This is a genomic window from Streptomyces sp. NPDC050448 (assembly GCF_040655295.1).
Lineage (GTDB): Bacteria > Actinomycetota > Actinomycetes > Streptomycetales > Streptomycetaceae > Streptomyces.
This window is the reverse complement of record NZ_JBFAJR010000026.1, coordinates 1-56,068: the sequence shown is the minus strand read 5'-3', so window position 1 is coordinate 56,068 and position 56,068 is coordinate 1. Positions and strand designations below refer to the sequence as shown.

General features: G+C 71.6%; 52 protein-coding genes and 4 pseudogenes (1 of these 56 cut by a window edge). 27 read left to right on the top strand and 29 right to left on the bottom strand.

What is annotated here, in order from left to right; translation table 11 throughout:
• Positions 1-57, bottom strand: partial view of a TetR/AcrR family transcriptional regulator gene (locus AB0I68_RS26855; protein ID WP_363179929.1) — the 5' portion only. Its footprint begins 630 nt before the window's first position; 57 of the gene's 687 nt are visible here — the first part of the coding sequence; the start codon lies at positions 55-57; its stop codon lies off the left edge, out of view.
• Positions 58-235: 178 nt separating this feature from the next.
• Between AB0I68_RS26855 and AB0I68_RS26850 the strand changes: the two genes are divergently transcribed.
• A complete protein-coding gene (locus tag AB0I68_RS26850) occupies positions 236-1,267 on the top strand; it encodes a medium chain dehydrogenase/reductase family protein (protein WP_363179972.1) in 1,032 nt (343 codons plus the stop codon).
• A gap of 82 nt (positions 1,268-1,349) precedes the next feature.
• Here the strand turns inward: AB0I68_RS26850 and AB0I68_RS26845 are convergent, their stop codons facing one another.
• A complete protein-coding gene (locus tag AB0I68_RS26845; RefSeq protein WP_363179928.1) occupies positions 1,350-2,141 on the bottom strand; it encodes an N-formylglutamate amidohydrolase in 792 nt (263 codons plus the stop codon).
• A gap of 124 nt (positions 2,142-2,265) precedes the next feature.
• Here AB0I68_RS26845 and AB0I68_RS26840 point away from each other — a divergent pair.
• A pseudogene (locus AB0I68_RS26840) lies at positions 2,266-2,460 on the top strand (hypothetical protein); the annotation flags it as partial.
• 238 nt (positions 2,461-2,698) lie between these two features.
• On the opposite strand, the gene AB0I68_RS26835 reads toward AB0I68_RS26840, so the two are convergent.
• Positions 2,699-2,839 (bottom strand): hypothetical protein, encoded by a 141-nt coding sequence (locus AB0I68_RS26835; protein ID WP_363179927.1) that lies wholly within the window; start codon positions 2,837-2,839, stop codon positions 2,699-2,701.
• Between the two features lie 75 nt (positions 2,840-2,914).
• On the opposite strand from AB0I68_RS26835, the gene AB0I68_RS26830 reads away from it, so the two are divergent.
• Positions 2,915-3,925, top strand: coding sequence for an NAD-dependent epimerase/dehydratase family protein (locus AB0I68_RS26830; protein ID WP_363179926.1), 1,011 nt, complete (start codon positions 2,915-2,917; stop codon positions 3,923-3,925).
• 152 nt (positions 3,926-4,077) lie between these two features.
• Here AB0I68_RS26830 and AB0I68_RS26825 read toward each other — a convergent pair whose 3' ends face one another.
• The 6 genes and pseudogenes from AB0I68_RS26825 to AB0I68_RS26800 all read right to left on the bottom strand — a co-directional run bounded on the left by AB0I68_RS26825 (position 4,078) and on the right by AB0I68_RS26800 (position 14,446).
• On the bottom strand, positions 4,078-4,587 hold the full coding sequence (locus AB0I68_RS26825) for a hypothetical protein (RefSeq protein ID WP_363179925.1): 510 nt from the start codon (positions 4,585-4,587) through the stop codon (positions 4,078-4,080).
• Positions 4,584-5,496, bottom strand: a pseudogene (locus AB0I68_RS26820) (molybdopterin-dependent oxidoreductase). The gene AB0I68_RS26825 and the pseudogene AB0I68_RS26820 overlap by 4 nt, the downstream one beginning before the upstream one ends.
• 377 nt (positions 5,497-5,873) lie before the next feature.
• On the bottom strand, positions 5,874-6,629 hold the full coding sequence (locus AB0I68_RS26815; RefSeq protein ID WP_363179924.1) for a hypothetical protein: 756 nt from the start codon (positions 6,627-6,629) through the stop codon (positions 5,874-5,876).
• 82 nt (positions 6,630-6,711) lie between these two features.
• Complete coding sequence (locus AB0I68_RS26810) at positions 6,712-11,574, bottom strand: DNA repair ATPase (protein ID WP_363179923.1); 4,863 nt, start codon at positions 11,572-11,574, stop codon at positions 6,712-6,714.
• 151 nt (positions 11,575-11,725) lie between these two features.
• A complete protein-coding gene (locus tag AB0I68_RS26805) occupies positions 11,726-13,783 on the bottom strand; it encodes a flotillin family protein (protein WP_363179922.1) in 2,058 nt (685 codons plus the stop codon).
• A 60-nt stretch (positions 13,784-13,843) separates the two neighbouring features.
• Positions 13,844-14,446, bottom strand: coding sequence for a hypothetical protein (locus tag AB0I68_RS26800; protein ID WP_363179921.1), 603 nt, complete (start codon positions 14,444-14,446; stop codon positions 13,844-13,846).
• Positions 14,447-14,715: 269 nt separating this feature from the next.
• Here AB0I68_RS26800 and AB0I68_RS26795 point away from each other — a divergent pair, with 269 nt between their 5' ends.
• Positions 14,716-15,777: a helix-turn-helix domain-containing protein gene (locus AB0I68_RS26795; RefSeq protein ID WP_363179920.1), complete on the top strand. Its 1,062-nt coding sequence runs from the start codon at positions 14,716-14,718 to the stop codon at positions 15,775-15,777.
• A gap of 615 nt (positions 15,778-16,392) precedes the next feature.
• Here the strand turns inward: AB0I68_RS26795 and AB0I68_RS26790 are convergent.
• Entirely contained in the window at positions 16,393-17,610 is a 1,218-nt protein-coding gene (locus AB0I68_RS26790; RefSeq protein WP_363179919.1) for a hypothetical protein, read from the bottom strand.
• 386 nt (positions 17,611-17,996) lie between these two features.
• On the opposite strand from AB0I68_RS26790, the gene AB0I68_RS26785 reads away from it, so the two are divergent.
• A complete protein-coding gene (locus AB0I68_RS26785) occupies positions 17,997-18,461 on the top strand; it encodes an ATP-binding protein (RefSeq protein ID WP_363179918.1) in 465 nt (154 codons plus the stop codon).
• Here the strand turns inward: AB0I68_RS26785 and AB0I68_RS26780 are convergent.
• Entirely contained in the window at positions 18,456-18,803 is a 348-nt protein-coding gene (locus AB0I68_RS26780; protein ID WP_363179917.1) for an STAS domain-containing protein, read from the bottom strand. The genes AB0I68_RS26785 and AB0I68_RS26780 overlap by 6 nt on opposite strands.
• Positions 18,804-19,159: 356 nt before the next feature.
• Between AB0I68_RS26780 and AB0I68_RS26775 the strand changes: the two genes are divergently transcribed.
• The 4 genes from AB0I68_RS26775 (at position 19,160) to AB0I68_RS26760 (ending at position 21,968) form a co-directional block, all read left to right on the top strand.
• On the top strand, positions 19,160-19,957 hold the full coding sequence (locus tag AB0I68_RS26775; protein WP_363179971.1) for a SigB/SigF/SigG family RNA polymerase sigma factor: 798 nt from the start codon (positions 19,160-19,162) through the stop codon (positions 19,955-19,957).
• A 9-nt stretch (positions 19,958-19,966) separates the two neighbouring features.
• Positions 19,967-20,395, top strand: a complete 429-nt coding sequence (locus AB0I68_RS26770; protein WP_363179916.1) for an STAS domain-containing protein — start codon at positions 19,967-19,969, stop codon at positions 20,393-20,395.
• Positions 20,392-21,342: a sensor histidine kinase gene (locus tag AB0I68_RS26765; RefSeq protein WP_363179915.1), complete on the top strand. Its 951-nt coding sequence runs from the start codon at positions 20,392-20,394 to the stop codon at positions 21,340-21,342. The genes AB0I68_RS26770 and AB0I68_RS26765 overlap by 4 nt, the downstream gene beginning before the upstream one ends.
• 161 nt (positions 21,343-21,503) lie before the next feature.
• The gene (locus AB0I68_RS26760; protein WP_363179914.1) at positions 21,504-21,968 is read left to right on the top strand and encodes an ATP-binding protein; all 465 of its coding nucleotides are present in this window, start codon (positions 21,504-21,506) and stop codon (positions 21,966-21,968) included.
• 238 nt (positions 21,969-22,206) lie between these two features.
• Here AB0I68_RS26760 and AB0I68_RS26755 read toward each other — a convergent pair whose 3' ends face one another.
• The 5 genes from AB0I68_RS26755 to AB0I68_RS26735 form a co-directional block, all read right to left on the bottom strand.
• Positions 22,207-22,620, bottom strand: a complete 414-nt coding sequence (locus tag AB0I68_RS26755) for a VOC family protein (RefSeq protein WP_363179913.1) — start codon at positions 22,618-22,620, stop codon at positions 22,207-22,209.
• A gap of 188 nt (positions 22,621-22,808) precedes the next feature.
• The gene (locus AB0I68_RS26750) at positions 22,809-23,183 is read right to left on the bottom strand and encodes a hypothetical protein (RefSeq protein ID WP_363179912.1); all 375 of its coding nucleotides are present in this window, start codon (positions 23,181-23,183) and stop codon (positions 22,809-22,811) included.
• A 511-nt stretch (positions 23,184-23,694) separates the two neighbouring features.
• Complete coding sequence (locus AB0I68_RS26745) at positions 23,695-24,249, bottom strand: hemerythrin domain-containing protein (protein WP_363179911.1); 555 nt, start codon at positions 24,247-24,249, stop codon at positions 23,695-23,697.
• 272 nt (positions 24,250-24,521) lie between these two features.
• Positions 24,522-25,013, bottom strand: coding sequence for a flavin reductase family protein (locus AB0I68_RS26740; RefSeq protein WP_363179910.1), 492 nt, complete (start codon positions 25,011-25,013; stop codon positions 24,522-24,524).
• 230 nt (positions 25,014-25,243) lie between these two features.
• The gene (locus AB0I68_RS26735) at positions 25,244-25,600 is read right to left on the bottom strand and encodes a hypothetical protein (RefSeq protein ID WP_363179909.1); all 357 of its coding nucleotides are present in this window, start codon (positions 25,598-25,600) and stop codon (positions 25,244-25,246) included.
• 301 nt (positions 25,601-25,901) lie between these two features.
• Between AB0I68_RS26735 and AB0I68_RS26730 the strand changes: the two genes are divergently transcribed.
• The 4 genes and pseudogenes from AB0I68_RS26730 to AB0I68_RS26715 all read left to right on the top strand — a co-directional run bounded on the left by AB0I68_RS26730 (position 25,902) and on the right by AB0I68_RS26715 (position 27,981).
• A complete protein-coding gene (locus AB0I68_RS26730) occupies positions 25,902-26,372 on the top strand; it encodes a hypothetical protein (RefSeq protein WP_363179907.1) in 471 nt (156 codons plus the stop codon).
• 37 nt (positions 26,373-26,409) lie between these two features.
• Positions 26,410-26,577, top strand: a pseudogene (locus AB0I68_RS26725) (ergot alkaloid biosynthesis protein); the annotation flags it as partial.
• A gap of 362 nt (positions 26,578-26,939) precedes the next feature.
• Positions 26,940-27,482 (top strand): hypothetical protein, encoded by a 543-nt coding sequence (locus tag AB0I68_RS26720; protein WP_363179906.1) that lies wholly within the window; start codon positions 26,940-26,942, stop codon positions 27,480-27,482.
• Position 27,483: 1 nt separating this feature from the next.
• Positions 27,484-27,981 carry a hypothetical protein gene (locus AB0I68_RS26715; protein WP_363179905.1) on the top strand — a complete coding sequence of 166 codons (498 nt, stop codon included), beginning with the start codon at positions 27,484-27,486 and terminating at the stop codon, positions 27,979-27,981.
• 40 nt (positions 27,982-28,021) lie between these two features.
• Here the strand turns inward: AB0I68_RS26715 and AB0I68_RS26710 are convergent, their stop codons facing one another.
• Positions 28,022-28,510 (bottom strand): SRPBCC family protein, encoded by a 489-nt coding sequence (locus tag AB0I68_RS26710; protein ID WP_363179904.1) that lies wholly within the window; start codon positions 28,508-28,510, stop codon positions 28,022-28,024.
• Between the two features lie 433 nt (positions 28,511-28,943).
• Between AB0I68_RS26710 and AB0I68_RS26705 the strand changes: the two genes are divergently transcribed.
• Positions 28,944-29,630 carry an HAD family hydrolase gene (locus tag AB0I68_RS26705; protein WP_363179903.1) on the top strand — a complete coding sequence of 229 codons (687 nt, stop codon included), beginning with the start codon at positions 28,944-28,946 and terminating at the stop codon, positions 29,628-29,630.
• A gap of 94 nt (positions 29,631-29,724) precedes the next feature.
• Here AB0I68_RS26705 and AB0I68_RS26700 read toward each other — a convergent pair whose 3' ends face one another.
• Positions 29,725-30,441: a hypothetical protein gene (locus AB0I68_RS26700; RefSeq protein ID WP_363179902.1), complete on the bottom strand. Its 717-nt coding sequence runs from the start codon at positions 30,439-30,441 to the stop codon at positions 29,725-29,727.
• Between the two features lie 143 nt (positions 30,442-30,584).
• Positions 30,585-31,367 carry a YhjD/YihY/BrkB family envelope integrity protein gene (locus AB0I68_RS26695; protein ID WP_363179901.1) on the bottom strand — a complete coding sequence of 261 codons (783 nt, stop codon included), beginning with the start codon at positions 31,365-31,367 and terminating at the stop codon, positions 30,585-30,587.
• 884 nt (positions 31,368-32,251) lie between these two features.
• Between AB0I68_RS26695 and ctaD the strand changes: the two genes are divergently transcribed.
• Together ctaD and AB0I68_RS26685 are read left to right on the top strand one after the other, a co-directional pair.
• The gene (ctaD, locus tag AB0I68_RS26690) at positions 32,252-33,925 is read left to right on the top strand and encodes a cytochrome c oxidase subunit I (protein WP_363179900.1); all 1,674 of its coding nucleotides are present in this window, start codon (positions 32,252-32,254) and stop codon (positions 33,923-33,925) included.
• A complete protein-coding gene (locus tag AB0I68_RS26685; protein WP_363179899.1) occupies positions 33,915-34,304 on the top strand; it encodes a cytochrome c oxidase subunit 4 in 390 nt (129 codons plus the stop codon). The genes ctaD and AB0I68_RS26685 overlap by 11 nt, the downstream gene beginning before the upstream one ends.
• 8 nt (positions 34,305-34,312) lie before the next feature.
• Here AB0I68_RS26685 and AB0I68_RS26680 read toward each other — a convergent pair whose 3' ends face one another.
• From AB0I68_RS26680 to AB0I68_RS26670, 3 genes are all read right to left on the bottom strand, one after another.
• A complete protein-coding gene (locus AB0I68_RS26680; protein WP_363179898.1) occupies positions 34,313-35,968 on the bottom strand; it encodes a ubiquinol-cytochrome c reductase cytochrome b subunit in 1,656 nt (551 codons plus the stop codon).
• Positions 35,969-36,068: 100 nt separating this feature from the next.
• On the bottom strand, positions 36,069-36,575 hold the full coding sequence (locus tag AB0I68_RS26675) for a DUF6328 family protein (RefSeq protein WP_363179897.1): 507 nt from the start codon (positions 36,573-36,575) through the stop codon (positions 36,069-36,071).
• Between the two features lie 214 nt (positions 36,576-36,789).
• Positions 36,790-38,142, bottom strand: a complete 1,353-nt coding sequence (locus AB0I68_RS26670) for a DUF3533 domain-containing protein (protein ID WP_363179896.1) — start codon at positions 38,140-38,142, stop codon at positions 36,790-36,792.
• A gap of 133 nt (positions 38,143-38,275) precedes the next feature.
• On the opposite strand from AB0I68_RS26670, the gene AB0I68_RS26665 reads away from it, so the two are divergent.
• Positions 38,276-38,947, top strand: coding sequence for a MerR family transcriptional regulator (locus AB0I68_RS26665; protein WP_363179895.1), 672 nt, complete (start codon positions 38,276-38,278; stop codon positions 38,945-38,947).
• A gap of 283 nt (positions 38,948-39,230) precedes the next feature.
• On the opposite strand, the gene AB0I68_RS26660 is transcribed toward AB0I68_RS26665, so the two are convergent.
• From AB0I68_RS26660 to AB0I68_RS26635, 6 genes are all read right to left on the bottom strand, one after another.
• A complete protein-coding gene (locus AB0I68_RS26660) occupies positions 39,231-39,413 on the bottom strand; it encodes a hypothetical protein (RefSeq protein ID WP_363179894.1) in 183 nt (60 codons plus the stop codon).
• A 180-nt stretch (positions 39,414-39,593) separates the two neighbouring features.
• On the bottom strand, positions 39,594-40,415 hold the full coding sequence (locus tag AB0I68_RS26655) for an ABC transporter permease subunit (RefSeq protein WP_363179893.1): 822 nt from the start codon (positions 40,413-40,415) through the stop codon (positions 39,594-39,596).
• Positions 40,412-41,329 (bottom strand): ABC transporter ATP-binding protein, encoded by a 918-nt coding sequence (locus AB0I68_RS26650; RefSeq protein WP_363179892.1) that lies wholly within the window; start codon positions 41,327-41,329, stop codon positions 40,412-40,414. Before AB0I68_RS26650 ends, AB0I68_RS26655 begins: the two co-directional genes overlap by 4 nt.
• Positions 41,322-42,182, bottom strand: a complete 861-nt coding sequence (locus AB0I68_RS26645) for an FAD:protein FMN transferase (protein WP_363179891.1) — start codon at positions 42,180-42,182, stop codon at positions 41,322-41,324. The genes AB0I68_RS26650 and AB0I68_RS26645 overlap by 8 nt, the downstream gene beginning before the upstream one ends.
• Positions 42,175-42,591, bottom strand: a complete 417-nt coding sequence (locus AB0I68_RS26640; protein WP_363179890.1) for an FMN-binding protein — start codon at positions 42,589-42,591, stop codon at positions 42,175-42,177. The genes AB0I68_RS26645 and AB0I68_RS26640 overlap by 8 nt, the downstream gene beginning before the upstream one ends.
• 69 nt (positions 42,592-42,660) lie before the next feature.
• Complete coding sequence (locus AB0I68_RS26635) at positions 42,661-44,034, bottom strand: ferredoxin reductase family protein (RefSeq protein WP_363179889.1); 1,374 nt, start codon at positions 44,032-44,034, stop codon at positions 42,661-42,663.
• A gap of 184 nt (positions 44,035-44,218) precedes the next feature.
• On the opposite strand from AB0I68_RS26635, the gene AB0I68_RS26630 reads away from it, so the two are divergent.
• From AB0I68_RS26630 to AB0I68_RS26615, 4 genes and pseudogenes are all read left to right on the top strand, one after another.
• Entirely contained in the window at positions 44,219-44,953 is a 735-nt protein-coding gene (locus AB0I68_RS26630) for a response regulator transcription factor (RefSeq protein ID WP_363179888.1), read from the top strand.
• A 5-nt stretch (positions 44,954-44,958) separates the two neighbouring features.
• Complete coding sequence (locus AB0I68_RS26625; protein WP_363179970.1) at positions 44,959-46,431, top strand: HAMP domain-containing sensor histidine kinase; 1,473 nt, start codon at positions 44,959-44,961, stop codon at positions 46,429-46,431.
• 182 nt (positions 46,432-46,613) lie between these two features.
• A complete protein-coding gene (locus tag AB0I68_RS26620) occupies positions 46,614-47,093 on the top strand; it encodes a CBS domain-containing protein (RefSeq protein ID WP_363179887.1) in 480 nt (159 codons plus the stop codon).
• An 8-nt stretch (positions 47,094-47,101) separates the two neighbouring features.
• Positions 47,102-47,239, top strand: a pseudogene (locus tag AB0I68_RS26615) (LLM class flavin-dependent oxidoreductase); the annotation flags it as partial.
• 33 nt (positions 47,240-47,272) lie between these two features.
• Here AB0I68_RS26615 and AB0I68_RS26610 read toward each other — a convergent pair.
• Positions 47,273-48,262, bottom strand: a complete 990-nt coding sequence (locus AB0I68_RS26610; RefSeq protein WP_363179886.1) for a TetR/AcrR family transcriptional regulator C-terminal domain-containing protein — start codon at positions 48,260-48,262, stop codon at positions 47,273-47,275.
• Positions 48,263-48,429: 167 nt separating this feature from the next.
• Here AB0I68_RS26610 and AB0I68_RS26605 point away from each other — a divergent pair, with 167 nt between their 5' ends.
• From AB0I68_RS26605 to AB0I68_RS26580, 6 genes are all read left to right on the top strand, one after another.
• Positions 48,430-49,545: an FAD-dependent monooxygenase gene (locus tag AB0I68_RS26605; RefSeq protein ID WP_363179885.1), complete on the top strand. Its 1,116-nt coding sequence runs from the start codon at positions 48,430-48,432 to the stop codon at positions 49,543-49,545.
• A 76-nt stretch (positions 49,546-49,621) separates the two neighbouring features.
• Positions 49,622-50,827: an acyltransferase gene (locus tag AB0I68_RS26600; RefSeq protein WP_363179884.1), complete on the top strand. Its 1,206-nt coding sequence runs from the start codon at positions 49,622-49,624 to the stop codon at positions 50,825-50,827.
• A 177-nt stretch (positions 50,828-51,004) separates the two neighbouring features.
• The gene (locus AB0I68_RS26595; protein WP_363179883.1) at positions 51,005-51,355 is read left to right on the top strand and encodes a hypothetical protein; all 351 of its coding nucleotides are present in this window, start codon (positions 51,005-51,007) and stop codon (positions 51,353-51,355) included.
• A 77-nt stretch (positions 51,356-51,432) separates the two neighbouring features.
• A complete protein-coding gene (locus AB0I68_RS26590) occupies positions 51,433-51,879 on the top strand; it encodes a hypothetical protein (protein WP_363179882.1) in 447 nt (148 codons plus the stop codon).
• Between the two features lie 188 nt (positions 51,880-52,067).
• Entirely contained in the window at positions 52,068-52,571 is a 504-nt protein-coding gene (locus AB0I68_RS26585) for a metallophosphoesterase (protein ID WP_363179881.1), read from the top strand.
• Between the two features lie 1,320 nt (positions 52,572-53,891).
• Positions 53,892-56,068, top strand: a 2,177-nt coding sequence (locus tag AB0I68_RS26580) for a nitrate- and nitrite sensing domain-containing protein (protein WP_363179880.1), incomplete at its 3' end; no start/stop codon positions are given.

The following is a 56,068-nucleotide window of genomic DNA, read 5'->3' as shown; positions in this document are numbered from 1 at the left end:
CTCCTCGCGCACCTGCTGCCGGTACCGCTCGCGGGGGGTCTTCGTGTTCCCGGTCATGTCCGCCATCCCTCGCTCCACCTCTCACCGCTCTCACCATCAGATAGTGAGAGGCTATCACGAACGACAAGACCACTCGCGATCGAACGAACCACTCCCTTGACATCCTCGATACAGCCACTCATTCTGGTTACAGCTTCTAACGAACACGAGAAGCGCAAACCAACCGGAGGTCATGATGAACACCGTCGAGCGGGTCGAGATCGTTCTCCCGGGCAAGGTCGAGCCGGAAGGGCTGGAGCTGCACCGGGGTCCGGTCCCGGTCCCGGCGGCCCGGCAGGTGGTGGTCGCGATGGAGGCGACGGGAGTGTCCTTCGCCGAGCAGCAGATGCGCCGCGGCCGGTACTACGACCAGCCCCCGTTCCCCTTCGTTCCCGGATACGACCTGGTCGGCACGGTGCTGGCCGTGGGCGAAGGCGTCGGCTCCGGCCTGCTCGGCCGGCGGGTGGCCGCCCTGACGAAGACCGGAGGCTGGGCAAGCCACATCGCGCTCGACGCCGCCGACGTGGTGGAGGTACCCGACGGCGTCGGCGCGGTGGACGCGGAGACCGCGGTCGTCAACGGCATCACCGCCTGGCAGATGCTCCACCGCAAGGCCCGGGTGCGCGCCGGCCAGACCGTCCTGGTCCACGGCGCCAACGGCGGCGTCGGCTCGATCCTGGTCCAGCTGGCGCTCGCCGCGGGCGCCCGGGTCATCGGCACCGCCTCCACCCGCCACCACGAGGCACTGCGCGCACTCGGGGTGACCCCCGTCGACTACCGCTCCGGCGACGTCCCCGCACGGGTACGGGCACTCGCGCCCGGCGGCGTGGACGCCGTGTTCGACCACGTCGGCGGCGACGGCGTCGTCGGTTCCTGGCGGCTCCTGGCCCGCGGCGGGACCCTCGTCTCGTACGGCAGCGCCGCCACCCGCGACGACGAGGGCTCCGGCGCCTCGCCGGTGCTCAAACTCCTGGGCCGGGTGTGGCTGTGGAACGTGTTGCCCAACGGACGCCGTGCGTACTTCTTCAACGTGTGGGCGGGTCGCGCCTACGCCAAGAACCGCTTCCGGGCGCGCCTGCGCTCTGACCTCACCCAGGTGTTCACGGCCCTGCAGCGCGGTGAGATCACCGCCAAGGTCGCAGCCGAGATCCCGCTGGCCCGCGCCGCAGAAGCGATGCGCCTTGCGGAGTCCGGCACGGTCGCCGGGAAGGTCGTCCTCGTCCCCTGACCCGACCGCGCGGGGACGGGGTGCACCTCCGCACCGAGGAGTCCCGGGCCGGCGCGCCCGTCAACGCCGGCGCCCCCGCCCGTCACCGGGTCGCCCACTCGACGAGAGAGGCCAGCGCGCCCGCCAGCGCTCCGAGACCGGGGCCCGCCGGTCCTCCCGGCTCGCTCATGTAGAGGTCTCGCCGGATCTCCACCATCAGCGCGCCGACCCGCGCGTCCCTTCCGTAGTACCGCAGCGGCACGTACGTTCCCGCGAACGGGCTGTCCAAGCCCGTACCGCCGAAGCCGGCGAACGCCTGGCGCGCCGCCTCGAGCAGTGCCGGGGACGTATGGAAGGCGTCCGTGCCGATGCAGACCGGCGGGCGCGGTCCGTCGCCGTGGAGCTCGTAGGGCAATGCCTTCGCCGGGTACGAGTGCACGTCGATGATCACGGCCCGCCCGACGGCCTCCAGCCGCTCCTCCACCATGTCCGTCACCGCCTGCGCGTACGGGTGGAAGTAGCGCTCGATCAGGGGACGTCCGTCGAAGTCGGCCGGGCGGAGCGCGTCGCGGTGCGTGGTCCGCGTGTAGACCGCGCCCATACCCCGCGCCAGCATCTCCTCCCGCTCGTCGGGGAACCGCTCGGGGTCGACGACCAGCCGCGACAGCCGGTTCTCGAACCGCCAGGGGGTGACGCGCGCGGCCTCGGCCGCCCCGGCCGCGATCTGCGCCGTATGCGAGTCGGTGATGTGGTCCAGCTCCCCTTCGAGTGCGCGGTCGTCCAGCAGTATCCCGGCGCGGACGTCCGCGGGTATGGCGCGGGACGAGTGCGGGATGTGAAGGATCACGGGCGAGTCGGGAGCCCCGGGGTGAAGGAGGGCGGAGGCGTCGCTCATCTGGTTCCTCGCTGCGTGTCGGGTACGGATTGAACGGATCAAGCTGCCACCGCCATCATGTCCGGTCCCGTACACCCGGCGGAGCCCCCTCCTGGCCGGTCAAGGCGCCTCACTCACCGTGATGAAGGAGGTCCGCCGGTTCACCTTCGACCTGGGCGAGGACGGCCCGGCGTACGAGGCGGGGGACGCCCTCGGCGTCCAGCCGGTCAACTGCCCCGGCCTGGTGACGCAATGGCTGGCCGCCACCGGCCTGGATGCGGACGCCGAGGTCGCCGTGCCCGGACACGACCCCATGCCCTTCGCCCGGGCCCTGCACCGGCCGGCCGGGACGTGTACTGACGCACGGCCCGCGCAGCACGTGGTGGCCCGCGGAACCAGTGGGGAGCAGCGCGCCGGCCCGCCGGGCCTGCGACTCGCATCGGCCCCGGCTCGGTGCCAGAGCGCCGATTCGCTCGGCATCGCGGTGTCCCCGTGACGGACGGCTCCACCCGGGGCCCGGCCGGAGGGACCGTCACCTCGCCGGGTGGGACGGGCAGGGGGCCGCGCCGGCCGGGGTGCTATTTCGGGGGAAGCGTGCCGCCGAAGGCCAGTGCCGTCGTCACCCAGTGCCGCAGGACGGAGTCCTCCGCGAGGGCGGGGCCGGCCTCGGCCCGGTCGGGACCTGCCTCAGGGGTGAACGCGCCGCGGCCGGCTGGCACGGGCCGTTCTTACGGATCCATGACGTGCGGCCCGGCGAGCGCCTCGCCGGGCCTCGCGCGGCATAGCTTCGGGGCATGCGCGTACTTGTGACTGGAGGAGCGGGCTTCATCGGCTCGCACATCGTCGCCGAGCTGATCGGCCGCGGGCACGACCCGGTGGTGTTCGACCTGGCGGAGGACGGGCGGGACGTACGGGATCCTGGTGCCGTGCGGGAGGTGTTGGCCGGCGTGGAGGCGGTCTGCCACCAGGCGGCCAAGGTCGGCCTGGGCAAGGACTTCGGGGACGCACCCGGCTATGTGTCGGCCAACGACCTGGGCACCGCGGTGCTGCTGGCCGCGATGGCGGAGGCAGGCGTACGGCACCTCCTGCTCGCCGGCTCGATGGTCGTCTACGGCGAGGGACGCTACGCGTGCCCCGCGCACGGCGTGGTCCGGCCCGGCCCGCGCGCCGAGGCCGATCTGGCGGCCGGCCGGTTCGAGCCGCGCTGCCCGGACTGCGGCGCCGACCTCGCCCCCGGGCTGGTCGCGGAGGACGCGCCGATGGACCCCAGGAACGTCTACGCCACCACCAAGCTGGCCCAGGAGCACCTAGCGGCCTCCTGGGCTCGGGCCACCGGCGGGCACGTGATCTCGCTGCGCTACCACAACGTCTACGGGCCGGGAATGCCCCGCGACACCCCGTACGCGGGGGTCGCCGCGCTGTTCCGGTCCTCGCTCGCCCGGGGCGAGGCGCCGCGCGTCTTCGAGGACGGCGGCCAGCGCCGGGACTTCGTCCACGTGCGGGACGTGGCAGGGGCCAACGCCGTGGCATTGGAGGCCCTGGCGGACGCCCCGGGCTTCACGGCGTACAACGTGGGCAGCGGTGATCCCCGTACCGTCGGCGACATGGCCAAGGCCCTGGCCGCCGCGTGCGCGGGCCCGGACCCGGTCGTCACCGGCGAGTACCGGCTGGGCGACGTACGGCACATCACCGCGGACTCGGCGCGGCTGCGCCGGGAACTGGGCTGGCGCCCGGTGGTGCCGTTCGCCGCCGGGATGGCTGAACTGGCGGCCGGGGCGGAGGCCCGGACCCTTCAGGAGACCTGACCGCCGGGCGGCCGAAGGACGCCGGCTCCCCCACTGCCGCAGCCCGCGCCCGGTACGTCCCGTAGCCGCGGGCCGAGGGCCTCCTCGAGGATCCGTGCCGTGGTGGCGGCGGCGCCGCGCAGGGCGACGCTTCGTCCGCCCCGCCGCGGCTCTCATTTCGCGGCATTGCGAGACTGCCGGCGCCGCTGCCGGGTGGCGCGTCGCACCGGCCATGATCCGTTCCACATCCGCAGCAGCAGGACGGCCGCGGAGGCGGCGAACAGGCCCGCCGTGATGAGCAGCCAGCGCCCGAGGAACACATCCGCCGGGAGGGCCGTGGCCGCCGTGTAGTGGCCGACCCGGCGGAGGATCAGCGGCCACCAGACCAGGAGCAGCAGGCCCGAAAGGAAGGCCGGAACGCGTACGTAGTTGACGCTCGGGGCCGCCCCCTGCCGATGGCCCGGGCTTTCCCGGAACAGGAGCTGGACGGCCCGGTCGGTGATCGCGTACAGCGGCAGCAGTACGAGGTCGTGCAGGAGGGCCGCCCCGACGAACCAGAGGGCCACTCCCACGGTGTCCCCCTTGAGCAGCCGCACGCCGGCGTACACGGCCAGGGCGAAGGAGGCGAGGACGAGGAGCAGGTGGAGCGGCGAGGCCCCGTAGCCTCGGCGGAAACCCGTCATGCCGGCTCTCCGAAGGTGAGGCGGGTGACCCACTTGGTGTTGAGGACGCCCGGGGCGCCGGGGACGATGGCGCGGGCCGGGTAGCCGTGGTCGGGGGACAGGACGGCGCCGTTGACGCGTACGGCGAGGAGGGCGCGGGGGTCGCGTACCTGGTTGTCGCGCAGGGCCGCCGATCTGAAGGAGCCGCCCCGCTGAACGGATTCCACCAGGACCTGAGGGGGGTCCGCGCCGAGTCCCACGAGGGTGGCGAGGTCGATGAGCCGTACCCCGCTCCACAGCTGGTCGGGCGTCGACCAGCCCTCCACACAGGCGATGGGCAGGGCCGACTCGTGCTGCGGCACGGCCAGCAGCTCCTCGCGGGTCAGGACGACCTGCCGCCCCGCGCCGCGCACGGTCAGCCGCCAGGCGGGGCCGACATCACTCGCCCGGATGCCCACCGATCCGGCGGTCTTGTTGATCTGGAAGCCGTTCGGCCCCGACCCCGGATCCCGGCCGCCGTGCGGGGCGAGCAGCGCCGTCCGGCGCCACCGGCCGCCCACGCTCTGCCCGGCCGTCAGCACCAGCAGTGACACGGACCCCAGCCCGACCATGGCCACCGCGCCCCGCCGGGAGATGGTCGGCGCCGCCGGCCCGGGCGAGACCAGCCCGGCCGCCTCCTCGGTGTCGGCGGCGGGCTGGGCGGCGTGTCCGGCCCGCACGGCGCGGATCGCGCGCGGCAGCCGGAAGGAAACGTGCACCACGAACGCGCCGATGAACACCCAGGCTCAGGCCCGTCACGAACAGCACCGTCACGCCGACCAGCAGGACCAGGCCGAACACGGCGGTCAGCCACGGCCCCCGCACCGGACTGCGCCAGAACTCCGGACGCGCCGGACCCGGCGGAGGCCCCGGCGGCACGACGGAACCCAGAACGGCACGCAACCGTCCCGGGCCTGCCCGTCCACGTCCACGTCCACGTTCACGGGAGCCTGGTGCGGGGGCTGCGGGACGTCCGACCGGAGGCGGTTCCCTGCCTGGCCGAGGGCCCGCCGGCTCGGGTTGCCGAGCGTTCGACGACGGTGACCGTGGCGCCTCGTCGGACTGATCCCGCTCGCCATCACTCGCGTCCACCGGGACACCTCCACACAGTCGCGCATACCGGGCCGATCGGACATCCTCTGCCGAGGAGAACATGCCGCACCCGAGCGTCGACCGGTCACGTGACACGCCACGAGGCCGACGGACCGCTGCCCCGCTGCAGGTGGGCCCGCCCGAACGGGCCGCCGGGTCGCAGCCGCATCCGGGCGCTATCCGATGCGTGCCCGGAAGGCCTCGAGCGTCATGGTCTTCTCGGTCACCGGCAGCGAGATGGTGAACTTCTCCCCGAAGGAGTCGTACACGGTGCTGCTCGTGTGTCCGTAACGCCGCGACTCGAGCAGGAGCAGACGCCGCCTGCCGGTCTCGATGAAGTAGACGTCCTCGGCGCTTCCCGCGGCGACCTCGACCGCCGACGCCTGCTTGCCTTCGATGCTGCGGTCCTTGTCCGCCGCGCGACTGCCCGTCTGCGCGATCGTGAAGTACGCCGGGCAGCCCTGTTCCGACTTCGTGGTCACGTAGACGGAGCGGAGGGCGGCGGGGACCGTGATCTGCTGCCCGCGCCGGCGCAGCGCCGCTGCGAAGAGGTCGGCGCTCGTGTAGGAGGTTCCGTCCTTGCAGTACACGTCGCCCGATACGCCGCCCGTGACCTCCATGTGGAGGCCCTGCGCGGGGTCCCACCAGGTCTCCTGCTTGCCCCCGGCGAAGGCGGTGGTGGTTCCGGAGGCGTGGAACGACTCGTTCTGCATGTGCCGGTTCGCGTCCTCGACGAGCGGTACGGCGGCCGGGTCCGGCTTCCCGGCTCCATCGCCGCACCCGGTCAGCGCGGCGGCGAGCACAGCCCCGAGGGCAAGTGAGCGGGCGATGGAACTGGTGTGCCGCACGCCGTTCAACCGTGCGCCCGCCTGCTGGTCCACCACCGCCCCCGCGCGCAGCCTGCCCCGCTCCTGGTCGAAGTCCCCCGGCATCAGTCCGCCTTCCCCGTAAGCAAAAATTGATCATAAGCAGGTCGAATACACACGCACAAAAGACATATACGCGCTCTTGACGTCACCTCTCGGCCTCTCGCTTCGCACGACCGGCCGCGAGGATGTGGCGGGGGTCGCCGGCCCGGGTGATGGCCGCTTCGACCGACGCCACGCGGTCCGCCAGGAGCCCGAGTGCGGCTACCGCCCGGGCGAGGGGATCCCCCTCGGAGCCGCCGAGTCCCTGGCCGCGTACGTACGAGGCTTTGACGGCCGCCCATCGCTCCGCCTGGTCCGGGGTGAGGGTGCCGCGGAGTTCGGCGAGCTTGAGCAGGTTGGCCTCGGCGTCGGAGGTGAGGGTCTGGGCTTCGGCGGTGTAGTGGTCGTCGAGGAGCGCGGACAGCTCGGCGTCGTTCATGACGGGATCGACACGGGCGGCGATCTTGTTCATGTTGCGGTACGAGCCCTGGAGCCGGAACGGCGGTTCGGTGCGCGTGGTGTGGGCCTGGGCGGCGGAGGCGATGTAGGCGGCGTTGACCGCGAGGACCGTCGTGCGGGCGGTCAGCAGGTGGCGCAGGACGGCGAGGATCCGGACCAGTTCGGCCGGGACGTACGGGTGGGCCAGGCGCTCCGCGCGGGCGGAAGGGTCGCCGGCCGCCAGCCGCAGGAGCAGGTCCACGTCCGTGCGCTCACGGCTCGCGAGCGGCGCCAGCACCGGGTGGGACGTGAGCGCGTTCTCGATGAAGCTGACGGCGAAGGCTTCCTCCTTGCCGGTCAGGACGTCACCGAGGTTCCACACATCGGCGCGGTTGGCCAGCATGTCGGGGATCCGGAAACGCTGCCCGGACTCGGTGTAGGGATTGCCGGCCATGCAGACGGCGAACCGCTTGCCGCGCAGGTCGTACGTGCGCGCCCCACCGTTCCAGACGCCCTCCATGCGACGGGTGGTGTCGCAGAGGGGGATGAACCGCTGGAGCAGCTCGGGAGAGGTGTGCTGGATGTCGTCCAGGTAGAGGAGGGTGTTGTTGCCCGCCTCCAAGGCGAGGTTGATCTTCTCGACCTCCTGGCGGGCTGTCGCGTTCGGTGCCTCGGCCGGGTCGAGGGAGGTGACGCCGTGCCCCAGGGCCGGGCCGTTGACCTTCACCAGGACCAGACCCAGGCGGTCGGCGACGTACTCCACGAGGGTCGTCTTGCCGTAGCCGGGCGGGGAGACGAGGAGGAGCAGGCCATTGCTGTCGGTGCGCTTGGACTCGCCCGTGGTGCCGAGCTGCTTGGCGAGGTTGTCGCCGATGAGCGGGAGGAAGACCTCGTCCAGGAGGCGGCTGCGGACGAAGGAGGACATGACCCTGGGGCGGTATTCGTCCAGCCGCAGCCGGGCCCTCTCCCGCGCCACCAGGTCCGTACGGTGTCGCTGGTAGGCCCGGAAGCCGGCGGTCACGTTCACGCTGAAGCCGGTTACGCGGCTGAGCAGTTCGTCGATGCGGACCGTACAGGTCCGGCCGGTGACGCGGGGATGACGGCCGAGGAGGCCCTCGGCCGTCCCGGTCAGGGCGGCGTCCGACTCGTAGCGCGGCAGGTCCGGGCAGAGCTCGACGGCCACCGCCTCCGCGAGGTCGCCGGGGCCGACCGTCTCTCCGGTCCCGGCGGCGAACGCGGTGAGCCAGGCCTCCACGAGCTGGCGCCGGTCCGCCAGGACGTCGAGGGCGGCGAGGTCCTCGTCGTAGGCGGAGGTGCCCACCGTCCGGCGGAACTTGTCGAGCAGGACCCGGGTGGCCGCGCCGACGACGAAGCCGTCCGGTGCGCAGGCCAGTTCCTCGAAGAGGTACTCGGCGCACTGCGGGGTGCCGCCGATGGCCGCGGCCAGTTCCGCCCGGAACACGGTGATCGCCGGGGTCGCCCCGAAGGCCGCCCGCACCCGGGCGAGCGAGGCCGCGCGCCGCGTCCAGGCCCCCCGCTCGGGGCCGGTCGTCCGGTGCGCCCAGAACAGCTGGGCTTCGGCGCGGGCCTCGGGCGGGTAGCGCAGCAGACCCGCGCCCTCGTGCAGCCGCAGCAGGACGTTCAGGATCGTGGTCGCGTCGTGGTCGTGGACGCCGCGCTCGTAGCCTTCGTCGTACGCGGCCTCCGCGGCCTGCCGTACCAGGGCCGGCAGGTCCGCCCCGGCCAGGGCGGCGGGACCGTGCTCGGTGAGCAGTCGTACGGCAAGGTATTCGGCGCGGTAGACGTCGGCGTTCTCGGAGGGCAGCGACTGGTCCCAGTAGGGGCGGGTGGCCGCGAAGTCCGGGTCGATGACCGGTGAACGGTAGTCGGTGCCGGTGAGGGCGAAGGCGAGGCCGTCGCCCTGCGGGACCAGGGTGAGGTCCAGGGGCTGGGTGTTGACCGCGAACCGGTGCCGGCCCAGGCGTACGGTCCGGCCGCCGTCCGCGTACAGCTCGGTGCGGTCCCGCAGGGCGCGGGCGGCCTCCTGCCGGGCGGCCCCCAGCCGGCCGTCGAGCTCCTCGGCCCGCGTGCGATCGCCCAGTTCCCGCAGTTGCCCTGCGGTGCGGCGGACCTTCGCGACCATCGGGTCGGAGGCGAAGAACGTACTGACCGCGTCGGCGTCGGCGAGGGTCGCCGCCCGCCGGGTGACGGTCTCCAGGATGCGCACGGCCGAGTCCGCCAGCCGCTCGGCCCGGCGGGCGCGGTCGTCCAGCAGGGTCTGCTTGCGGGCCGAGAACGCCTCGTACACCTCGGTGCGCTTGGCGGCCAGCGCCGTGAGGAAGGAGTCGGAGTCCGCGAAGCGCGACTCCAGGGTCTCCAGCCGCAGCAGGAGGCGGGACAGCTGCTCGTCGCAGGCGTCCGGGGTGTCCGCGACGGCGATCGCCCCGGTGACCGCCTGGCCGAGCAGCGCGGACTCGGCCGCGAACTCGGCCTTCCCCTCCTGCGCGAGCAGCTCCCGGCGGCACGCGTCGAGGGTCGCACGCGCCCGGTTGACACCGCCGAGCACCTCGGCGATCCGCTCCAGAATGGAGGTCCGGACCGTCGCGTCGCCGGTGTCCAGTCCGGCGACGATCTCGGTGACGGCCGCGAGACCCTCGGTCTGGGCGTCGAGGCGCTCGGCCAGTGGTACCGCGGCGGCGACGGTGGTGATCGCCGCGGCTTCCCCGGTGAGCTGCGCGATGTCCTCGTGCTGGGCGGCGAAGGCGTCCTCGCGGGAGAGGAAGGCCATGGCGCGCCCGGCGAAGGACGCGAGGGCGGAGGCGACGTCCGCGTCGAGCCCGTCGATCCGGTCGGTGTCCGCGTAGCGCAGCTCCTTCAGGGTGAGCAGGCGCCCCTGGGCGCGGCGCAGTTCCGTCAGTCTGCCGACCCAGTCGGCCGTGCTGCGCGGCGCCTCCCCCCGGATGCGGCGGAGCAGTGAGGCGATGTGCCCCGCCGCCTCGCCGAGTGCGTCGGCGGCCTGCCGGGTCAGGGTCTGGACCGTCTCGAACTCGGTCAGCACCTGCTCGGCGGTGGCCCGGAGCTCGACGAGGGGGGTGCTCAGGTCCCCCAGGTCGGGGTCGGCGAGCCAGTGGTGGTGGTCCTCGGCACGGGTGCAGGCAGCGACGAGGGTCTCGTACACGGCGGTCGTGGGGGTCATGTCCGAGACGGCGCCGGCGATCGACAGGAGGTCCGAGATTGCGCGTACGAGATCGGCATTGCCGATGCGGGCCAGTGCTCCGCCGCCGACGGGCCGGCCGGCGGCGTAGGTCTCCGAGACGTACGGCGTGCTCCACCGCTGGATCGGATGGACCCGGGTCGGTTCCTCCGAGTCGGTACGCAGCACCAGCAGGGTGCCGTCGTCGAAGAGCGCGTACCCGTGGCAGGAGATCGGGGCGGCGGCCTCCTTGCGGATCAGGTTGTACGGCAGGAGCAGGCTGCGGCCCTCGGCGCGGACGTGGAAGACGTAGAGCACGTCCTCGCCGTTGGGCGAGCGCACGGCGCGCTCGAATGCCAGGCCCTCGGTGGGCGTGTCGAAGGTCTTGGTGAGCCCCGTGGTGAGGTGGTAGCCGCCGGGGAAGACGATTCCCTGCTCCTCGGGCAGCCGGCGGGCCGCCTGTCCGATGCCGTCCAGGCGGACCACGGTCTTCGTGAGGCCGTTGAAGACCAGGTACCGCCGGGACTCCTCCTTGTACGGACGCACGCGCAGCAGGGTCAGCGGTCCGACGCGGGCGGAGGCGATGTCGGCGTCGGCGAGGGACTGGAGTGGTTCGTCGACCGGCTCCTCGTAGATGCCCTCCCCCGTCTCGGTGTTGTCCTCGGTCTTGACGGTGAGGTGGCCTCCGACCGTGGCGACGAAGACGTCACCCCCGATCGACACGTGCGGGTGCCGGCCCAGGACATGGTCCGCGCGGGTCGCGGCGGTCCACTCGAAATCGTGCGGGGCGGGGAGGACGTGGTCCCGCTCGCCGCGCGCGTCCAGGAACGTGGCCGTTCCGTCGTGGTCCAAGGCCCAGCGCAGGACGCGGAGGTCCTCGTCGCCCTCCCCGGTCCGGAAGACGGCGAGCAGTCTGCCCTCGACGTGGCGGAGCCGCAGGAGGCGGGTCTGGCGGTAGTAGTGGTACAGGGCGGCGAATTCGCGGATGAAGGCCGGGTCGTCGAGAAGCCCGCGGACGGCGTCGTCGGGGAGCCGGCTCAGGTCGCCGTCGTGCAGGGTGAAGACGTCGCTCACCGCGGGCTCGGCCTTGAGGCCGAGAAGGGGGTTGTGACCGAAGAGGAGAGCGTCGCCGACGGCGACGATGTCGCGGGGCACGCCGTCCTGCTCGGTGTGCAGGCGCGCCGAGCCGGCCAGCGCCAGCTCGGTGGAGCCCAGCTCCTCGGTCCGCCGGGCGTTCAGGGCCTCCGCCCGGCGGGCCAGCTCGACGGACTGCGCGGCGAGGCGGCCCCGCAGCACCTCGTAGGTGCCGGCGTCCACGGGGGTCGTCGTGCTGGTCATGGTCTGGCTCCCTGCGGGTGGTGCGTACGGGTTCTGCGACCCTGCCGGTCGCAGTGGGACGAGGACGAGGACGAGAACGAGGGCGGGGCCCGGGGGCCGGCGCGTCGTCCACGGCGGCCCCTGCTGCGGCTGGGGAATCGGTGGGGGCCGCTCAGGCCTTGGCCGTCCCGTTGAGACCGGCGCCCAGCTTCGCGAGCGGCATGTCGGCGAGTCCCAACTGCCCTGCCTTGTCCAGGAGCTCGCTCAGCTGCCCGGACTGCGCACCGCCGCCCTGCATCAGCTTCATGAGCAGCGCGGACACGGTCAGGTTCTGCACGTCAGCGGTAGAGACCGAGCCGAGCACGCGCGTGATGTCCTGGGTGAAGTCGGACGTGCCGTCCAGCCAGGGCTTGACCAATGCCTGCGCGGTGTCGGAGTGCCGGACGAAGGCGTCCACGCCCTTGCCGAGGGAGATCGAGGAGACCAGGCGGTCGAAGAAGACCGAGTCGCCGCCGACGATGTCGATGTCGGCCTTCTCCAGCCCGGCCGCGATCACCATCGCCTGCGCCTCCGCGACCTGCCGCTGGACGTCGAGACCCGCGAGTCGGATCTCCTTCTCCGCCGCCAGCCGCAGGCGGTACTCCTCATGGGTGCGCGAGGCCTCGTCCAGCGCCGCCATGGCCGCGGCCTTCTCGGTGAGACCGGCAGCCTCGGCCTTCAGCTTCTCGCCGATCATCGCGGCCTCGGCGCTCGCCTGTGCCTTCGTACCCTCGGCCTGCGCCTTCAGCCGCGCCTCCGTGGATCCGGCTTCCGCCCGGCCGGTCTTCTCGATGACGTCGGCCTCCTTCTCCCGTACCTGCACCGCGGCCAGACCGGGCGCCGCGGTTTCGGCCTGGATGCCCTCTGCCAGGCGGAGCTTGGCGCGGGCGTCGAGGTCGGCGGACTTCAGCCGGGCCTCGGCGAGCGTGAGCTGTTCCGCGGCGTGGTGCTTGGCGGACGCCTCCGCGGCTTCCGCCGCCTTGATGTCCTTGACCAGTCGCTCCTGGGCCTCTGCCTCCGCAGCGATGACGATCGCCTGCCGGGTGCGCTCGGCTTCCTCGACCATCCGCAGCTTCTTGATGGACTCCTCCTGCTCGGCGACCGTACGGTCCACCGCGATCCGCTCCCGGACCACGTCGGCGACCTCGCGGCGCTCCGCCTCCACCTCCTTGTCCTTCGCGATCGACGACAGCGCGGTCTCCCGCTCGCGCGCGATGACTTCGAGCATGCGGTCCTTCTCGATCCGCTCGTTCTCGACGGCGATGACCCGCTCGCGGTTCTTCTGGGCGACGGTGATCTCGCGTGCCTGGTTCTCGCGCTGCACCCCGAGCAGCTCCTCGGTCCTCAGGAACGCCGCCTGGGCTCCCAGGCGTTCCTCCTCCTGGACCTTGGCCGTCGCGGCCTCCTCGCGAGCCCGCAGCGTCTCGACCTCGCGCCGCTGCCTGATCTCCGCCTCCGACTGCCGCCGCTCCAGCTCCAGGATGGTCTCCCGGGCATCGACGTTCTGCCGGGTGATCTCCTTCTCCTCCGTGCGCTGGAACTCGTTCGTGCGCACGTGCTCGACGGCCGTCAGTTCCGTGATCTTGCGGATGCCCTGGGCATCCAGGATGTTCGCGGCGTCCAGCTGCGTCATCGGGGTCTGTTCGAGGAAGTCGATGGCCGCGTCGTCGAGGTGGTAGCCGTTCAGGTCCGTGCCGATGACCTGGATGATCCGGTCCCGGAACTCCTCGCGCTTGGTGTAGAGGTCGACGAAGTCGAGCTGCTTGCCGACCGTCTTGAGCGCCTCGGCGAACTTGGCGGCGAAGAAGTCCTGGATGGCCGCCTCGTCGCTCGCCCGCTGCGTGCCGATCGACTGGGCGACCTTGATGACGTCCTCCACGGTCTTGTTGACCCGGACGAAGAAGTTGATGTGGATGTCGGCGCGGATGTTGTCCTGGCAGATCAGCCCCTCCCGCCCGGTGCGGCGGATCTCGATCGTCTTCACCGAGATGTCCATGTACTCGGCCTTGTGCAACACGGGCAGCACGACCTGCCCGGTGAAGGTCACGTCGACCTTCCGCATCTTCGAGACGATCAGCGCCTTGCCCTGCTCGACCTTGCGGAAGAGCCGGCTGACGGTGAAGAGCAACGCGACCGCGATGAGCAGGACAACGGCGATGAGCACGCCGATGCCCAGGGAGATGGCATCCATGGTGAAGTCCTAGCGATGAAGGTGCACTGAGGTGCGGTAGGAGGCGCAGCGGGCCGGCGTTCAGCCGACGGCGCGGGGATCGAGCGCCGGGTCGAACGGTGCGACCCAGAAGAACTCGCCGCGTTCGTCGTATGCGTAGAGCAGGCCTGAACTGCCGTAGGTGAACGGATCGGAGCCGGTCTGGCGGACCTGCACGACGGCCGTCGAACCGTCCTCTGCGGCCACCTCGGCCTGCCCGAACCGGGCATCCACCCGACCGGTCCGGATCACGGCGATCCGGCCGATGAAGTCCTGTCGCGAGGGCGGTGGATCACCAGGCTGGAACACACGGCGCAGGGGGCGTAGGAGCAGGCCCGCGACACCGCGGGCGGCGATCAGCGCGAGAGCGAGGAGCACCAGGCCGGGGCCCCGGCCGAGCCCCAGGCGGTCCAGCAGGACGGTGCCGGCGAGGGTGGTGAACCAGGCGACGGCGATCAGCACCGAGACGGAGACGGTGAGGGGTACGCCCAGGGTCCCGAGCGCGGAGGACCCCGCGTGGGATGACCACGCACCGTGCCCGACGAAGCCGCACAGGGCGATCAGCCAGTACACGACGACCACGGCCAGCGCGATGGTGAAGATCCCGGCGGGGAATCCCAAGGCGGCATCGGCGAACTCGTGCACTGTTCCCGCCCCTTCGTCCTCGGCAGCCCGTCCGGCCGGGGCGGTCGGGGCGGGTGCCGGCGCCGGCACGTTTCCGCGTCCCGGCACCGGGACCGTCCCCCGTGTCCCCCCGCACCCATCTTGGCAAGTGGGACAGCCTTCGGCATTGCCGGACACCAGCAGTCTTTACGGCATCTTGATGCCGAGTGCGGACCGAACATGAGGGTCTGTCAACCTTGACGGCTGTACGTCAAGAACACGCCATCGGCGCATCACATCGAGGAGACTTCGTGGCAGGGCGGGACATACCCGAGGACCATCTCGACGGTTTCATCCGGATCCTGGCCGAGGTCTGCGAGACCGGCCGCCGGCTCACCCGCGAAGAGCTGGAGTCCCGCCGGGCGGTCGGCGAGCGGGCCGCCGAGGCCGGATTCGGGCTGCGGACCCTGGTCCAGCAGCACCTGTCGACCACCCGTACCGCCTGTTCCGCCTTTCCCCGCGCCCCCCTCGACCGGGTGCTCGCCGCCGTCGAGCAGGCCGTCGACGCTCTCGCGGAAGGACACGAGCGGGCGCAGTTGGTCGCCGTACGGAAGGAGGAGGCGGCTCGGAGGGAGTTCATCGAAGACCTGCTGTACGGCCGCAGCGATCCGGGCCGCCTCGCCGAGCGTGCCGAGCGGTTCGGACTGCTGCTCTCCCACACGTACGCGGTCGCGGTCGCCGAGGGGGCGCAGGCGTACGACGACATCCACCCGGCGGTCCAGCGCGTGGAACGGGCACTGGTGGGGCGGTTCGGGAACCGGCGGATCCTGCTCACCACCAAGGAGGGCCGGCTCATCTGTGTGGCGCCGGCCGACCAGGACGACGTCCTCATGTACTTCGCCAAACAGGCGCACGCCGGCACCGACGGCGGCCGGGTGGCCATCGGCCGCCCCCACACAGGCGCGGGCGGGGTCGTCCACTCCTACGAGGAGGCATTGAACGCGCTCGAACTGGCCGCCCGCATGCATCTCGAGGACCCGGTGCTCCGCGCCTCCGATCTGCTCGTCTATCCGGTCCTGACCCGGGACCGGCAGGCCATGACCGATCTGGTCCTGAGCACGCTCGGGCCGTTGATGCAGGCGCGGGGCGGGGCCGGCCCGATGCTGGAGACGCTCATCGCGTACTTCGACTCGGGCTGCAATGCGACCGAGGCGGCGCGGCGGCTGAGCCTGAGCGTGCGGGCGTTCACCTACCGCCTGGAGCGCATCCACCAGTTCACCGGCGCCAACCCGGCCGACCCGGCCCACCGCTACACCCTCCAGACCGCCGTCATCGGTGCCCGGCTCTTCGACTGGCCTGCCAGGGATCTGTGACACGGGACGCGCGTCGGCACGGCGAACGGCCGATCATCGCCGCAGCTGATGGTCGACACGTGGGAGACGGCGCGGCGGTGGCCGGCCAGGGTCTCATGGGGTGCAGCGGCGTGGGCGGATCCGTCAGGAAAGCGGCCTTGAGCAGTGGAGCACCGCCGCCGGGCAGCCTTTCGAGGATGGTGACGTCGAAAGGGTCCCAGTTGCCTTCGGGGAACGGTGCCGGATTCGGGACGATCGCCACGAGCCGGCCCCGGCCGTCCAGGTGAGCGCGAATGCCACGGAACATCGAGCGCAGCGAGCGCAGGGTCGGCGCGTAACTCCTCATGCGCACGACACGGCCAGATCTTCTCCGATCACCGCCCACGACGGAGCCCGGCCGCGCCGGAGCAGCACAAGCTCGTACAGGGTGATGCACTGGAGAGGCGGTCCACCGTGCACGTCACTCTTCGGCGGCAACCGCCCGGTCGGAAATCGGCCGAGGTCCGGGTCGCCATGGAGCGGCAGAAGGGAGCAACCCGGAGGAGCCCTCGGCCGGTGTGCCCGGCGCCGCGGGGAGCGTCCTGCCGGGCACCCCCCGTGGATCGGTGCCCGCTCTCCAGGCGTGGCACCCGCTGGTCAGGCGCAGTTGACGGTCACCTGGCCGCTGCCGCCGTTGCTGGAGAAGCCGATCGTGAACCGGCCGTTCGCCGGCTGCTGCTCAGCCCGACCGCCCAGCGTGATCACCTGCGAGGCATTCGCGGCGAGGGACCCGCCGCGCTGGCTGACGGTGACCCCGGCGGGCAGCTGACCGACCGACCAGGTCAGGCTGCCACCCCCGGTGTTGCGGACCACCAGGGTGTTCGGCCACCCGCCGTTCGCGCAGTACTCCTGGACGCTGGCCGGACGCAGCGTCAGCACCGGCGCGGTGGCCGGAGCAGGCGCGCTCGACTGCCTCGGCTGAGCCGGCAGCGTCGTCCGGACCGGCGAGGGGCTGCTGCCACTGCGGGCGGGCGGGTTGGAGGCGGCGGACGTCGGTGAGTCCACCTCCGCGGCAGGGGCGCTCCCGCGGGGAACGGGCGCCGGGCTGCTGCTGTCGGAGGAGACCGAAGCGGCAGGGGCGCCGGACGCGTCGGCCGACGCGGCACCGGCGGGCGGCGCCGCCGCCTGCGGCAGGGTCGTGGCCGGGTCATGGCCCAGCTGCCGGCCCACGATCACCCCGCCCACGGCAAGCACCATGACGCCGCCGATGATCAGCGCCATGGTCTTCATCTTCTTCTTGGCACGCGTCGGATGCGATTTCTTCTCCGGATGCCCGGTACGCCCGCCCTGGACGATGATGCCGTCGCCGATGGCCCGGGGGTCGTCCTGCTTAGGGCCGATCGCCCGAGGATCACCATCGCCCCCGCCGACACCACGCCCACCTTGAACGATGATCCCGCCCTGCACAATGATCCCGTCACCGCCGGGGTTGCCGATGGCCCGGGGGTCATCCTGCTTCGGGCCGATCGCCCGGGGGTCATCCTGCTTCGGACCGATGGCCCGGGGGTCATCCTGCTTCGGACCGATCGCCCGAGGATCATCCTGCTTCGGACCGATCGCCCGAGGATCATCCTGCTTCGGACCGATGGCCCGAGGATCATCCTGCTTCGGACCGATGGCCCGAGGATCATCCTGCTTCGGACCGATCGATCGCGACGAGTCGTGGGAGTCCGGAGCCTTGCGTCCTCCCTGGACGATGATGCCGTCCTGGCCCGGGGTCGGGTCGGTGAACCCTCCGTCGGCGCCCGGGGTGGTCCCCCGGGACGCGCTCGACGCCTGCTCGCCCCCGACATGGTCCGTCGCCGGCGGATCCATGCCCTCCGCGCGTGCGTGGGCCGCCGCATTGTTCTCCGGACGAGGCACGTCCGGCTCACCTCTACCGTCGCTCATGACGCGAAGTCCCCCCTTTGGCCACATGACGGGCAGTCGGAACAGGTATCGCTGCCACGGACACGGCCCATGACCACGAGGTTGCTCATACTCAGCCACTTTTCGGCCACGAGGTCCAGCCCAGTGACGTGACGACAACGTCCCGGTCTCGTACCGGATCCCGCCGGGGACACCGAAGGGTTTCGGTCAGCTCTGCGGACGCCGGCACCATGTGCGGCATCGGCGACCAGCGGCGAACCCGGAAGCCGCGGGTGCTTGCGCAATCGGCGGGTAGACGAATCGGTGACGGACGACACAACGGACGAAGTGGGGTGAGGGCGTTGACGGTCAAGGTCGTGGGCTGGGCACGCTCGTTTCCGGTCTCGAGGGGAGTGCGGGCAGCACGGCAGTGGACCGCCGGGCACCTGGAGTCGCTGCCGTGGGACAACTCGGCTGCGGACACGGTGCATTCCGTCCTCCTCAGCGTCTCCGAGCTCGTCACCAACGCCCACCTGCACGCGGCCGGCACCGCCCACCTCGTGCTGACGTGGGACGGCAGCTGCCTCCATGTGAGCGTCGCCGACTGCGACCCGCACCTGCCCGGCCCGCGGGAGGCCGACGCCGATGCCGGCGCCACTTCCGGCCGGGGGCTGGCGATCGTCACCGCCCTGGCGGACTCCTGGGACATTCACGCATGCCACGGCGGCAAGGCGATCACGGCCTGCTTCCGCCCACGCGGCGGACCCGGCCCCCACACCGGCCCACCGGCCGACCGGGGCGAGGCGCGCCGGTCATGACCCGCCGACGGCGTCTTCGACGCTCGGGTACAGGGAGAGGACGGTATCGGTGCCCGTCAGGGCGAAGAGGCGGCGGAGCTGCTCTCCGGGGGCGGCGATGCGCAGGGTGGTCAGCTGGTGCAGCCGCAGCAGCAGGTTCAGGAACGACGAGTCGCCGAAGGTGATGGAGCTGGCGTCCAGCACCACCAGGCGGTGCTGATCCGCGGCAGAGCTGAGCGCCTCCTCCAGGGGAGCCAGCGTGTCCTGGTCGAGTTCCCCGTGCGCGGCCACCACCCATCCGGCCCCGGCCGGGTAGCTGTCTCCGACCACGCCTTCGTGGTGCGCGTCCCCTGTTCCGGTCATGTCCGCCTCCCCGGATCGTCACCTGTACAGCCTCCGCAAGGGAGTATGCCTGCCCATCGACCGGACGAGGGCGCCGAGACCGCGGCACACCGCACCCGGTGGCGACACAACCACCCTGGCGGGCGCCGGACAGAAGAACGCTCTGCGCGGGCTGTGTAAGACCGAGAACTCCGGGCATGAGCGCCCGGGCAGCCGTCAGTCAATCGGGAGGGAACGGCCACATGTCTCGCTCGGCCACCGCCGTAAGCCCCATTCGTGCAACAGACGCGCAGATCACGCCCTCTGTCGTCGGCACCGGGACCGTGGGGGCCCCACCGCAGGACGTGGCACTGCCCGAGGTGAAGAACGCCCGGGAGATGGCACCTGCCGACGCACGCGAGCTTTCGAGGCTCTTCTTCGGGAGGCTTCGCACCCTGGAACAGGGCACACGCGAGTACCAGTACGCCCGCAACACCCTGATCGAGATGAACCTCTCCCTCGTGCAGTTCGCCGCGCGGCGATTCCGCGCCCGCGTGCTGGGCGGGGGGCTGGACATCGACGACATCATCCAGGTGGGAATCATCGGTCTCATCAAGGCCATCGACCGCTACGACCCCGAGCGCGAGGTCGAGTTCTCCACGCTCGCCCTCCCGTACATCACCGGTGAGATCAAGCGCTACTTCCGCGACACCACCTGGGCCGTGCACGTCCCGCGCCGTCTGCAGGAACTGCGTACGGAACTCGCCAAGGCCCAGGAGGCCCTGACCGACGTCCTGGGGCGGGCCCCGACGGTCAAGGAGGTCGCCCAGCACCTCGAACTGAGCGAGGAGCAGGTCATCGACGGGCTGGTCGCCGCGAACGGCTATGCGAGTGGTTCCCTGGACACCTCCGGCGCCGACGGCGACGAGCCGTCGACGACGAGCCGGACGGCCCGGCCGCTGGCGGACCGCCTCGGCGACGTCGACCCCGCCATGGAACTCTTCGAGGAGTTCCACACCCTCGCACCCCTGCTGGAGCAGCTGGACGAACGCGACCGGATCATGCTGCAGTTGCGCTTCGGACAGGAGAAGACCCAGGCCGAGATCGGCGCCGCACTGGGCATCTCGCAGATGCAGGTCTCGCGCCTGCTGTCCCGGACCCTGACCCGGCTGCGCGCCGGAATGCTCTCGGTGTAGGCAGCGGTCATGCCATCGGCCCGCCGACGCGACGCATCCGTCCCGCCCGCCGGCGCGCAGGCGCTCTACGACGACGCGATGTGGGCGGACGCGGTCGTGCGGTGCGCGAACGCCGGGAGGGGTACGGCGCCGGCGCTGACCGTCCAGCCGTTGCGCGACCGTCCCGGTGCCCTCCTGGGCGGCAGGTGCGACCTCGACACCCGGCCGATCCTGTCCGCGACGCTCGGCGTCCTCACCCGGATCCCCGGCCCGGTCGTCCATCTCGATCTCTCCGCCGTGACCTTCCTCGACACCGCCGCGGTCGCCGCCCTGGTGCAGGCCAACGCCACCGTTACCGGACAGGGGCGTCGCCTGCTGCTCCACCACCCGCCATACTCGCTGCGCAAGGTAGTGGAGCTGTTCCCGGACGAATGTGCCGCGCTGGAGGTCGCAGCATGATCAACCTTCCTGCGTCCACCGAACCCGGGGCCTTCGTCCACCCTGCCCTCTTCTACCAGGGGCAGGCGGAGTACCTGGCAGGAGTGGGAGGGTTCGTACGTACCGCCCTCGCGGCCGGCGAGCCGGTGCTCGTGGCCGTGCCCGGCCCGCGACTGGACGCTCTGCGCGAGGGCCTCGGCGTCGGCACGGCCCAGGTCACCTGGACGGACATGACGCAGTTGGGCCGCAATCCCGGCCGCATCCTGGCCGCCCTGCAGGATTTCGCCGACCGGTACGCCGGCCGGCCTGCCCGGATCGTGGGCGAGCCGATCTGGCCGGGGCGCTCACAGGCCGAGGTCCTGGAGGCCACGCGTCACGAGGCCCTCATCAACACCGCGTTCGCGGGGCGGCGGGCCAGCGTCCTGTGCCCGTACGACGTCCTGGGCCTGCCGGCCGCGGTGGTGTCCGATGCCCGGCGGACACATCCCACGGTGATCGAGGAGGGCAGGGACCTGCTCAGCCCGGACTATGCCGACGCCTCGTCGGTGTGCGCCGACTGCGACCGCCCGCTGCCCGAGCCCGAATACGGTGCGCCCTGGCTCGCGTACGCCCACGGGGAGCTGGGCGAGGTGCGCGCGCACACCGAGGCCTGGGCCCGCGGCACGGCCCTGAGCGCGACACGGCGGGGCGATCTCGTGCTCGCGGTCAGCGAGGCCGCCGCCAACTCCCTCTCCCACGGGGGCGGGAAGGGCTCGCTCCGGCTGTGGAGCACCAGCGGCGCCGGGGTCGTTGCCGAGATCCGCGACGGCGGCCACCTGGCCGACCCGCTGGCGGGGCGCCGCAGGCCATCGCTGACGTCGGTCAACGGAGGCCGCGGCCTGTGGATGATCCATCAGCTGTGCGACCTGGTCGAGATCCGCAGCTCGGACAGCGGTCTCACTCTGAGGTTGCACATGACAACCCCCTGAGACCGGCGTTCCCCTAGACTGTTGCGGGCATGGTCAGGTGTCCTCGGCCCCAGGGGGGCTTACGCAAGGTCCGGGACACCGGGACCGTGAACAGGCCGGGCGGGGCCGCAATGGTTCCCACGAACAGAGACCAGTGTCAACGGTGGGGGTGAGAGACCACAGTGGAAACCATCGGGCCGGGAACCGGCAATCCGCTGCGTGCCGGGCTTTCCGTCGCGCGGCAGCGCCGTCGGCTCGCCCTGTCCGGCGTCCGCGGCCAGGTGGCCAAGGGCCGCGCCTTCGCGCGCCAGGCCCTGCTGGACTGGGGCTGGGACGGGACGGCGACCGCCGAGGACGCCCTGCTCCTCGTGTCCGAGCTGCTGACCAACGCGTCACTGCACGCGGGTGGATGCATCGAACTCGTGGTCTCGGCCGGTGAGGTCCTGCGGATCGAGGTCTTCGACGGCACGACGACACTGCCCCACCGCCACCCGTCCCCACAGCGTGGCCTCCCGGGCGGCCACGGCCTCTACATCGTGGAGCGTCTCTCCGATCGCTGGGGCACCCACACCCATGAGGACGGCAAAGCCGTCTGGGCCGAGATCGAGGCATCGCGGCTGACCTCGGGCAGGTCCACAGGCCGGTGACCCGGCCGGCCCGTCCCGCGTCCCGCGGCCCGGTGTCACGAGGCCGTGGAGTGCCGCGGCACCGGCCGCGGTCCGGGCGCGGTGTCGTCGAAGGTCCGCGCGCCGGGATGCCGGCGGGAAGCCGTCAGGGCGGCATGCACGTCGGAGGAACCCGTCGCGTAGACCTCCGGGTGCCCTTGGTCCGCGCGCACACGTACGCGTCCGCCCCGCACCCCACCCCGGGTCGTACGATCCGACCTCACAGGCCTGCGAGGTCTTCCCCGACTGCGGCGAGGAGGAAGGCGTGGCCCGCCGGGTCGGTGTAGCGGCGCAGGGTGGTCCGGCTGCCCGGCCGGCTGCCGTCGTCCTCGGCGGCCACCGGGCGGGCCCCGAGGGCCACCGCCTCGCGCTCGGCCTCGTCGAGGCACTGCGCCGCCACGAGGATGTGCAGATGGGCCTGTTGGGAGCCCTCGGGGGGCGGCCAGCTCGGCGGGGCGTGGTCCGGGTCGCGGCGGACGCCGAGTACCGCGCCGGTGCGGCCGGTGACGAGGAGGAGCTCCCCGTCACCCGCGGCCGGTCCTGCCGTGGCACCGAGCAGTTCGGCGTAGAACCGTGCCAGCCGCTCGGGCTCGGCACTGTCCAGGACGAGAACGGTTGTCTTGGGTACGGTCATGCACCCCGTTTGCCCTGTGTCGGCGCGCGTACACGGTGAGTGCGCGCAGAGGGCGACGGCCCCGGCCGGCAGCGGGCCGCGGCACCGGGTCCGGCGTCCCGCACCCGCACCCGCACCCCGCCGGGATCGCGTGCTGCGGGTCCCTTGAGGGTGCCTGAGATGTGAGCCTGGCCGCCGTACTCGGTTGGTCAAGAGCGGATGCGGAGTCCGATCTCCTTCTCCTGGTCGCCCGATACGGCCCCCGCGACCTCGACGGTGAAGTACCCGGCGAGCGCGGCCTGCACTCGATCCACCGCGCGCGGGCCTCCCTGGAGGGTGACGCTGACCGTGTCCTTCAGCCGAACGGGGGCTGCCTGCCGCTCCGCCGGCTTCGCCGCGTCAAGGGTCGCTCCCCACACGGTCGCGGCCTGACCGCCTTCCGCGGCGCGACCCGCCTCGGCCTCCCCGGAAAAGGAGTGTTCGAGCAGGTCGAGGACGGTGTGTGCGTCTTCCGGAGAGCAGTTGCCGACCGTCACCCCCACTTCGGCCGCCGCGCTGCCCTTGTCCTTGTCCTGACTGCCCATCGGGTGCCACCTCTCTCGTTCCGTGCAGCTCGGTGCGGAAGCTGGAACCTGCCCGTCCTGGACATGTGGCAGGGGCCCGGCCGGGCTACGCCGCCGGCCGGGCCCCTGCCACATGCGTCGGGGTCGCCCCCCGTGGAACAGGCATCTCCACGCTCACACGGAGCGTCGCACCACGCATCATTTACCCGCCGAACGGCGCGGCGGCGGCCTGCGGCGCCGGCGCGAGGAGCAGGTGGGAGAGGGCAGGCACGCCGGCACCAAGGGCCGCCACGCCGCCCGGAAGGCCGGCTGCACTGCGCTGCACGCGGAAGGCGCATGGTGCTTGTCTCGCTCGGCCGGCCGGCCGGCCCCGGAATTCCCGGCCCGAGGTCGGATCCCGCCGGCTCACCCGCGCCGCTGCGGTCCCGGCCGGTGAGGGCCCCGCCGGGTCCGGCCGAGGAGGCGCGTGGGGATGCGCCCGCGCAGTGCGGCCCGGGGCGCGGCCGGCGGCAGCCGTCGGTTTCGACGGGGCCTACTCGCCGCGTCCGGTGGCGAAGTCCCGGGCGCGGTCGACCAGTCCGGTCCCGGCGGACAGCAGCCGGTTGTGCGGCTGTGAGGGGAGGGCGCCGGGATGGGGCCGGGTCGGCGCGAACCTTTTGGCCCGCCGCACCTTGTCACCGAGCTTGTCCAGGGCTTCCGGTGAGCATGCCTGGCGGAACCGGGGAAACAGGTTCTCCTCCTCGTCGTACACGTGCGCGGTGACCTCTGCCTTCAGTGCGGCGATCAGCCGGTCGAACTCCGGTCCCGCGGCATCCAGTCCCTCGAGGTCCTTCAGCAGCTTCTCGACGCGGGCATGGTCGGCCAGTTCCTTGTCCGCGATGAGGTCTCCGTCCGGGAAGTGCTCCCGGACCACCGGGTAGAGATATTCCTCCTCCGCCACCGAGTGCCGGACCAGTTCGATGGTCAGCTGTTCGGCCGCCTTCTGCCGCTCGCCCGCCGGGGTGGTGTGCTCGATCCTGTCGAACAGCCCGGCCACCTCGCGGTGGTCGACGGTCAGTTCGGCGATGATGTCCGCTGCGTGTCCCATGCCGTTGTTCCTTCCCGATCGGCCTCGACCGGCGGTGCGCGCCGGTCGCTGCGCGCGTACCCGGCAGGACGCGGCACTAACGAGACGGCGGGGCGGCAGCCCGGACGCGGCCGGACGCGGCCCAATGGGATGGCCTCGTGGAGCGGGCGCGGAGGGACGGGTCGATCGCCCGCTCCGAGCGGCCGATGGCGGCCCTGCGCACGGGCCGGCGCAGCCGGGTCTTCCCGTGGTGACGGCCCGGAGGGTGGTGCGGCCACCGATGGTGCGGCCGGTCAGGCGGGGTGTCCGGGGGTGATCTCCTTGACGTCGCCGTACCGGAGCAGAGCGGGCGCGGTCCGGACCGGTGGGCAGACCTCGGTGGGCGCCAAGAGGAAGCCCACGTGGTCGCCTCCATCGATCCGTGTCTCGATCCGGCCGACGAACCATGCGCGGGCGCCGGTCAGCAGAGGGATGCCGTCGGGGCTCGGCCACCAGTCGACCTGTGCGAACTTGTCCACCTGGTCGCCCGTCTCGCCGCCGAACAGCTCCGCCAGCGACCGCTGGTCCCGGTCCAGCACATGCACCGCCAGGTGCGAGGCACCGCGGGCCACGCGAAACGTGTGGTTGAGCGTGGACAGCCACACCATGAAGCGCGGCGGCCGGATCGAGCACTGCGAGGCGAAGCCCACGAGGCAGCCCGACCGCTCGCCCCCGGCCGCCACGGTGACCACGTACACGGGGCCGTCCAGAACGTCGGCGAACGCGTCGAGTTCTGTCTCCGCCACGACCGCTCCTTCCATCTGCTCCTGCCGCGTCGGGCGGGCGCCCACCCCGGTCATCGGCACCGAACCCCGGCGGCATGAGGTGCGCCGGGGAGGCCTCGGGCCGGCGGCCGGCGCATGCGGCGCTCGGGGGCGGGCAGCCGGGCCTTGAAGGGTCCTGAGGCGGCGACCGGCACCGCGGGGTGCGGGGCCGCCGACGACACGGAAGGGGTGCGCATGTCGCGCGTCGAGGCTCACGCCGCCGCTGCGTCGTGGTCGCTCGCGACGGACTGAAGTGCTTCGGGGGTCGTTCCGTACACATGCAGCCCCTGGGAGCGGAGCACACTCTGCGCTTCAGACGGGTGGCATGCCACCACGGCCAACGAGGCCCCCGTTCCCCGGCACAGACGTTCGGCGCGCAGCACGGTGCTCACTGCGGCGGCGCCCGCGGAAGACGGCAGCTCCATCACGACATTCCGAGGCCTGTAGCCGCGGAGCAGGGACTCGAACTCCGAGATGGCAGCAGCGCGACTGCCGACATCGAGGCCTTCGTGCAGCCGGACGATCAGAACGCCGCTGCCGCCGAACCGATGAGAGAGCATCACGGCCACCCCTTCCTCGCCTGCCGTGGCGATTCACCATGGAAATGCCCGCTCACCGGACTGCCACACATAATAAAGTTCACTCATTAAGGAAAATTTCCTTGGATGTGCGACCGGCAGGCACGTCGGTTGGCCGTGGCCTCGGCCTTCGTTTTGTTCCCATCCCGGCCAAGAAGCCGTCGTCACGGCAGGATGATCGGCCGGTGCGGAGCGTCGTCACGCGGCTGCTGACCTCACGTCTGTAGCCTGCCGGTCCGGCGGCGCACTCATGCACCTTCCGCGCCGGCCGCCTGACCCCATGGAGGCCTACATGACCCGTGTCCGCAGGCGCAGCCCGTCCGTGGTCGCCGTGATCGCGGCTCTCACCCTCGGTGCCACGGCATGCTCGGACGACACGACGCCCTCCGATGTCGCGTCGAAGGTGGCCTCCGCCGTGGCCTCGGTGGGAACGGATCTGAGCGCCGCGGCGGCCGAAGCCAAGAAGAAGCTCGACAGCGTGAAGGACGGAGCGGACGCGAAGAGTGACGTCCGGCTTGGAACGCCGTCCAAGGACGCCGACGGGCACATCACCGTGCCGGTCACGGTGTCCAACCAGGCCGCGGACAAAAAGTCGTTCGCGGTCCAGGTCAATTTCCGCGACACCGGAGGGAACCTCCTCGACACGGTCGTCGTGACCATCTCGGACGTCGCCCCCGGCGCAGCCGGCCAGGGCGCGGCCCGCAGCACCCGCGGCCTGTCGGGGAACGTCAAAGCCGACACGGGAACCGCCCTGCGTTACTGAACCGCGGAAGCGGGCGCTCCGCCGGTTCGGTTGCGCCGACGCCGACGGCATCGCCGCGGTCGCCGTACGCGCCCTGATCGACGGCCGCGCCCCCGACACCGACGCGGTCCTCACCGGGCCGGAAGACCTCAGCTACGACGACATCGCCACGATCGTCATCGAGGTCACCGGTCGACCGGCAATCCACCGCCATCTGCCCTACGAAGACACCTGTGCAGGAGAAGGCCACGCGAAACCACATCCCCGGACACCGGAGCTGACTGGCGTTCAGGCAGATCACACGGCAACCGCTGTCCTTGCACTCCTGATCGAAATGCCACGGGGCGCGTCTCCTGGGCGCGTCGCCGACTGCCCAGGCCCCCGGCGGCGGTGAGCAGGAGGCCGATGACGACGCCCACCTCCAACGGGGTCCGCTCACCGCATCGTCCGCCTCGTGGGAGGCGGTGTGCGGGCGTGCACTGCGAGTGCCCTGTGAGCACCCGGCGCCATGGTGCCGCCCGCGTTTGGCCGGCATCACTGTGGGCAGGCGCGCGGCAGAGGCTGATGAGGCCCGGATGGAGACGCGCCATGTCGACCAGCATGCTCATTACCGTGATCGTGATCGCAGCAGTCCTGGTGATCGCACTCGCCGTCGGCCTGTGGATGATGTCCCGCCGACGGCACTTGCAGAACAGGTTCGGGCCCGAGTACGAGCGCACGGTCGAAGCGGAAGGTGGCCGCCTCGCCGCGGAACGGGAGCTGCGTGCCCGCGAGGAGCGCCACGACGACCTTGAGATCAAGGAACTTCCGCCGGAGCGGCGCCACCAATACACGCGGGAGTGGAACGGCGTCCAGGAGCGGTTCGTGGACCGGCCGGAAGGGTCCGTAGACGAGGCCGACGAGCTCGTGACACGTCTGATGCGCGAGCGCGGTTACCCCACCGAAGGGTACAGCGGGCAGCTGCGCGACCTGTCGGTGGAACACGGACGCACATTGCAGCACTACCGCGCCGCTCACGACGTCAAGGTACGCAGCGGCGCGGGACAGACGACGACGGAGGAGCTCCGCGGAGCGATGGTGCACTACCGCTCGCTGTTCGAGGAGCTGCTCAGCGACCAGAGGAGCCGGTGACATGCAGAACCACGGAGACCGGGACGATCGGACCGACGATGTCGGACTGACGACCGAGGACATCGCCCATCCGCAAGCGGGTCCGCCCGCACCGTCCACCCGTGAGGACGAGGAGCGGCAGGTACCTGTGTACCCCGGTGAGGCCACCGCGGGCACGCAGGACGACGCGGGGGCGCCGGGGCCGGCGACGACGGAGCCCGGGAGCGACCAGGAACAGGTCCCGGCGGCGGACGAGCCACTGCTCGGCGCCGAGGACGCGGAGGGCTACCGCAAGACGTGGAGCGACATCCAAGGCAGGTTCGTGGACGACCCGCAGGACGCGGTCAGGTCTGCCGACGCTCTGGTGGCCGAGGTGATGCAAGCACTCGCCCAGACCTTCTCCTCCCGCAAGCAGGGGCTGGAGGGGCAGTGGGACCAGGGCGAGCAGGTCGCCACGGAGGAGCTACGGTTGGCACTGCAGCAGTACCGGTCCTTCTTCAACCGCCTGCTCAATACCTGAGGCTGTTGACCACCACGGCGTCCGCCATGGTCGGCTCCTCTCACAGCGCGGCGGGATCCGCCGTGCCGGTCCGGGCGTTACTGCCGGCACGGCTGCCGTACTGCCTCTCGACGAGTTCGGACAGACGAGTCAGCATCTTGCGGTGGCGCAGCTGCAGCAGCGCGTCGAGAGCCGTGTTGTGCAGGGTGGCCCCCGTTCCTCGCAGCGGGTGCTCGTCGAGGACGACGAGGGTGTGAGCGCCCCAGGACTTGAGCTCGATGGCGATCCTCGCCGTGCCGAGGCGACCGCTGTCCGCCTCGAGCTCAAGAGTTTTCAGCGGCTCCACCGCACGCACCGTCGTCGTTCCGGAACCGGTCCAGGGTCCGAAGCGCACGGTGTACGCGATCCGGGCCCCGTTCTGCGGCCAGATCTCGTCTTGCGGTCGGGACGCGGACGGTCCCACGACCCATTCGCCGTAAAGTCGCGGCTCGGCGAGAACCGCCCACACATCGGAGGGAGGCCTTTCGATGAGTTGGTGATGTACAGCCATCGGTACTCCTGATCGGATCGTCCTTGCGGCTCCTGCTCTCCAGCGGTGGCTTCTCCATCGGAGGACCTCACGCCAGGGCAGCGGCAGAGGCCAGAGTCCCGGAAGGCCGCGCCTCCCACTCTGGTCCACTTCCAGTGGTACCGCGACTGGTGATCGCCCACGGACGCGCCCGGCCCGGGCCGTGCGCCGTCTGCGGAGGGCCTCGGTATCAGGAGGGCAGCCTCGGCGCGGATGCCACCACCCTGCTCGACGGACGCCTCGCAGGCGCCCTCGTCGCCGCTTGGTGCCAGGGCGATTCAGCTTTGACCATGCGCCCACGGGCGCAGCCGTATACGAGCCAGCGCGCCCGCATGGGGTGCGTGTCACCGAGGCCGGCGCCACACTTTGTCGAAGGGCGCTCGCGCCGCCCCCGACGGTCCCAGCGAGGAGGTACATGAACCGGGCCGCACTGTTCGACGTGGACGGCACTCTGGTCGACACCAATCACCTGCATGTCACGTCCTGGTGGGAAGCGCTGCGCCAAGCAGGACACGACGTACCGATGCACGCCATCCACCGTGCTCTCGGCCTGCCTGCCGAGGACCTGCTGTCCCACCTCCTCGGCAACAGCCGGGACAACGACCAGGACGAGGCGCTGAGCACCGCCCACGACACCCTGTACGCGACGTACTTCGAGCGGCTGCCCCGGCTGCGAGCCGCCGACACTCTGCTGCGCACGCTGAGCCGCCGGGGCTGGCGCGTCGTGCTGGTCACCTCGGCCGGCGGCGGCGAGCTCGACGCCCTGACGAAGGCAATCGGGGCGGATGACGCCATCACCGCAGCCGCCAGCGCTGACGACGTGGAACGGGGAAAGCCCGCCGCGGACCCCATCCACCACGCGCTGGAGCTGGCGGGCTCTCCCGCGCACGGCTCCGTCTTCGTCGGCGACAGCGTGTGGGACATGAAGGCCGGCACTCGGGCCGAAGTGACGTGCGTAGGCCTTCTCAGCGGCGGAATCTCCCGTCACGACCTCGAGGCGGCCGGCGCCGGCTCGGTGTACGGGGATCCGGCAGACCTGCTCGACCACCTCGACCGGAGCCCCTTCTCCGTCCCCTCGACCGGATCGGCCGCCCAACCCTAAACGCCCGTCGGCAGCCGGCCCGCCGAAGGCGGAGCGCCCTGGGGCGGGCCCATGGAGTGCCGCGGCCTGCCACACGGGCGAGCTGCGAGGTCGGCTAGTGCAGGATGCTCACCGCGCGGGCGATGACGAGGAGCGAGGTCAGCAGCGCGGAGACGCTCTGGATGCTCATCAGCAGCTTGGCGCGCGTGGACAGCGGCATGGTGTCGGTCGGGCTGAAGGCGGTCGAGTTGGTGACGGACACGTACAGGTAGTCCGGCAGGCTGGGAACCCAGTCGGATGATCCGCTCGATCCGTCCGCGACCTCGCCGACCGCGTCGTCGTTCTCGTCCTGGGAGAACCGGAAGTCCGCCAGCGGAATCTGGTCGCGCGGGAGCTGCGTACGGCTGACCGGGCCGCCGCGGTCGAGTTCCCAGTAGGCCAGGCCGAAGGCGATGACATTGGTCAGCCAGACCTGGAGCGCCGCCACGAGCAGGGAGCGCCCGTCCGCGACCTGGGCATTGAGCAGCTCGTGGACGAGGATGCCGAGGGCCACGAGGTTGCTGGCCACGATCAGCAGGACGAGTGCCAGCGAGAGGATCCGGAAGGTCTTGGTCTGGCGGGTCAGGCGTCGTGGATTGATCGCGATCAGAGGCAGGAGGAGCAATACCTCCAGGGCGGGCAGCACGTAGCGGGGCGCGACGAGCAGTTGCTGGGGCAGCGCCAGGTAGAGGGTGATCGCGGCCAGTGTCGCGATCACCGGGGGCACCCGCGCTTCACCGCGCCGTTCGTGCCGGGGGTGCATGGCCGGGGCATCGGCTCGTGTTCGCGACATGGTTCAGTATCTCCTCACCCGCAACCCCAGGCGCAGAGTACGGCTGTCCCTCCTGACCTGAGCGGGCGCGGTTCGGTCGTGCCCCCGGCGGACTCCCGGCCCGCGCACGCCTGGGAGCACGCGGGGTGGGGGAGATCCGGGCCTCATTCGCGCGGTTTCAGAGCATGTGCCACGCGGGGGAACTCGTCTTGGAGCACCCGGCCGGCGAGCGCACCGCCGAACACGACGACGCCCACGCCGACCAGCCAGGACTGGATGACGAGGACGGTACCGAACGGGCCGTAAGTGACGGCGCTTGACGCGATCAGAGGTGAGAACACGAGCCACGAGAAGACCCGGAGACCGAGCAGCCCGAGCGTGGTGGCCACCGCACCGGGCAACAGCTCACGCCAAGCCACCCGGCCGCCGAGCAGCATCCGCTGGGACCACCAGAAGAACAGGGTGGCGCCCAACACCGTAGTGACACCGCCACCCGGGGAGTCGCGCCACAGCCGTGTGAACGCGGCCAGGAACAGGACCCCCACGAGGCCGGCGAGCCACACCACATGCCGCCAACCGGCCCACCAGCGGGCCGGGGGCAGATCCCAGACCTTCTCGTAGCCGCTCTGCACCGCCGCACCGAACGAGAGACCGAAAACTGCCAATACGGCGAGGCCGAACGCCGTAGTGGTCCGCCACGCCTGTCCTGGCACTGCGAACAGCCGCTCGAGCTCTTCCCTGGAGGCGGTCGATACGCCGAGACCGTCCCCCAGCCACTGCGCGAACCCCTGCCCGCTCGCCGTATCGGCGGCCGACACAACGATCAGCAACGGCACCAGCGTCAGGAACCCCAGAGCGGCGAATCCAAGCGAACGCTGCCACACATCAACACCGCGGCCCCACCCCCACCGGCGGCCCGCTCGTGCACGGCGGATCACTCGCCGCAACCGCCCGAACAGAGATATCCGGTCCGCGGCACCTGGTGGGTCGCTCTCGCTAAGGGGCACTGCGTCGCGCCCCCAGACCTGAAGTCCCGGTTTGCTGCCGTGCTGAAGTGCCGTGCTCGGCGGATGTGCGCCGGCGGGCCCCGCAGAACGGGTGGAGGCCGGGCCGCCGCGGCCCCGCCACCGCCGCGCCCTCTTCGCACACCGCACCCCCGGCGGTGCCCGACACCACGGCGACCCTCCGCGTGGGCGTCCTCGTCTCCCCCGTCAGGAGACTCACCTCGAACTTCCACATCCCACTACGCACCACCATCAGCATGGCACCGAGCACGCCGAGGACCACGCGCCTCGTCGGCCGTCTCAGCACGCTCGCGGTGTACTCCGTCGACGCCTCATCGCTGGGCCGGCCTTCGGACGCCGGGCCGACCAGCGCGCGTTCGCCGTTGTACGCCCCGTGCTCGGAGGTCCGGCGACCACGGCACGGCGCATTCCCGATGCTGCCCGCCGTCTATCCACGGTAGGACCGTCTCATACGGAAAGCCACCGCCGGGCACCCCCTAGAGCTCAGGCTGATCTCCCCGGCGAAAATCGAGGGCGTCGACGCGGTCGGGTGAAGCGGCGGCGGAGACCATGCCGCGGCATGAACGGAACACACCGCCGGTCGCCACCCTCCGGCTGTTCCGGATCGGTTGCGGGGTAGCCGTCCACGGGACCCCGCTGCACACGCACCGGAGCCGGTCGCGGAGCCGACCGGACGCACCCGGCCCGGGTCACACGACGGGCGTCATCGGCGCGCCGCCGGTTCGCGGGACGCCGCAGGCTGTAGGGGAAGAGGTACAACCACGGCGGCTGCGGTTCTCGATGCGGCAAGGCTCTCAGGAGGACGGATGACGTCGGTGGACCGCTCACCGCAAGAAGCCCCGCCCGACGGCCCGTCCGCCCGGCGGACCGAGCGACGGGCCGGCCAGGGCGCGGCCGCGCTGCGGTGGCTGTCGACCACCGATCACAAGGTGATCGGCAATCTCTATCTGGTGACCGCCTTCGGCTTCTTCCTCTTCGCCGGTGTGCTGGCGATGCTCATGCGGGCCGAACTCGCACGCCCGGGCATGCAGTTCCTTTCGAACCAGCAGTACAACGAAGTGTTCACCATCCACGGCACGATCATGATGCTGCTGTTCGCCACCCCGACCTTCACCGGTTTCGCCAACGCGGTCATGCCGTTGCAGATCGGGGCCCCGGACGTCGCGTTTCCGCGCATGAATGCCTTCACCTACTGGGTGTACCTCTTCGGCGGCATCATGGTCGTCTCCGGATTCCTGACCACGGACGGTGCGGCGTCCTTCGGGTGGTTCGCTTACGCCCCCCTGAACGGGCCCGTGCACTCCCCCGGCGCGGGCGCCGACCTGTGGGTCATGGGCCTCGCGGTCGCCGGTCTGAGCACGATTTTGGGATCGGTGAACTTCATCACCACGGTCATCTGCCTGCGCGCGCCCGGAATGACCTTGTTCCGCATGCCGATCTTCACCTGGAACGTGCTGTTCACCTCCATTCTGGCGCTCCTGGCCTTTCCCGTCCTCACGGCCGCCCTGCTGGTTCTGGAGGCGGACCGGAAATTCGGCGCCCAGGTCTTCGACTCGGCCAATGGAGGCGCGCTGCTGTGGCAGCACCTCTTCTGGTTCTTCGGGCACCCGGAGGTCTACATCGTCGCGCTGCCGTTCTTCGGGATCGTGAGCGAGATCCTCCCCGTCTTCAGCCGGAAGCCGATGTTCGGCTACGTGTCCCTGATCGGGGCCACGATCGCCATCACCGGCCTGTCCGCCACGGTGTGGGCGCACCACATGTTCGCGACCGGCGCCGTCCTGCTGCCCTTCTTCTCCCTCCTGTCCTTCCTGATCGCCGTACCGACGGGCGTGAAGTTCTTCAACTGGATCGGGACGATGTGGAAGGGGTCGCTCTCCTTCGAGACGCCGATGCTGTGGTCGATCGGCTTCCTCGTCACGTTCCTGCTGGGCGGCCTGACAGGCGTCATGGTGGCCTCGCCGCCGTTGGACTTCCACCTGACGGACAGCTATTTCGTCGTCGCCCACCTGCATTACGTGCTCTTCGGCACGATCGTCTTCGCCACGTTCGCGGGCTTCTACTTCTGGTGGCCCAAGCTCACCGGCCGGATACTGGACGAACGGCTGGGAAAGATCCACTTCTGGACGCTTTTCGTCGGCTTCCAGACCACCTTCCTCGTCCAGAACTGGCTCGGCGAGGCGGGCATGCCCCGCCGGTACGCCAACTACCTTGCGAGCGACGGTTTCACGGTGCTCAACACCGTCTCCAGCGTCGGGGCCTTCCTGCTCGGCCTGTCCACGCTGCCGTTCCTCTACAACGTGTGGACGACCCACCGCCACGCCGAGCGGATCACCGTCGACGACCCCTGGGGCTGGGGCCGCTCCCTGGAATGGGCCACCAGCTGCCCGCCGCCCCGGCACAACTTCCACGCCCTGCCCCGGATCCGCTCCGAATCCCCCGCGTTCGACCTGCACTACCCGGAGGTGCCCCGTGAAGGGTGAAGCCTGGCTCTTCACCGGCGTAGCCCTGTTCTTCGGGGCCACCACCGTCGTCTACCGCTGGTTCTCGCGGGACCCGGCCGGAAGCTCCGCACTGTGTGTGTCCTTCATCATGTCGAGCCTGGTCGCCGCCTTCCTGTGGCGGCAGTTCCGGCGCGGCGGGGAGCGGCCGGAGGACCGCGAAGCGGCGGAGGTACAGGAAGCCGGCGGCCGTCGCGGCTTCTTCCCTGCCCGTAGCCACTCTCCGGTCCTCGCGGCCGCCGGGAGCGCGCTGATCGCCCTGGGCGTGGTGGAGGGCCTGTGGCTGTGCCTCATCGGCTTCGGCGTTCTGCTGCCCGGAATCCTGGGGTTCGCCTTCCAGAACCTCGGCCACCCGGAGTAGCCCTCGGCTCAGTCGTCCTGCGCAGACGGCTGCCGGTCCGGTCCCGCGGTGAGGGCTGCGGCCTTCCGGCGCTGCTCGGCGGTCAAGGGGTAGGGAACACGGTCCTCGTGGTACCAGGCGCTGAGCGCCGTTCGTACCCGGTGCAGCAGGCGCGGCAGCGCGCCGCCGGCCGGTCCTCCGGCGGGCTCCAAGGGCCGCGGCAGGTCCCGGACGAGCATGACGTACTGCTCGGCGGGGGGCACGGGCCGGTGCTCCGGGTGGAAGCCGCCGTCGACGCTCTGGTGCACCAGACCGGACGCGTCGCCCTCGGTCAGCAGCTCGCGCTCACGGGCCTGCAGACCCAGGCAGACGCGTCTGGTCAGCCAGAACGCCGCCACGGGTACGGCGAAGAACCCGGCGCGCAGCACCCATGTCACCGCGCTCACGGGCAGGTCGAAGATGAAGGCGATGATGTCCTGGGCGCCGGCGGCCAGCAGCACGGCGTAGCAGGAGAGGGCCGCCACGCCCAGACCCGTACGGACGGGCCGGTCACGCGGCCGGTCGCAGAGGTGCCTCTCCCCCGTTTCGCCGGTGGCCCAGCGTTCGAAGAAGGGGTAGGCATAGAGGATCGTGAAGAGCAGCCCGGGCAGGAGGACGCCCGCCACGAGGGGATTCCACGTCAGGGTGTGGCCCCACGCACGCGTCTCCACCGCGGGCATCAGCCGCAGGGCTCCCTCGAGGAATCCGATGTACCAGTCGGGCTGGGATCCGGTGGAGACCACGTCGGGGCGGTAGGGGCCGTACGCCCAGATGGGATTGATCTGTGCCACCGCCCCCAGGGCGGCGAGCAGACCGAAGACCATGAAGAACAGGCCGCCGGATTTGGCCGTGTACTGGGGGAAGAGCGCCAGGCCGACGGCGTTGCGCCCCGTCCTGCCGGGGCCCGGCCACTGGGTGTGCTTCAGGACGAAGACGAGCAGCAGGTGGAGCGTGATCAGGCCCAGGAGCAGGCCGGGGACCAGCAGGATGTGCACCGGATAGAGCCGGGACACGATGTCGTCACCCGGGAATTCCCCGCCGAAGGCGAGCATGCTTGCATATGTGCCCACGAGCGGGATCGACAGCATGACCCCCTGTGCGATCCGCAGCCCGGTGCCGGAGAGCAGGTCGTCGGGGAGCGAATATCCGGCGAACCCCTCCAGTAGGGCCAGCATGAACATGGTCACGCCCACGGTCCAGTTGGCCTCGCGGGGGCGGCGGAAGGCGCCGGTGAAGAACACGCGCAGCATGTGCACCCCGATGGCGGAGAGGAAGAGGAGCGCCGCCCAGTGGTGGATCTGGCGGATCAGCAGCCCGCCCCGTACGTCGAAACTGATCTGCACCGTGGACAGGTACGCCCGCGACATGAGCACGCCGCGCAGCGGCCCGTAGGAACCCTCGTACGACGCCACGTCCATCGACGGATCGAAGAACAGGGTCAGGAACACGCCGGTGAGCAGCAGCACGAGGAAGCTGTAGAGCGCGAACTCGCCCAGAAGGAAGGACCAGTGGTCGGGAAATGCCTTGCGCAGCACCGACCGGACCGCTTCAGCGAGCGGGACCCTCGCGTCCAGCTCTTCGGCGCCCTTGACCGCCGCGCACCGCGCCTTCTCCTTCAGCCGCGCTTTCCGCTTCGACCCCAGCACCTGCTCAATCTAGTCATGCTGCCCTCGGCCACGGCACAACGCACGTGGCACCTCTCCTCGGCTTCACCCGGGCGGCCCCCGGGGTGAAGCCGAGAAGGCGTCACTTCTTCCGGGTGCGTTTGCCGTGCAGGAGCAGCAGGGCGGCCGGCAGCACCAGCCAGCAGATCACGAACCAGAGGGCCACACAGGCCGTCAGCAGCCAGGCGACCGGCGGCGCGGCGGCGACCCGCAGCAGGAGCAGCACGGCGGAGGAGACCGTCAGCGCGAGCAGCACGAAGCCGACGGAGACCAGGTGGCCCGCCGCGTCGACCAGCTGTGGCTTGAGGTGGTGCCCGGCCAGGAATCGGTGGTACGCGACCGGGGCCATGAGCGTCCCGGTCGCCAGCGCACCGAGCACGACGGTGACGACGTAGAGCGCACGGTCGAAGAGCCCGAGGCCGGCGAAGCGCGGGGTGAAGGCAACGCTCAACAGGAAGCCGAAGAGGATCTGCGCCCCTGTCTGGGCGACCCGGACCTCCTGGAGCGTCTCGTTCCACCGGCGGTCGGCACGCTCGGCCGCCGTCTCGTTCCGGCCCTGGTCCGGGTCGTGGTCCACATCCCCTGCCATGCGACAGCCCTCTGTCCTCAGCCTGTGAAAGGCTTCTGCCCGGTGTCCCGACCGGCAATCCCGGGGCATCCCCTGGGTCGGGGCGTGGCCCCGCGGTCTCCACAGATCGCCGAGGGGGTGGCGAGTCGGCGAACGGGAAACGGACCGCCGCGCCCGTTGCCCTGTGGAGGGCGGGGGGCGGCGGTCCGTTCGGCATCCGGATGCGGCGACCGTCTCAGGCCGTGGCGGGTGCAGAGGGTGCGGCCGACGTACCAGGCGCGGGGCTCACGGGGGCCCCGTCCTCCGCCTCGCCATCGGGCCGCGGGATGCGGTGCAGGCCCTTGCGGTCGTAGATGCGGGCGACGGTGAAACCGAAGAGCAGCGCGGCCACCAGGGCGACGCCCATCGAGATCCAGGCGCGGGCCAGGCCCGCATCGGCCTGGGCCCCGTAGTAGAGCAGGGAGCGCATGCCCCCGGTGATCTGGCGCAGGGGCTCGAATGCGGCGAGGCCGTGGAAGAACCCGGGCAGCGCCTGGAGGGGCACGGTGGCGCCGGAGGAGGGGACGGCCATCGCGATGAAGACGATGGTGGCCAGCAGCATGCCAGGCGTGCCGAAGGCGGCGAAGAGGGCCAGGCCGCCGATGCCGACGACCGCGATCGTCGCGACCGAGTAGAGCCACAGCAGGCCGAGGTGGGATGCGTCCATGTCGAGAATGCCGACGGTGGCGACCTCGACCAGGGTGCCCATGACCACGGAAAGACCGAGCATGAGGGCCATGCCGATGGCGAGCGTGCGGACGCGGCTGGTGTGCTGGACCGGTTCGCGCTTGCGGACGGGGCCGAAGTCGGCGTGCAGGTAGCCGAGCGCGGTGTCGACCTGGGAATTGACCAGGTTGGCGCCGAGCATGCCGCAGACGACCAGGACCAGTGCGTAGTAGAAGGCGCTCAGGCCCATGGCGCTGCGGGAGCCGACGGGGTGGCCGTCGGCGACGGTCACGGTCACCGGGTCGGCCAGTTTGAGCTGGGCGGCCGGCGGGAGCGGGGTCTGCTGCGCGCCGGCCCGCTTCAGGAGTTCCTGGCCGAGCTGGGCGGAGGCGGCGTGGGCGGCCTTCTGGGCGGCCTGCGAGGACATGGAGGAGCCGATGCTGCCGGCGCCCTGATTGGTCAGGACGGTCAGGGTCGGCGGGATGGCCTTGCCCTGCGCTGCGGGCTGTGCGGCGGTGAGCCCGGTCACCGAGGCGGTGAACTCCTTGGGGATGACCAGGGCGCCGAAGACCTTGCCCTGGCCCAGCCGCTTGTCGGCCTCTGCTCGACTGACGACCTGCCAGTCGATGCTCTTGTCGCCCTCGGCGGCCTTCCGGATGCCCGAGACGACCTGCTCGCCCAGGTTGACGCGACGGCCGCCCACGTCGGCGCCGCCGTCGCCGTTGACCAGGGCCACGGGCAGGTCGCGCAGGTTGCCCTTGGGATTGACGTTTCCGCCGACGTAGAGCAGGGCGAACACCATCGACACCATGGCGGCGATGAGTCCCGTCCCGATCCACAGCTTGGGTCGGCGGAGCACGGAGGGGGGCGTGGGGTGAGGCATCGACTCTCCGGTGCGGCTGCGTTCCAGTAGCTGGATAGTGAAGGTATCCAGCTACTGGATAGTGGCAGTATCTTGTTCTGGTGTCCAATCGCCGATGACGGATACCGGGCCGCGTGACCAGCAGGGAAGCCGTATGAAGATCTCGGAGCTCAGCCGGCAGACCGGCGTGCCGGTCGCCAGCATCAAGTACTTCCGGCGGCAGGGGCTGTTGCCCGCGGGCCTGGCGACGGCGGCGACCCTGGCCGAGTACGGGGAGGAGCACGCGGACCGGCTGCGGCTGATCAAGGCGCTGACGACGCTCGGCGGCCTGTCGATCGCCGCCACCCGTGACGTGCTCGGAGCCATCGACGAGGCCCGCACCTCCGAGGGCGCGCTCGGAGCGGTCAGCTACTCCCTCCCGGTGCCGGTGGCGGCCCAGCCCGCCGAAGGCCCCGAGGAGGAGGCCGAGGCCGACGCGGCCGCCGGCGCCGAGGTGTCGGAGCTGCTCACGGCCCTGGACTGGCAGGCGCCCGGCACCTCGCCGCACGTACAGGGGCTGACCGCCGCTCTGAAGGAACTGCGGCGGCTGGACGCGCCGTACGCCCCGGGCGAGCTGGCCGCCTACGCGCGGCTGGCCGAATCGGTGGCCCGGCTGGACCTGGGGCGCGCGGCCGGAATCGACGACCCGGTGGCCTTGGCCGAGCGGGCCGTCATCGTCTTCGCGATCTGCGCCCCGGTCTTCGAGCTGCTACGGCGCCTCGCGCAGGAGGACCAGGTCCGCCGCCGCATCGCGACCACCGGCACCGAGCCCGCCGAACCGTCCTGAGCGCCCTCGCCCGCCGCCGGTGGTGCCGTCAGCCGCGGCCCTGGACCGGCTGACCGGCGCGGCGGCCGCCTTCTCGGCACACCGAGCCGCACCCGCGCCACCCGGCGTACGGACGGTGCACGCAAGCCGAGTACGCGGCCCTCCACGGCCTCCACGTCCCCGAACACCTGCCCGACTACCGGGACGTCGCCAGCCGCTGCCCTGACCGGCGCTGACGGGGCACGCCGGCGGCCCCGCGGGCCGGGACGGCCGCGGGCGGGGCCGCACCAGGCCGAGCCCGTGATCACGGTGAGCAGCAGTGCCTGCAGGCCATGGCCCGCGAATCCGGGGTGCGTGGCCTGGATCTCGCCGTAGAGCAGGCCGCCGAGGGCAGCAGCAGCGCCTTGACGGTCAGCCGTCGGCCACGCAGTTGCAGCAGCACCACGGCGACGAGAGCGATATCGATCAGCCAGTCCTTGAGGCTCATGGCGCCATGCTCGGCTCGCGTCACCGCCTCGCACGTCAGCCCACGGGTCCACCCCGGATGGACTTCGGCCTCCACCCGCGTCAGTGCCCCGGATCAATCGTCTCGGCACCAGCAGACGAAGGATGTCCGTGTGGCCGCGGACATGGGCGGGGCGGATCGGTCTGCCCCCGCTTCCTCGGCTCAGGGCGCGAGATCCCGCCGTCTCAGCAGCACATGGGCCCATACGATCCCCAGCACTCCCACGCCCGCCAGCACGCCCAACTGCGGCCACAGCACACCGCCCCGGGCCAGTGCGTCACCGGGCGTGTAGTAGTGGAACGGGCTGACGAACCGCACAGGGGCCGCCGTCGGCCAGGCGAGGGCGATGAAGTTGACGGCGAATCCCACCGCGCCGATCGCGATGGTGGCCCCGACCACCTGGGCCCGCCTTCGGCCCCACGCCGAGACGGCCAGGGCGGGCCCGATCAGGCACAGCGCGAAACCGAACCCCATCAGCCCCGCGGCGAACACGCCGCGGATCGGCACGTCCCGGTGAATGCCCGGTGACAGCGCCACCCCCACCGCGATCGTGAGCGTCGCCGCGGCGTTGAGGGCCAGAGCAGCTGCCAGCACGGCCGCCGTGCGCTCGGCCAGCAGTCGGTTGCGGCTCACCGGCCGCACCATCAGAAGCTCGATCGTCCCGGACTCCACGTCGGCCGCCACCGCCGCCGCCGCGAGCGAGCCGATGGCCGTGAGCTGCATGGCGATCCAGAAGGGATGGGTCAGGCCGGCCCCGAGCAGGCCGGGGTAGCTGGCGATCGACACGTCCCCGCTCGATCCGCTGAACGCCTGGTACGCCGACGGCACGCCTGTGCCGTTCCCGGAGAACAGCCGGTCCGGCGAGATGGTGTTCGCGACCACGACGATGAGCGTCTCGAAGACGACCATCCCGATCAGCAGGGCGATCAGCATGCGGCGCCGGCGGTGCAGCGCCAGCCACAGCAGCGGCCATCGCTCCGTCACGGCCCCTCCTCGGGGCCGCCGTTTCGGTACAGGTCCAAGAACGCCTCGTCGAGCCCCGCCTCTTCCACGGTGACATCGGCAACCACCAGACCCAGCAGCCCCCGCAGCGCGCCCACCACCTCACTCGGCGGCACCAGCAGCTCCACCTGGTCCCCCTGCCAGCTCGGCGCCCAGCGCTCCGCACTCCCCAGAGGCCTCGCCCCCCGCCCGTCCGCGAACACCAGCCGGATCTTCCGCGCCCGTGCTTCGCGAAGGGCCGCAACGCTCTCCACCGTCACGAGCCGCCCGTCCCGTACGATCGCCACCCGCCCGCAGGCCCGCTGCACCTCCGGCAGTACGTGGCTGGACAGCAGCACCGTCCGCCCGCCGGCCGACGCCTCGCCCATCAGCTCGAAGAAAGTCTCCTGCACCAGCGGATCCAGTCCCTCGGTCGGCTCGTCCAGTACCACCAGCCGCGGATCGTGCTGCAACGCCTGCACCAGCCCGAGCTTCTGCTTCATCCCCCGCGAATAGCCGCCCACCGCGCGCCCGAGGATCTCCGTACTGAGTCCGAGCCGCTCGCACAGCTCGGCACGGCGGGGCGCGGGGACGCCCTGCAGGGCGGACAGCAGGTCCAGGGTCTGCTTCCCCGTGAGTTCCGGGTAGAGCCGCAGCTCTCCGGGCAGGTATCCCAGCTCGGGGGCCACTCGTCCGTGATCGGCGATCGGGTCCATGCCGAGCACCCGCACCCGCCCCGCCGTCGGCCGCAGCAACCCGGTCAGACAACGCAGCGTCGTCGTCTTCCCCGCGCCGTTCGGCCCGAGAAACCCGAACACCTCGCCGACTCGCACCCCCAGGCTCAGCTCTTCGACGCCGACCACCGTGCCGTACCGCTTGGTCAGCCCGCTCAGCTCGATGGCGTGCGCATCACGCATGCCCCCAGTCTCCGGCCGCGCGATCCCGGGCGCCCGCCGGGAACGCAGGGCTGTACTCACCCCGCGCGATGTCCCCTGCCGCGCCCGCGAGCGGGAATCCGCCGCTTCGGGCGGCCTGACCGTCGAGGTCGACCGTGAGGAGCTCGTATCCGGGCTGCGACGCGATCCAGGCGTGGGCATCGGGGCCGAGGACGACGGCGGCGGTGGCCCAGCTGTCGGCCCAGATCAGGTCGGGGCCGGTGACCGTGGCGGAGAGCAGGTGGTGGGCGGAGCGGCCGGTGCGGGGGTCGAGAATGTGCGGGCCGCGCTCGGCGCCGCCGGATGTGGCCACGGCGAAGTCCCGTCCCTCGACGGTGGTGAGCAGCCGGCCCGGTCGGCAGGGGTCGGCGATGCCGATCCGCCAGGGACGGCCCGGGGCGGGTTCGCCGCCGAGGCGGATGTCGCCTCCGCCGTTGACGAGGCTGTTGGGCAAGCCGGCGGCGCGCAGGATGGCGTAAGCCTGCTCGACGGCCCAGCCCTTCACGAGCCCCGACGGGTCCAGGCGGCCCCCGGCGTGTGCCGAGAAGCGACCCCGGGTGGCGCTTTCGGCCCGCTCGCACATCCGCAGGACGTGCTCGACTTCCGGTGGGGCATCGGCGGGGTTCATCGAGCCGTTGCCGATGCGACTGACGGCGCTGTCGGGGCGGTAGGTGGAGAAGACGCGGTCCACATGGTGCAGCCAGGCGACCGCCTCTCTCAGAGCGGCGTGCGTCGCGGGAGTGGGGTGGTGGCGGAGGTCGAAGGAGAAGACCGTGCCCATGACGTGTGCGGTGTGGCGCAGGTGCTCCAGTGGGCGGGGTGCCGGGTCAGGCACGGGAGTTGTCCAGGGCGCTCTGGAGGGAGCGGGTGTATCCCTCGCTGGTGTAGGTGGCTCCGGAGACCGCGTCGATCTGTGCGCTCTGGGCGCCGATCGCCTCGTCGGTGAGGCGGGGAACAGCGTAGGAGGCGATCTCACGGTCGCGGCGGTTCTCGGAGGGGACCTGGAGCACTTCGACGGCCGTCAGCCTGCCCGCGCTCATCGTGACGGCGACCTGCACGGGCCCGTAGCGCGTGTCGATCACGTCCCCGGTGAAGGTGCCCGAGCGGCTCGCCCCCGCGGACCCGGACGTCGGGTCCGTCCCGGCCGGCGGGTGCGCGGAGACGGCCGGATGGGCGGCGTGATGCGGCTTGAGCGCGAGCAGCGAGACGATGCCGGTCACGGTTGCCGTGGTGGTGAGGGCCATGCGGCGCACAGGGGCTCCTGGAAGGAAGGGCGGATGTCGCCGGGAACGGGGGCCGGGCGGACGCGGAGTTCACAGGGCGAAGGACTCCTGGTGGATCCGGTGACGGGAGACCCCGGCCTCGCGCAGGGCGGAGGCGGCGGCTTCGGTCATGCCGGGCGGCCCGCACAGGTAGACGTCGCGCCGGCCGAGGTCCGGTACGAGAGCGGTGAGGCAGGGGGCGGTGAGCGACAGCGCGTGCCCGGCCGGTTCGTCGACCGAGTAGTACACCTGGGCGCCGCGCGCGGCGGCGACGGCGTCGAGCTCGCCGCGTAGCACCAGGTCGGCCGGCGTGCGCGCCCAGTAGACGAGGATCAGGTCGCCGGGCAGCGACTCGAACAGGGCGCGCAGCGGGGTGATGCCGATGCCTCCCGCCAGCAGCAGGGTGCGGTCGGCCCGGGCGGTGCGGGCGACGAGCGCGCCGTACGGGCCCTCGGCCCACACGCGGGTACCGGGAGTGAGCTGCGCCAGGGCGGCGCTGTGGGCGCCGAGGGCCTTCACCGTGATGCGCAGGTACCGCGGGTGTGCGGGCGCGGACAAGGAGTACGGACTCGCCGTCCACCACAGGCCCCGGGCCAGGAAGCGCCAGCGGAAGAACTGCCCCGGGAGCGCGGCCAGCTCGTCGAGGCGGTCCCCGGTGACGTAAACGGAGACCACACCGGGCCCTTCGCGGCGGACCTCCGCGACGGTGAGGCGGTGCCGGCGAGCCGACCGTATCGGGGTGAGGAAACGGAACCAGAGCACGAGGGCGGCGGCCGACAGGTACATCGCGTACCAGAGGAGCTGTGCGCTGCGGTTGCCGACGAAGTCGGCGCCGTCCGCGAGCTGGTGGCCGAAGGCGAGGAAGACCGCCGCGTAGGTGGCGAGGTGGAGGAACTGCCAGGTCTCGTACGCGAGCCTGCGCCGGGCGGCGCGTGCGGAGACGACGGCGGTGAGGAGGAACAGGAACCAGGCCGCCGTGGCCTTGAGCATGTCCGGATAGCGCAGGATGAGGGTGGTGGTCTGGTCCACCAGTCCGGCGTGTCCGGTGAGCGCGTACCCCCAGGTGATCAGCAGGGTGTGGGCGAGGATCAGCGAGATCGCGTACCGGCCGCCGGCCGCGTGCCACCGGGCCAGGCGGTCGCTGCCGACCGTGCGGTCCAGCCAGGGGACCCGGGCCATGAGGACGACGATGACGGCGCAGGCATAGCCGGCGAGCAGGCCCGTGATGCGGCCCGCGTCGGTCAGCCAGCCGGCCGGGCCGACCACGGAGGTGGTGTCGGCCCACCACAGGCCGAGCACCGCGGCGGCGCCGGCCCAGCCGAGCACGTGCACGGCCGCGGGAACGAGACGTGTCGCGGGCGCGGGTCCGGCGGCCCCCCGGTGCAGGGGTCTGCGGGTCGCGTCGGTGGCGGGATGAACGGCCACGGCGTCTCCTGTCTCTCGGGCCGACCCGGATCGTGGGCGGGAGTGGCTGGTGGGGCAGGTGCACACCGTCGCGGAGCTTGCTCTGAGAATCCTTTGAACAGGCACTCCGCCGATCGGATTCAGAGGAAACTCAAAGGTGAGGTGAGGGCGCGTACGGGCTGCGATCGGCGATGCTGGGCTGACCATGTACTCTCCCGCGTCGCCTCCCCCTCTCCTGCGTCCCGACGGCAGTGCGGTCCGCGTCCTGGTCGTCGACGACGAGCCCGACCTCACCGACGTGCTGGGCGCGGCCCTGCGGTCGGAGGGGTGGGCCGTCCGCACCGCGGGCGATGCCGCCGGGGCCCTGTCGAGCGCGGCGCAGTTCGAGCCCGACCTCGTCGTACTGGACTGGATGCTCCCCGATCTGGACGGGCTGTCCGTACTGCGTGCGCTGCGCGAGCGCTGTCCGGGCGTGTGCGTCCTGTTCCTGACGGCGCGGGACGCGGTGGAGGACCGCATCGCGGGCATCACCGCGGGCGGCGACGACTACGTCACCAAGCCGTTCAGCCTGGAGGAGGTGCTGGCACGGCTGCGCGGGCTGATGCGGCGGGCCGGGATGGCCCGCGCCGGCCAGAGCCCGCGACTGGTGGTGGGCGACCTGGTCATGGACGAGGAGGCACGAGAGGTCACCCGGGGCGGGGAGCTGGTCGAGCTGTCGCGCACCGAGTTCGAGCTGCTGCGGTTCCTGATGCGCAACCCCCGCCGGGTCCTGTCGAAAGAGCAGATCCTGGACCGGGTGTGGTCCTACGACTTCGGCGGCCGCGCGCACGTGGTCGAGTTGTACATCAGCTACCTCCGCAAGAAGATCGACGCCGGTCGGACCCCGGTGATCCACACGGTGCGCGGAGTGGGCTACGTCCTGAAGCCGGAGCAGCCGTGACGCGCGTGCGGCTGCGCCCGCCCCGCTCGCTGCGCGCCCGGCTGACGGCCGGGCTCGTGGTGCTTCTGGGCCTGGCCTGCGCGGCCGTCGGGGTGGTGACCGTACTCGCGCTGCGCGGCTTCCTCATCGGCCGGGTCGATCAGCAGCTCACCGCGAGCGGGGGCCGGTTCGCGGCCAGCCTGGAGCACGAGGCCAGACCCGACGCGGACAACCTCCCCGACACGCGAGGCCAAGCGGTGGGAACCTTCGGTGCCCGCCTGCTGGACGGCCGGGTGACCGAGGCCGCCGTCGTGGACAATGCCAGCCAGCGGTCCGTCCCCCTCGGCCCGGCGGACCTCCGGACACTGAACACGGTGCGGGCCGACGGCGAGGGCCACAGCGTGCGGCTGTCCGCCCTCGGCCGGTACCGGGTGGTCGCCGCGCCGGGCGACGACGGCGACGTCCTGATCACCGGACTTCCCCTGCATCCGGTCGAGGAGACCGTCCACCGCCTCGAGGCGGTGGAGACCGCGGTCTTCGCCGCCGCCCTGCTCACCGCCGGATGCGCCGCCGCGCTGTGGGTGCGGTTTTCCCTGCGTCCGCTGGAGCAGGTGTCCCGGACCGCCACCGCGGTCACCCGGCTGCCGCTGGCGACCGGCGAGGTCGCGATGCCCGGCCCCGTCCCGTACGCCGATCCGGACACCGAGGTCGGCCGGGTCGCCACCGCGCTCAATCGCATGCTCGGCCACGTCGGCGACGCGCTGACCCGCCGCCACGTCAGCGAGGAGCGGCTGCGCGCCTTCGCCGCCGACGCCAGCCACGAGCTGCGCACGCCCGTGGCCACCATCCGCGCCCATGCCGAGCTTGCCCTGCGCCATCCCGGGCCCGTTCCCGACGAGGTACGCCACGCCCTCGGCCGGGTGGCCGCGGAATCGCACCGGATGAGCGCCCTGGTCGACGACCTGCTGCTGCTCGCCCGCCTCGACGCCGGCCGCCCGCTGGACCGGCAGCCGGTCGACCTGACCCGCATCGTCCTCGACGCGCTGGACGACGTCCGCGCGCTGTCACCCGGCCACCGCTGGGAACTGGATCTGCCCGAGGAACCCGTGGTCGTCCCGGGAGACGAGTACCGGCTGCACCAGGTGGTCGCCAACCTCCTCGCCAACGCCCGCCTCCACACCCCTCCCGGCACCCGGGTCGTCGTGGCGCTGTCCGCAGATGCCGAGCGGGCCGAACTGACCGTCACCGACAACGGGCCCGGTATCCCGGAGAATTCTCTGCCCGACATCTTCCGCCGCTTCTCCCGGGCCGACGTCGGCCGCTCCCGCCGCGCCGGGTCCACCGGCCTCGGGCTCGCCATCGTGAAGGCCGTCACCCACGCGCACGCCGGCACCGTCACGGTCGAGAGCCGCCCCGGACTCACCTGCTTCCGGCTGCTCCTGCCGAGCGGGCCGCTCCCGCCTGCCGGCGGGCGGGACCGTCAGCCCGGCTTGCCGTAGCCGCGCCGGCGCCCGATGTGCCGGATCTGCGCATGCGGCGCGCCCGGGTGGGAGGCATCCTCGAATGAGAAGTGACCGTCCCTGTCATTCCTTCCCGGCTTCCTACGACGCGGAGGCAACGATATGGAGCCGTCCGGCGTCACAACACAGGCGATCCGCCGCGATTTCCCGGCGAGCACACGATGAACGTCTCCGAGACGATGAGCTCACCGGCGGTGGCCGTCCCGGCCCGAACACCGATCGGCGACGTGGCCCAGCGGATGGACGAGTACGGGGTCGGTTCGGTGGTGGTCACGCAAGGCGGCACCCTGCGGGGTATCGCCACCGATCGTGACCTCGCCCTGCGAGCGCTGTCCCAGGGACTGGACAGCGACGTACCGGTGGAGAGAGTGATGTCCTCCCCCGTGATCACCGTGGCCGTGACCGCAGACATCCGTGAGGCGTACCGGATCTTCCGGAGGTCGCAGGTCCGGCGCCTCCCCGTTCTGGACGGGCGGCGTGTGGTGGGCATGCTGACCGTGGACGACATGCTGATGGATGTCTTCCAGCGCGTGGCCGATCTGCTGGGACCCGTTGCCTGGAGCGTTCTGGAGGAGCCACCCGGGCCGCCCTCCGCTACTGGCCCTGCGCGGAACATGACCTCTCCGGACGACGCGCGGTGACGGAGCGACGATCCTCTGACCACCTGGAGCGGCCGCGGGAGGCGATGGGCGCCGACGAGCTGCTGATCACGACGATCACCCACCGGCACGCGGACCGGGTCCGCTCCTGTCGCCTGCCGGCGGAGGAGTGGCAGCGGCGCGGCTGAGCGACGGCCCGGCGAGTTCGTCCCGCCTGGGCGTCAGGCGGGCGGTCTCGGGGTTGACAGCTCGGCGGAAGTTTTCTGATCTTCGACGATGGGAGCCAGGCCGTCGAGGAGCGCCTTGAGGCCGAATGCGAAAAGAGCGTCGAGATTCAGGTCGTAGCCGTCCTCGAAGGTTCCGACCAGCTTGGTGAAGGTCGGGAAGCGGCCGGATCCCACCAGTTCGCGGAGGGCGGGGGCGCGGCTGTCCATCCACTGGTCTTCCGACTGGCCTGTGGCGGCTTCGGCGTGCGCTTCGCTCTCCAGGTGCGCCGCCAGGCCCTGGACATGGCTGTAGAGCAGGACGTGGATGTCGAACAATGTGGTGGGGGCGAGGCCATGGCCGTCGAGGGCGCCCAGCGCCCACTCGCCGTGGACCATCAGATTGGGTACGAGCAACGGGCGCGTGAGGCAGCCGAGCTGGGCCAGCCAAGGGTGCTTCCGGTACAGGCTCCAGAGGGTCCGGGCGCCGAGCTCGATGCGGGTACGCCAATCCTCGGGGGCGTCCGCGGGGTAGGACTCCTCGCCGAACGCGGCATCGGCCATGTACAGGACGAGGTCTTCCTTGCTCGGGACATACCGGTAGGTCGACATCACCGCGACGCCGAGCCGGGCCGCGACGCCGCGCATGGAGAGCGCCGTGAGCCCTTCGGCGTCGGCGATCTCGATGGCGGTACGGACGATCCGGTCGAGACTCAGCTCCTGCTCGGAGTTCGCGCCGGGTGACGGGCGCCTGCGGGCCGGCGCGGCGGGGGCAGTTCCGGCGACGACCGTGCCGATCCGAGGCCGGGCCTCGACGAGTCCCTCCAGCCGCAGGGCCGTCAGGGCCTTGGTGGCGGTGGCGAGGGCCACGCCCCATTCCCCGGCGATCTGCCGGGTCGAGGGGACCCGGTCCCCAGGGGCGAGTTCACCGTCCGCGATCCGCCGCCGGATCGCGGCGACGATGCGCAGATAGGGCGGATCACCAGCTGTGTATGTGGTCTTCCTCACGTCCTGCCATCTCCCTGTCCTGTACTAGTACAGAGGGTAGCAGCGGCCCTGCCGGATGGAGGGTGTCTGTCCTAGTACAGGGGCTGCTGTTTGGCCAGTTGAAGAGCCTGCGAGTGCGACGTACGTTCAGAGCGCGTACACCGTACAGAGCACTGGAGGAACCTCTCATGCAGACCGTACTCATCTCCGGCGGCGGAATCGCCGGGCCCGTCCTCGCCTACTGGCTGCGCCGTCACGGCTTCGCGCCCACCGTCGTCGAACGCGCCCCGGGCCAACGCCCCGGCGGCCAGGCCGTGGACATCCGCGGCGTCGCGCTCGAAGTCGTGGAGCGGATGGGCCTGCTGGAGCAGGCACGCCGCGTACGGACCCGGATGCGCGGCATGTCGATCCTCGACCCCGAAGGCCACGAGCTTGACCGCTCCACCGAGGCGACCTTCAGCAGCGGCCGGCTCGACAGCGAAGACATCGAGGTGCTGCGCGAGGACCTGGTACGGATGGTGTACGAGCACACGCGCGCAGACGTCGAGTACCTCTTCGGCGACGGCATCATCGCACTCGACGAGGACGAGACCGGCGTGCGCGTCGACTTCGCACACGGGCCGTCCCGCACCTTCGACCTCGTGATCGGGGCCGACGGCCTCCACTCCACCGTCCGACGCCTGGCCTTCGGTCCGGAGGAGCGTTTCGCCCACCACCTGGGCAGCTACCTCTCGGTATTCAGCGCGGACAACTTCCTCGCCCTGGACGACTGGCAGATGTGGCTGCGGGACGGCAACGCGGGCTTCGGCATCATGCCCGTACGCCGCAACACCGAACTCCGGATCGCCTTCGGCTTCGAGTCCGCCCCTCTCGCCCACGACCTCCGCGCCGACGAGGCCCTCGCCCTGCGGCAGCTTGTCGTGGACAAGCTCGCGTCGATGCGGTGGGAAGGGGCTCGCCTGGCCGAAGCCGCCCGGAAGGCGCCCGACTTCTACTGCGACGCCATGGCCCAGATCCGCATGGACCACTGGTCGCGGGGCCGGGTGACCTTGCTGGGAGACGCCGGCTACTGCCCTTCCCCCCTCTCGGGGCAGGGCACCAGCCTGGCCCTCGTGGGCGCCCACGTGCTGGCCGATTGCATTGCCCGAGCCAACGGCGACCACCGCATCGCGTATGCCCGCTACGAGCGTCGGATGCGCCCTTTCGTCACCCTCAACCAGGCCCTGGCCACGGAGAATCCCGGCGGACCCGCCTCGGAGGAATCCGTCGCACACGCCAAGAACGCACTCTCACTGGACAGCTGATCCCCTGCCTGGTGCGGCCCGCCTCCCGGGTCCATGCCCAAAGCCTTGCGGTGCGTGAGCTGTACAGTGCCTCGCTATGAGTGCGTGGAGAGCCCGACCCCCCAGACCGTCCGGGCGGAGCCGCTGCCCCTCCCGCAGCGCCGAGACGGACAGCGGCGTCCGCCTGGCAGCCCTGGACGGCGTCCGGATCATCGCCGCGCTCGCCGTGCTCTGCTACCACTACCTCGCCCTGGACAGCGCCTGGGGGAAGCCGGCCGCCGCCGTCTTCCCCGTGGCGAGCAAGTGCGCCGCGTACGGCTGGCTCGGCGTCGAGCTGTTCTTCACCGTCAGCGGGTTCGTGATCTGCATGAGCGCCTGGGGCCGCACCGCCGGAGAGTTCGCGATCTCCCGCATCTCCCGTCTCTTCCCCGCCTACTGGGCGGCCGTGGCCTTCACCTCCACGGTGCTGTTCGCCTGGCCGGAGGTACGAGGCGTCAAGGCGTTCAGCGACGTGGTGGTGAACCTGTCGATGCTCCAAGGCGGCATGAAAGTGCCGCACATCGACGACGCGTACTGGACCCTCTTCGTCGAGCTGAAGTTCTACGTACTGTTCGCGCTCGTCATCCTGCGCGGCGTGACCTACCGCAACTGCGTCGTCTTCTGCGCGGTCTGGACCCTGGCCGGCATCGTGGCACCCACGGCGGACAACGGCCTGCTGTCCTTCTTCGCGATACCGTCGTTCTCGCCGTACTTCATCGCCGGCATCGCGTTCTACCTGATGCGCCGCTTCGGGCCCAATCCCGTCCTATGGACCATCGCCGGGCTCCAGTTCCTCCTCGCGCAGGGCTACGTCCAAAGCCGCACCATCACCAACCTGGGACGCACCACCGCCTTCGAACTGCCGGCCTGGCCGGCACACACGATCATCGCCTGCGGGTTCCTCGTCATGGCCGGCATCGCCCTCGGCGCCTTCGACCGCATCCGGTGGCGCTGGCTGCCGCACGCCGGAGCGCTCACCTACCCGCTCTACCTGATCCACATGATGGCCGGGCTGACGCTCATCCACCACTTCCGCCACCTCGTCGCACCCGTCCCCCTCGTGCTGGGGGTGACCACGGCCATGGCCGTACTCGCCTGGCTCATCCACCGCCTGATCGAACGCCCCCTGGGCCGGCTGCTGCGCACCGGCCTGCGCCGCGGCGTGGAGGACATCCGCAGGGGCACCCCGCGCCGGGCGGCGGTCCCCGCGATCCCGGCGCAGCCGCCCGCCCCCGAAGCGGAACGCATCTCCGCACCCCACTGACGGCCCGCCCGGCCCCCGGCCTCCAGGCCCCGTGGGCGGCCGCCGGCTGCACGGCTTCGCGCGGCCACGGTCTCCGCGGCCGCCAACCGGTCCACCTGGTGCCTCGGCCACCGAACCCCGGCCCAGTACGAACGCGCCCACTCCGCCCTCGCAGGCCATCACCGCCCGCGTGGTGCGGTGCCGGACCCGGGGGGCCGCCGCGTCGCCGAGGTCACGCGCGCGGCGGACCTGCCGGTCAGCGAGGCGCGCGCCCGCTACACGCTGGTGTGGGCGCTGCGGGCGATGCTGCGCACCCGGCAGGCCCGGGCCGAGGCCGACCGGGTGATCGCGCTGCGCCGGCGGACCGGGCAGGTGGCCCTGCTGGCCCCCGCGCTCACCGCACTCGCCCTGACCGGCGTCCACCACGGCAGCGACGAGGAGATCGCGGCCTCCCTCATGACGCGCGCCTGCCCCGGCCCGTCCGGAACGGTCATGGTGCGGGCGGCAACGGTTCAGATCTTGATCACCTCACCTTCGTATGTCATGTGAAATATCACATGACATACGAGCCGCCTGCGGGGGCGCTGGGCCCTGGGCGGTGATCCACGAGGTTGAGGAGAATCCCGATGAACCGCTTGGCCCTTCCGGCAGTCGGCGCTGCAGTCCTGACCGTCCTTGTGAGCGCTCCCGCCTTCGCCGCCCCTGCGGCCGCCACCGAGACCGTCACCTCCTGCGGCAGCCCGGGTCTTCAGGCAGGTCTGACGACCCGGGTGTGCGCCGATGTCACCGGTACGACCGTCGAGTTCTACGGCAAGGTCGCCCTCGCGGGCCCGCCGTCCCCCGGCAGCCCGGCGCCCTCGCCGAGGCAGCTGTTCACGACGCTGTCCGCCGAGGTCGTCGGCGGCTCGCCCGTCACGCAGGAGAGGCCGGTCATCTTCGCCTCTTCGGCCCTCGAGGTCCGCGGTCCGGTCAGCGCCGCCCCCTGTGGCTCGACCGTCCGCGCCACCTTTGGTGTGGCCTCCTTCCCCTGGGCGGCCAAGCCGGTTGTCCACGAGATCACCATCACCTGCTGAGAGCCCCACGCACCCCGGCGCGACCAGCCGCAGGAAGCGGGGCGAGGGAGCGCCAAGGCGTTACCGCTGACGGCAGGGGCTGCGGCGAGGACCGCGGCCCCTGCTCCGGCTCCGGGCCGGCCGGGATCAACCACCCGCACGCCCGCGCCGACGAGGACGCCAGGCGGTGCGACGCGTACGGTGGGCGCGTGAGGCTCCTGCTGACCTCGGACACGCACGTACCGGCGCGGGCCAAGCGCCTGCCGGACGTCCTGCTCACAGCCGTCGACGAAGCCGACGTGGTGATCCATGCCGGGGACTGGACCGACGAAGCCACCCTCGACCTGCTGGAATCGAGGTCCCGCCGTCTGATCGCCGTGTACGGCAACAACGACGGCCCCGCCCTGCGCGGCAGGCTTCCCGAGATCGCCCGCGCCGAGCTGGGCGGTCTGCGCTTCGTGGTCGTCCACGAGACGGGCCCGGCAGCCGGGCGCGAGCGGCGCTGCGCCGAGCGCTTCCCCGACGCCGACGTCCTGGTGTTCGGCCACAGCCACATTCCGTGGGACTCCACGGCCCCGGGCGGGCTCCGCCTGCTCAATCCCGGCTCCCCGACCGACCGCCGACGGCAACCGCACCACACCTTCCTGACCCTGACCGCCGTCGACGGAACGCTGCGCGAGGCCGTACTTCACCGCCTGCCCGCACGGTCTTGACCTCGAGGGCGTCATCGCCGCGTGCCTGCGACCCGCCCCCCCGCCCCCTGCCAAGGCCCGTGTCCCTGGAGCACAGCCCTCCCGCAGCGCCGCGAGTTCAGCCGGAGGCAGTCGCAGCGAAGCACCGCGCCGGCCGGCGTCCAGACGTGCGACGCCCGTGTCGAGCCACTGGGGAAGGGGCTCGACGCCGATGAAGCCGGCCAGCCGCGTCAGCTCCTCGCGGGGCCGGTCGAGGAGGTCCTCGTAGGCGAGCGTGGTGCGCATCGGTGCAGGCACGGCGTCGAGATGAGACACCCCCCGGACGACGAGCTCCGACCACAGCGCCGCGAAGCCCGCCGCCGGCAGCTCGCGGTCCAGCACCAACGCGGAATCGAAGCGTTCGGTCAGCAGCCGCGACAGCTCGGGCGGCAAGGACCGCACCTGCTCCTCGGTCAGGTCCTCTACGCGCACCGCGCCGGTCCGGGCGAGGACTTCCCGCAGCAGGAAGATCAGCCGGTAGCCGGTGTGCCTGCTCATGGACAGCGCGCAGTCCGGCCCGTCCCTGAACAGGTGCACGAAGCGAGCCCGGGGGAAGACCCGGCGCAACAGTGGGACCCGGTCCGACGAGAAGCCCGACCGCTCCACCACCGCCGTAGGTCCGAACCGGGCGCACAGCAGGCCGAAGAGCGCCTCGTACTGGCCGGCGGCGGTACGGGTCGGCCAGCCGCGCACCTCCTTCTCCAGCTCGTCGAAGAGGCCGTCCGGGTCGTCGGTCAGGTGCGGGAGCACCATCAGGGACAGGGCCGGGATGCCGGTGGTCTCGGTCGCGAAGCGTCCGGGACGGCGCGTGTAGACGAACTCCGGCATCGGCACGCCGCTGCGGATCATCCGCTCGAACAGCGGATTGGGGTCGGCCAGCAGCCGCCAGAACTCCACGCCGCCGATGAGGCCTTCAGGGAAGCCCCGGCTCTGCACCGACGACAGCAGCTCGTTCAGACTGAGCACGTCCGGATGCGCGTTGACGATGCCCGACAGGGCGGTCGACCCGCTGCGGCCCGTACCCACGACAAAGGTCAGAGTGCGCATGTCATCAAACTCCTCCGACGATGCCCCGTACCGATCGCGACCAGCCTTCCCCACCTGTCGCCGCCCGATGCCACGACCGTGAACGACCTGTGGACGGCGGCTCGGCGCCATTACCACGCAAAGGTATGGAAGTAAGGTCTCCGTTTATTAGGACTGGCTGGATATGATCGGCATCCTTACCCCACAGGGCCGTGTCGGCAGCCCCCTCATGCCCTCGTCCAGGCCCGCCCCCGTCTCCGCCGCTCCCGAGGACCGATGTCTGCGATGGCACCCGAAGGCCCACAAGGCCCGCCGCCCGTTCGGCGCCGCCACACCGTGCGCCTGCGTACGTTGCTGGTCTGCCTGGCCGTCGTCCCCACCGTGGCGATGGGGGCCCAGGTCACCGTGACCACCCAGCGGTTGCTGGCCCAGTCGGAGCACCTGCGCGCCGACGTGGAAACCGGCGAGCGGATCGGCGTGCCGCTGGTCAGGCTGATGAACGAGCTGCAGGCCGAGCGGGCGATGGCGGCGGCGCGGTGGGCAGGATCCCCCGTGGCCGAGGACGCCCTGCGCGACAAGCGGGCCGAAACGGACCGGGCGGCAGCGGAGTTCCGGCAGCTCCCGGGCAGCGGCAGCGACCACGGGGTGCCGGCCTCAGGGCAGGGCGATGAGCGCCTCGCTGCCGTGAGCGGGCGGCTCGACCTGCTGGCCTCGTACCGCAAACGCGTGGACGCCCACATCGGCAGCGCCGATCAGGCGGTCGGCTATTACACCGGCACGATCGACGACATCATCCGCGCCTACCAGGATGAATTCAGCCACGCGGACGACGCCGAACTCGCCCAGGAGAGCCGGCCCGCCGTCGCGCTGTTCTCAGCCTCCGAGATGGTCGCGCGCGAGGACACCGCCCTCGCGCTGGCCGGGCCCTCCCGCGAGCTGGCGGCCACCGGTTTCTCCCAGTTCCTCGACGCCTTCGGCGCCCACCGGTACCTGTACGACACCTGGATCGTGCCGTACCTCCCGCCCGCCGAACTGGAGTCGTACGACAAGCTCACCGGCTCGGACGCCTGGCAGACCAAGCTCCGCATCGAGAACGCGGTCGTCGCCAACCACAAGGACACCGCGAACGGCGTGAAGCTGCCGGCCGACGTCGACGACTGGCCCGCCGCGCACCGCACGTTCGCGCCGGGGTTGGCCGCACTCAACACGGAACGGGCCCGGAGCGTGCTCGCGCACGCCGACGCGAAGGCTTCCGACCTGGAGACCGAGGTCTACTGGCTGGTCGGGGCCAGCGGCAGTGCCCTGCTGCTGGTCACCGCGGTCGTCGTCCTCACCACGCGATCGGTCCTGCGCCGGCTGAGCCGCCTGCACACCCGTACGGTCGCCATCGCCGAGGAGACGCTGCCCGAGGTGGTGGCCCGCCTCCAGCGCGGGGAGGCCGTCGACGAAGAGGCGTTGCCGGTCGTGCGCGGGCGCCAGGACGAGGTCGGGCAGATCACCGACGCCTTCGCCCGGGTGGTCGCCGTGTCCGTCGACGGGCACCGGCAACTCGCCGCAGAGCGGCACGGCTTCGGCCTGTTCGCCTCGGGCATCGCCTCGCGCACCGGAAACCTCGTCAGCCGGCAGCTCAGCCTGACCGAGGAACTCCAGGACACCTTCGGCCACGACGAGGCGCTCCTCGCCCAGTTGATGCGGTCCGACCAGCTGACGGTGGGGATGCGGCGGCAGATCGAGAACCTGCTGATCCTCGCCGACGGCGAGATCCCGGACCCGCACACCGAGCCCATGCGCGTGGCCGACCTGCTGCGCGAGGCAGCGGCGGAGGTCGAGGACTTCCGGCGTATCGAACGGCAGGCGCTGGACGAGGCGAGCGTGCAGCCGCACGCGATCAGCCAGATCAGCCACCTGCTGGCGGAGCTGCTGGACAACGCGACCCGGTTCTCGCCGCCGCGGTCCAAGGTGGTCGTCCGCGCCGAACTCGTGGCGGACGGACTGTCGGTCGAGATCGAGGACCGCGGACCACGCGTCTCGGCCACCGGGTACGAGGCCATGAACGAGCGCCTGCACTCGGCGCCGCCGTACTCCGTCCTCGCGGAGAACGCGCAGCGGCTGGGCCTCTTCGTCGTGGGCCACCTGGCCGACCAGCTCCAGGCCCGGGTCACGCTGCGGCGCTCGGTGTACGGGGGGACGGCGGCCGTGGTGATCCTGCCGAGCGGGCTCCTGGCGCCCACCGGAGGGAAGACGGAGCGCGGGCGGGTGCCGACCCCGGCACCGGCTGAGCCCGGGCCGCGGCCCGAGCGGGATCCGGGGCCGGCTGCCGTGCTCAACCCCGTACGCGAACCCGTACGCGAACCCGTTCGCGCTCCCGCACCCGACGCCGACGCCCCGCCGGCCCCCGCCCCGGTACCCGTACCGCCGCGGCCCGAGCGGTCGCTGCCCGCCCGCTCCGCGGC

What these genes read in the sequence shown, in the direction of transcription:
- AB0I68_RS26775 (WP_363179971.1), top strand. Translation starts at nt 19,160, where the DNA reads ATGGCACCTGCCGACGCACGCGAGCTTTCGAGGCTCTTCTTCGGGAGG.
- AB0I68_RS26590 (WP_363179882.1), top strand. Translation starts at nt 51,433, where the DNA reads ATGAACCGCTTGGCCCTTCCGGCAGTCGGCGCTGCAGTCCTGACCGTC.
- AB0I68_RS26730 (WP_363179907.1), top strand. Translation starts at nt 25,902, where the DNA reads ATGACCCGTGTCCGCAGGCGCAGCCCGTCCGTGGTCGCCGTGATCGCG.
- AB0I68_RS26620 (WP_363179887.1), top strand. Translation starts at nt 46,614, where the DNA reads ATGAACGTCTCCGAGACGATGAGCTCACCGGCGGTGGCCGTCCCGGCC.
- AB0I68_RS26750 (WP_363179912.1), bottom strand. Translation starts at nt 23,183, where the DNA reads ATGGGCAGTCAGGACAAGGACAAGGGCAGCGCGGCGGCCGAAGTGGGG.
- AB0I68_RS26790 (WP_363179919.1), bottom strand. Translation starts at nt 17,610, where the DNA reads ATGGATCCGCCGGCGACGGACCATGTCGGGGGCGAGCAGGCGTCGAGC.
- AB0I68_RS26765 (WP_363179915.1), top strand. Translation starts at nt 20,392, where the DNA reads ATGATCAACCTTCCTGCGTCCACCGAACCCGGGGCCTTCGTCCACCCT.
- AB0I68_RS26850 (WP_363179972.1), top strand. Translation starts at nt 236, where the DNA reads ATGAACACCGTCGAGCGGGTCGAGATCGTTCTCCCGGGCAAGGTCGAG.
- AB0I68_RS26825 (WP_363179925.1), bottom strand. Translation starts at nt 4,587, where the DNA reads ATGACGGGTTTCCGCCGAGGCTACGGGGCCTCGCCGCTCCACCTGCTC.
- AB0I68_RS26710 (WP_363179904.1), bottom strand. Translation starts at nt 28,510, where the DNA reads ATGGCTGTACATCACCAACTCATCGAAAGGCCTCCCTCCGATGTGTGG.
- AB0I68_RS26810 (WP_363179923.1), bottom strand. Translation starts at nt 11,574, where the DNA reads ATGACCAGCACGACGACCCCCGTGGACGCCGGCACCTACGAGGTGCTG.
- AB0I68_RS26770 (WP_363179916.1), top strand. Translation starts at nt 19,967, where the DNA reads ATGCCATCGGCCCGCCGACGCGACGCATCCGTCCCGCCCGCCGGCGCG.
- AB0I68_RS26605 (WP_363179885.1), top strand. Translation starts at nt 48,430, where the DNA reads ATGCAGACCGTACTCATCTCCGGCGGCGGAATCGCCGGGCCCGTCCTC.
- AB0I68_RS26705 (WP_363179903.1), top strand. Translation starts at nt 28,944, where the DNA reads ATGAACCGGGCCGCACTGTTCGACGTGGACGGCACTCTGGTCGACACC.
- AB0I68_RS26650 (WP_363179892.1), bottom strand. Translation starts at nt 41,329, where the DNA reads ATGCGTGATGCGCACGCCATCGAGCTGAGCGGGCTGACCAAGCGGTAC.
- AB0I68_RS26600 (WP_363179884.1), top strand. Translation starts at nt 49,622, where the DNA reads ATGAGTGCGTGGAGAGCCCGACCCCCCAGACCGTCCGGGCGGAGCCGC.
- AB0I68_RS26660 (WP_363179894.1), bottom strand. Translation starts at nt 39,413, where the DNA reads ATGAGCCTCAAGGACTGGCTGATCGATATCGCTCTCGTCGCCGTGGTG.
- AB0I68_RS26845 (WP_363179928.1), bottom strand. Translation starts at nt 2,141, where the DNA reads ATGAGCGACGCCTCCGCCCTCCTTCACCCCGGGGCTCCCGACTCGCCC.
- ctaD (WP_363179900.1), top strand. Translation starts at nt 32,252, where the DNA reads ATGACGTCGGTGGACCGCTCACCGCAAGAAGCCCCGCCCGACGGCCCG.
- AB0I68_RS26670 (WP_363179896.1), bottom strand. Translation starts at nt 38,142, where the DNA reads ATGCCTCACCCCACGCCCCCCTCCGTGCTCCGCCGACCCAAGCTGTGG.
- AB0I68_RS26815 (WP_363179924.1), bottom strand. Translation starts at nt 6,629, where the DNA reads ATGCCGGGGGACTTCGACCAGGAGCGGGGCAGGCTGCGCGCGGGGGCG.
- AB0I68_RS26805 (WP_363179922.1), bottom strand. Translation starts at nt 13,783, where the DNA reads ATGGATGCCATCTCCCTGGGCATCGGCGTGCTCATCGCCGTTGTCCTG.
- AB0I68_RS26665 (WP_363179895.1), top strand. Translation starts at nt 38,276, where the DNA reads ATGAAGATCTCGGAGCTCAGCCGGCAGACCGGCGTGCCGGTCGCCAGC.
- AB0I68_RS26745 (WP_363179911.1), bottom strand. Translation starts at nt 24,249, where the DNA reads ATGGGACACGCAGCGGACATCATCGCCGAACTGACCGTCGACCACCGC.
- AB0I68_RS26720 (WP_363179906.1), top strand. Translation starts at nt 26,940, where the DNA reads ATGTCGACCAGCATGCTCATTACCGTGATCGTGATCGCAGCAGTCCTG.
- AB0I68_RS26780 (WP_363179917.1), bottom strand. Translation starts at nt 18,803, where the DNA reads ATGACCGGAACAGGGGACGCGCACCACGAAGGCGTGGTCGGAGACAGC.
- AB0I68_RS26755 (WP_363179913.1), bottom strand. Translation starts at nt 22,620, where the DNA reads ATGACCGTACCCAAGACAACCGTTCTCGTCCTGGACAGTGCCGAGCCC.
- AB0I68_RS26830 (WP_363179926.1), top strand. Translation starts at nt 2,915, where the DNA reads ATGCGCGTACTTGTGACTGGAGGAGCGGGCTTCATCGGCTCGCACATC.
- AB0I68_RS26675 (WP_363179897.1), bottom strand. Translation starts at nt 36,575, where the DNA reads ATGGCAGGGGATGTGGACCACGACCCGGACCAGGGCCGGAACGAGACG.
- AB0I68_RS26715 (WP_363179905.1), top strand. Translation starts at nt 27,484, where the DNA reads ATGCAGAACCACGGAGACCGGGACGATCGGACCGACGATGTCGGACTG.
- AB0I68_RS26630 (WP_363179888.1), top strand. Translation starts at nt 44,219, where the DNA reads ATGTACTCTCCCGCGTCGCCTCCCCCTCTCCTGCGTCCCGACGGCAGT.
- AB0I68_RS26700 (WP_363179902.1), bottom strand. Translation starts at nt 30,441, where the DNA reads ATGTCGCGAACACGAGCCGATGCCCCGGCCATGCACCCCCGGCACGAA.
- AB0I68_RS26640 (WP_363179890.1), bottom strand. Translation starts at nt 42,591, where the DNA reads ATGGCCCTCACCACCACGGCAACCGTGACCGGCATCGTCTCGCTGCTC.